The sequence below is a fragment of the Mycobacterium sp. 852013-50091_SCH5140682 genome, assembly GCF_001665685.1.
Taxonomy (GTDB): domain Bacteria; phylum Actinomycetota; class Actinomycetes; order Mycobacteriales; family Mycobacteriaceae; genus Mycobacterium.
Genome location: NZ_LZTB01000004.1, coordinates 1 through 56,291, shown reverse-complemented (window position 1 = coordinate 56,291; position 56,291 = coordinate 1). Strand labels below are relative to the sequence as shown.

Genomic DNA, 56,291 nt, shown 5'->3' with positions numbered 1-56,291 from the left:
GCCGGCGGGCGTCGTAGGACGTCACCGGCATGGGGCCGAATTCCGGATGCGGAGGCAGACCGAGCCTGATGCGCTCATGCTCGGCCAGCGCGCGCAGCCGATTCAGCGACAGCGCACGTGCGACGCGGGTGGCCTCGTCGAGTCGCTGCGCGGCTGCCAACCGGTCACCTTGCAAGGCTTTGATCCTGGCGTTGATCACGTACCGGGAGATCTTGAAGTCGACGGAACCGCCCTCCGGCCCGAGCTTGTAGCTCTCGTCAAGCAGGCGCGTCGCCTCATCGAGATCGCCTCGCTCATAAACCAATTCGCCGAGCAGCGAGCTGGCCAGCCGGGCGGTGTAGGAATGGATGCCGCCCGACCGCTTGGCAATTCGCAGCGCTTTGCGGAATAAGGCTTCGGCCGCGGTGTTGTCGAGCATCAGGTGATGCGCCATCCCCGTGAAGCACAGGCCGTTGACGATGGTGAACGCGTCGCCGCTGCGCGCGTAGAACGGCGCCGCCCAGTCCTGGATCCGATTGACCTCGTCGAGGTCGTAGCGGTACGCGGCGGCGAAGGTCGCCACGTTGGCCGCCGACGCGACGCTGAACGGGCGCAGGCGGTCTCGTCGTCGAATCGCCGCTGCGATGTGCTCGTCGATACCGGCGAGTCGGTCGGCGCGCAGATCCACCACACCGCGCACCACACCGGCGTCGGCTTGTACGTCGGCGACCTCCTCGGCGGTCAGTCCGGAGTCTTGCAGCGTCGTATCGACCAGTGCCAGAGCCTGTTCGGCGGTCGGAATCCGGTGTAGCACGATGTTGGCCCACGCCAGGGCCAGCTGCAGGCGTGGGTGCGATTGCACGGCGGCGGCGGGCAGCTTGCCCGCCAGTCCGATCAGGGTGGCCATCTGGGAGTTGGCGACGAACGAGAGCCCGTCCTGCTCGACGAGGGTGACGGCACGTTGCTCGTCGCCGGCGGCCAGCGCATGGTCGACCGCCTCGCTGATCAACAGGTGCTCGGCGAACCATTCCGAGGCCGCCCGGTGCAGCCGCGCCACCCGCTGCGGGTCGCGACTGAGCCGGTGCTGCAGAAAGTCCAGGAACAGTTGGTGGTAGCGGAACCACTGGTCGTCGATCCGGCGGAGGAACAGATCGCGTTCCTCGATCTGTTCGAGTATCGCGAGCCCGTCGGGCACACCGGTCAATGCGGATGCCAGGTCCCCGCAGATGCGTTCGGTGATCGAGGTGGCCAGCAGGAAGTCGAGAATGGACGGTTCCAGGGTGTCGAGCACGTTCTCGGCGAGAAACTCACTGATCATGTGATGCCGGCCGGTCATCGTTCCGATGAGCTCGACGGGGTCGTCGCGGTCACGCAGCGACAGCGAGGCCAGCTGCAGGGCCGCCACCCATCCGTCGGTCTTGGCGGTGAGCTCCTCGACATCGATCGGGTCGAGGTCGAGGCCGCCGAGTTGCACCAGCAGATTCTCGGATTCGGAAACATCGAAACGCAGTGCGGTGGCGTCGATTTCGACGAGTTCGTCCTGCATCCTCATCCGGCTCATCGGCACACCGCTCTGGCTGCGGCTGGTGATCACGACGGTCATGCCGGAGGCGACGTTGTCGAGCAGGTAGCGCAGCGCGCCGATGGTCGCGGGATCGGTGACCCGCTGCCAGTCGTCGATGACCAGGGTCATGCGGGTGCCGCTTTGGTGGATCTCGTTGATCAGAGATGTCAGCACATAGCGTTCGGCCTCGTCTCCGTGTTCTTCGAGGACCTCACCGAGATCGGCGGCCAGCGCGGGCGTCACCGCGCGGATGGCCTCGATGAGATGGGACAGGAACCAGACCACGTTGTTGTCATCATGGTCGACGGTCAGCCATGCCACCGCGGCCCCTTCGGATTCGAGCAGCCGCGCCCATTGAGCGGCCAGCGTGCTCTTTCCGAAACCGGTCGGCCCGTGGATCACCGTGAGCTTCTTGTCTCGTTGGGCGCGCAAAACGTCGATCAGGCGGGCCCGTTCGACGAGCGCCTTCGTCGACATCGGGAGCCTGAACCGGGTGGCCGGGGCGGGCGGGGTCAAGGTGCGTACCCGATGCCCGCTGAACGGCGTACGCGGAGACGCTGACGGCTCGAACCGATTCTCCGGTGCCGGGACCGGCACGGCCATGTCGTCGACCGGAAGACCGTGGCGGCGCTGCAGGTCGCGCAGCTGCTCCCCGAACGCCGCTGCACTCGCCGGCCGGTCCTTGGTGTTGCGCGACATCGCCCGTTCGATGATCGTGCACATGTCGGCGGGTAGCTCAGAATCCCGGAGGTTCGGCATCGGTTGTTTGGTGATCCGCAGGAACTGGGCCACCAGCTGCTCGCCGTCACGGCGCTCGAACACCGCGTGACCCGTTGCTGCGCTGAACAGGGTGGACGCCAGGCTGTAGATGTCAGAGGTGACGCCCGGTGGCTGCCCGAGCAACACTTCGGGCGCCGTGTACGCGGGGGAGCCCGTGATGGCACCGTCGGCGGTCTCGAATCCGCCGATGATGCGGGCAATGCCGAAATCGGTCAGCTGAGGGTCGCCGTACTCGGTGAGCAGGATGTTTGCCGGTTTGACATCGCGGTGCAGGGTGTTGCGGCGGTGTGCGGTCTCCAATGCGCCGGCCATCTTCACCCCGATGTGCAGCGCCTCCTGCCAGCCGACCGGTCCCGTGTCGCTGATCTTGGCGTTGAGCGAACCGTGCGGGTGGTACTGCATGACGATGTAGGGCCGGCCGCTCGCCGTGGTGCCGACCTGGAAGATGTTGACGATGTTCGGATGGCCGGACAGCTTGCCCATCGCGATCTGCTCGCGCATGAACCGTTCGAGATTGTCCGGTTCCAGATCGGTGGTCAGGACCTTCACTGCGACGGTGCGCCCCAGGGCGCGCTGGGTGCAGCGGTACACCATGCCGAACCCGCCGCGGCCGATTTCCTCGGGATCCTCGTAACCGGCCGCCGAGAGCTCCGCCGGAATCCCGGCGGGCAGATCCCGCTGTGTCGGCAGCGGGTCATTGCGGCCCATCGTTCGCCTCGAAACTCCCATGGCGTCGTGGCAGCAGCTCAGCCGCCTCAGGAGAGAATATCTCCGGCTTTGCCGACGGGCGCGGACTCGGAGAGATCGGTTATGCCGGTTGGCGCGTCAGGTGCTCGGGGCCGCTGACATAGACGATGGCGGGGTGGCCGGGCGAGGTCGCAGCGTCGGCGACGGCGGCGGCGAAGTCGACCGCTGAGTCCGCGAGCACCTCACCGGACACCACGGTGAAGTTGATTCCGTGTCGGTCGAATTCCTTGCGCATGGCGTACAGGGTGGTCTCGCCTGCGCGCTTGCCTGCGGCGATGGACGCGTACCCCTTCGGCACTGCCTTGTAGGGATAGAAATGTGCCTGGTGGCTGGTGACGAAGACGATCCGGCCGCCGACGGGGATCAGGGGCAGCGCCAGCCGCGCGAGACGGCGCTGGGCGTCGCGGTTGAGGTGCATGGCCGAGCCGGGTTCGGTGCAGTATTGCCGTCCACCCGATGCGTTGAGCACCAGCATGTCGAGCCGGCCGAAGCGGGTCGCGATGTCGTCGATCATCGCGGCGACTGCTGTTTCGTCGGAGATGTCGGCCGCGGAGGTCGAGGCGTGCCCTCCCGCGCAGCGAATGGCGTCCGCGACGTAGTCGGCGCGCTCGGTGTTCGACCGGTAGCCGACGACCACGTGGATGTCAGGGTCAGCGAGCTGGAGAGCGATTTCGGCGCCGATGCCTCGCGATGCACCGGTGACCAGAGCGACCCGTTGGCTGTGCATATTCGGTTCCTTTCGCTGGTAGCGGTGACAAAGCACAGATGCGCTCCGCCGCCATGACAACCGGATACGACAACGCTACACCGAAATTAAGAAAAGTAAGAGACTCCTAAGGTCACGGTAAGGTTGAGATGCAGGTCACTTGCGATGCTGCCGCAGCCAGTCGAGCACCTGCTGACCGTGGGTGTTCGGCGGGAAGATCGGGTAGAAGACGTGCTCAACCACCCCATCGGCGACCACCAAGGTCAGCCGCGAGTAGAGCCGCGGATGCCCCGGTGCGGCGAAGGTCGGCAAGCCCAAGGTGTCTGCGAGGGAAAACCCCGGGTCCGACAGCATGTGGAACGGCAGGTGCAGGCGCTCGACGACCCGGGGGCAAGGTCAAGTCCGTTAGCTGTGCGGCGATGCCTTGACAGCTGATTCACATGGCTGCGTGACGGTTTCGATACGCCGGCATTCGGCCCCGTTGCTGCCGCGGTGATCCCTGCCGCCGTACGGTGCAAGAATGCAGAACCCGAGCGGCCCGCGTCGGCAACCCGGCTGCGTCACCCGTCGCGACGTGCTGCGGTACGCGGCCGCCGGACCGCTCCTTCTTGGCCTTCCCACGGTCACTGCGGCGCTGACTGCGCCTGTCGCGACAGCTTCGTCGGACATCGCCGGAAGCATCGTGTTTCTCGATCCGGGTCACAACGGGGCCAATGACGGCTCGATCAACCGACAGGTGCCGACCGGCCGTGGCGGTACCAAAGAGTGTCAAACCACCGGCACCACAACCGACTCCGGCTATCCCGAGCACACCTTCAATTGGGATGTGGTGCTCAGGATCAGGGCGGAGCTCTCGCAACTCGGCGTGCGGACGGCGCTGTCGCGCGGCGACGACAATGCGCTCGGGCCGTGCGTGGATCAGCGGGCAGCCATGGCAAACGCCCTGCGGCCCAACGCAATCGTGAGCATTCACGCCGACGGCGGGCCGCCCGACGGCCGCGGCTTCCACGTCAATTACTCCGCGCCACCGCTCAACGAGGCCCAGGCCGGGCCGGCCCTGCAACTCGCCCGGGCGATGCGCGATCAGCTTGTCGCGGCGGGCTTCACCCCGTCGACCTACCGTGGGACCGACGGTCTCTACGGGCGTTCGGACCTTGCCGGTCTCAACCTGGCCGAGTTCCCGTCGGTGCTGATCGAACTGGGCAACATGAAGAACCGCGACGACGCTGCCGTCATCGTCAGCGAACAGGGCCGAGCAAATTATGCCGCTGCCGTCGCATCAGGTCTCAACGCCTATCTGTCGCAACGGGTGTGAAATTCGGCAGGCTGGTCATCGGCTTTTCGACGGCCACAGCGCCATCCGGTCGAGCAATCCGTCGCGCAGCACGAGGGTGTGGAACAGCACCGCGCACAGATGCGCGGTGAACGTCACGAACAACAGGGCCGCCAGTACGACATGGGCAATGTGCAAGGCGGCGAACAGATTCAGGTTGTGGGGTGCGATGGCGGGCAACCGCCACGGGCCGACGACGACGGGTGCTCCTGACGCCGAGACCATGGCCCAGCCGACGACGGGTTGCAGGAGCAGCAGCGCATACAGCAACCGTTCTGACCACGTGGCGATGCGGCGTTCGGCGCGGCTCATGGTGGCCAGGAACGGCGGTGGGTGGTGCCGCATCCGATTGCCCAGCCGGACCACGGCGAACACCAGGATCACGATGCCCAGCGGGCGGTGGATCGCCAACAGCAGCGGGTAATAGGCCAGTGACGCGACCATCGTGACACCGAGCAGCACCTGCGCGATCACCATGGCGGCCATCGACCAGTGCAACAGGCGTGACACCACGGTGAAGCGGGCGGGGGCGAGCTGGTCAGTGCTCATCGCGCTGCGGCCTCGACGTTGACCGCGCTGGGCTGCTTGGGTTCTGCCGCACGCCGAGCAAATGACCGCGCATATACCGCCGATCGTGCCGGGAGCAACGGATCGTCGGAGGGAGCGATACCGCGCGGCAGCACAAGGGGATCGAAGTTGACGTCGCGGGCGTTGCCCGGCGCCTCGGTCTGGACTGTCTCGATGGTCAATGTGCCCGCGTCAATCGTGCGGCGATCTGCCGGCCAGGGTTTGGTCGCGTCGTTCGTGGGGTCCTGTGGCGCTCCGACCACAATCTTCAGCGTCCACGCCTGCGGCCCACGTTCCATGGCTCCGATCAGCGCGTCGAACAGGTAGTTGGGGTCGGATTTCGCGGCCTCGCCGACCGGTTGGCCGGCCTGTTGATGCGGTACCAGCATCCACCGCACCGGCACGGTGACGCCCTGGCTGTTGGTCATCCGGAACGCGTTGAGCCCCCAGAAGGTGCTGTCGGCGAACCCGGAGCTGGGTGGCTGCTGGGCGATGATGCGCTGGGCGGCGACCGTTTCGGGATGTCGGGCCAGGAAGGCTGACATGGCGGCAGGGTCCGGTTTGCCGGTCTGCGGCTGGGGTTTGGCGGCAAGGATGCGTTCGTAGAAGCCCTGCGGGGTGCTGTCGGCGAACACCGGAGTGTTGATCATCGGGCTGCGCCACTGCTCGCCGTTGGGCAACTGATATTGGACTGCCAGGCCACGCACGGTGGCAGGTTTGTCGGCCTGGTCGGGCACTCCACCGGACAGTGAAAAGCGTGCGACCACCGGGAAGGAGCCTTTGGTGAACACCGCGGCGTGGCAGATCTCGGTGGCGGCGCCACTGCTGGCAAACGTGCCGGTGGCGGCGAGGCCCTTCGCATGGTTGCGCCGGAAACCGTCATGGCGGCCCGCGATCTGTTCGAACCGATCGGCGAATTGCGACGGGGTGAGGGTGTCGGGGCGCAGCCAGCCACCGGCGTAGGCGAACCCGCCGACGTCGATCGCCGCGACACCCGCCACGGCGGCCATGCCGAGCATGACGGCTCGCCGGTTGACGGGGGATTTGTCCGGCTCGCGCGCTGACTCGTCGGGAGCCGCGGGTTCCATGGTGTTCCCCCCTCGGTGAATCCGGCACTGCCCCCGATCCTGCACCGGGCGCGGCGCTGTGTCGACACCTGCTGGCCGGGAATGGCAATACCTGCTAGCTGCAATGCCGTCCGGCGGGTCGGCGAGATCGGGTCGGGCAACGTCGTTCTCGCCGCACCGATCTGGCCGCTGTTCACCCTGCGAATCAGGCCAGGTCGTAGAGCAGGCGGTAGTAGGCGATGCGATCAGCGTCGGGCTCGATTCCATAGGCGCCGTACAGCACATCGTCGAAGCCCGGGCCGAAGTTCCAGCCGAGGCTCCAGGTGGCCACCGCCAGATCAGCCCAGCGGTCGGCAACCCCGAGCGAGCCCAGGTCGACGTGTGCGGCGAAGGTCGCGTCGTCGTGCAGCAGCGTGTTGGGGACACAGGCATCGCCGTGGCACACGACCAGCCGATCGACGGCGGGCGGCGCGTCCAGCCTGGCGCGGGCCTTGTCCCGATCCAGGTGCCGGTGCTCGGGAAACCAGTCCGCCGGGCCTTCGCCGCCGGCGATGCGCTCGTCTGCGCGGCGTAGACGACGTTCGATACCCCAGTCGAACGGGCATTCGTCGACCGGCAGCCCGTCGTGCAGCAGCCGCAGTCCCCGGCCGATCCCGGCGGCGACGTCGGTGGCCCGCCCGGCCCAGAGCGGGTCGACGGCCGACCGTCCCGGCACCGCCGCGGTGACCAGCCACGCTCCGTCGGCGTCGGTGCCGTGGTCGAGCACCGGCGGGACTGCCACCCGGGCCTGCGCCCATGCCAATCGTTCAGCCTCGGCGATCAGATCGATCTCCGGCGTGCCCGCGGCAACCCATTTGACATAGGCCGTCGCCCCGTCGGTTCTGTCGAGGCGGAAGGTCAGTCCACCGAGTTCGTTGCGCCACACCAGGGTCAACGCGGCGTCGCCCGCGAGGGCGGTCACCACGGCGGGTACGGCAACTTGCTCGAGCGGCGGGCCTGACAGCGACGGGATGTGCACGCCCTGACCTTGCCACACGGATTTGCGCATCGAAACGGTCCCGGCAGCCGGGCAGTCATACGCTGGCGTGGACGCCGGCTGACGATGAATTCAGGAGTTCGCATGTCACTGTTCGAGGTAACCGAGCGCGCGCGGCAGTATCAGACTCAGCTGCTCGAGTTCATGGATTCCCACGTCTACCCCGCCGAAGCGGTTTACGACGAGCAGATGCGGGCGGCGGGCGATCCGCACTTTCATCCGCCGGTCTTGGAAGAACTCAAGGCTGAGGCGCGCAGGCGTGGACTGTGGAACCTGTTCCATCCACATCCGGAGTGGGGCCCAGGTCTGACCAACCTGGAGTACGCGCCCCTGGCCGAGATCATGGGTCACAGTCACCTCGCCTCCGAAGCGTGCAACTGCAGCGCACCGGACACCGGCAACATGGAGGTGCTCACCCTGTTCGGCACCGACGAGCACAAGGAGCGCTATCTCAAGCCGCTGCTGGACGGCACCATCCGGTCCGCATTCGCGATGACCGAGCCGCAGGTCGCCAGCTCGGACGCCACCAACGTGGAGATGTCCATGGTCCGCGACGGCGACGACTACGTCCTCAACGGACGAAAATGGTTCGCCTCCAACGGTATGCACCGCAACTGCAAGGTGCTGATCGTGATGGGCAAAACCGATCCGAGCGCCCCGGTGCACCGTCAGCAGTCGATGATGGTGGTGCCCATCGACGCGCCCGGCATCACAGTGATCCGCAACCTGCCGGTCTTCGGTTACCAGGACCGGGAGGGCCACGCCGAGATCGTCTTCCACGACGTCCGGGTGCCCGCCTCCGATGTGCTCAAAGGTGAGGGCGAGGGCTTCGCCATCAGCCAGGCGCGCTTGGGTCCGGGGCGGATCCACCACTGCATGCGCTCCATCGGCATGGCTGAGCGTGCACTGGAATTGATGTGCAGGCGCGCGCAGTCGCGGGTCACCTTCGGCAAGCCGCTCAGCGAGAATGCCAACATCCAGGACTGGATCGCCGAAGCCCGCATCGACATCGAGATGATCCGGCTGCTCACACTCAAGGCCGCCTACCTGATGGACACCGTCGGCAATAAGGAAGCCCGCACGGAAATCGCGGCCATCAAGGTGGCTGCGCCCAACATCGCGCTGAAGATCATCGACCGGGCGATCCAGGTGCACGGGGGTGGTGGTGTCACCGACGACTTCCCGTTGGCGATGGCGTGGGCTCATCTGCGCACGCTGCGGTTGGCCGACGGTCCCGACGAGGTCCATAAGCGGGCCATCGCCAAGCAGGAACTGCGCAAATACCGAAACGAGGCATCGGCATGAGCGCACTCGATCTTGCCGGACGCACGGCGATCATCACGGGTGCCTCCCGCGGTATCGGTCTGGCTGCGGCACAGGCGATCGCCGCAGCCGGTGGCAACGTCGTCTTGACGTCGCGACGCCAGGATGCCGCTGACGCCGCGGCGGCCGAGATCGGTGGCAACGCGCTCGGCGTCGCCGCGCACGCCGTCGACGAGCAGGCTGCCGCACGGTGCGTCGACCTGACACTGGAACGATTCGGCAGCATCGACATCCTGGTCAACAACGCCGGCACCAACCCGTCCTTCGGTCCACTGATCGACCAGGATCACGTCCGGTTCGTCAAAACGTTCGAAGTGAACCTGTGGGCGCCGATCCTGTGGACATCGTTGGCCACCCGAGCGTGGATGGGTGAGCACGGCGGCGCCGTGGTGAACACGGCGTCGATCGGCGGCATGGGATTCGAGCCGAACCTGGGCCTCTACAACGCGTCGAAAGCGGCGCTGATTCACCTCACCCAGCAACTCGCGCTTGAGCTCTCGCCCACGGTGCGCGTCAACGCCGTGGCCCCGGGTGTGGTGCGCACGAAGCTGGCCGAAGCGCTGTGGAAAGAGTATGAGGGCCAATTGAATCTGATGACGGCACTGGGACGTATCGGCGAACCGGAAGATGTCGGCGCGGCCATCGCGTTCCTGGTGTCCGACGCAGCGAGTTGGGTGACCGGCGAGACTTTCGTCATCGACGGCGGTCAACGCCTCGGTGACGCTGCGCCGTTCCGACGGCAGGGCAGCCATGGTTGAGATGACCGAGGCCGTCGACGTCGCGGCGGTACAGCAGTGGCTCGCCACACTCGGCGTCGAATCCGCACCGCCGCTGCGGTTTCAGCGGATCGGCCTCGGGCAGTCGAACCTCACCTACCGCGTCACGGACGAAGCGGGAAACTCCTGGGTGCTGCGCCGACCGCCGCTGGGCCACCTGCTGGCCTCCGCCCACGACGTCGAGCGGGAGGCGAGGATCATCTCCGCATTGGCGGACACCGATGTGCCCGCACCCCGAATACTCGGTGTCACAAGAGTTTCCGACGTGCCGCTGGTGTTGATGGAGTTTGTCGACGGACTCGTCGTCGACACCATGGAGGTGGCCGGTGCACTGACTCCGCAGCAGCGCAGGCGGATCGCGCTCTCACTACCGCGCACCTTGGCCAAGATCCACGCCGTTGATCTCGACCGGACCGGGCTGGTGGATCTCGCCAGCCACAAGCCGTACGCTCAGCGTCAGCTCAAGCGGTGGGCCGGGCAATGGGAGCTGTCCAAGACTCGCGATCTGCCCGAATTGGACCGGCTCACAAGGCGTCTCGCCGCATCGGCGCCCGAGCAGCGCGAGATCAGCCTCGTGCATGGCGACTTTCACCTGCGCAACCTGATCACCGCCGAGGATTCCGGTGACGTGGTGGCGGTGCTGGATTGGGAGCTGTCCACCCTCGGCGATCCGCTGGCCGACATGGGCAGCCTGCTCACTTACTGGCCCGAGCCCGGTGAGGCCACCGGCGGCGATTTCGCGCCGTCCACGCTTGAAGGGTTTCCCGGCCGTGCTGAGATGGCCGAACTCTATCTCGCAGAAACCGGACGCGACGCGGCCGCGCTGCAGTACTGGCACGTGCTGGGTCTGTGGAAGCTGGCCATCATCGCGGAGGGGGTTATGCGCCGAGCTCTCGACGAGCCGCAAAACAAGGCCGCGGCCGGAACACCCACCGCCGCCCGGATCGACGCGCTGGTCGAGAAAGCCCGCGAACTCGCTGATGAGGCAGGCCTGGACTCGGGCTGAGGGCTCCTGACGGGACACGGCGCGGGAGGACCCGCGAAGATGGCGGCATGGGACTTTCCGTGATGCCGAAAGCACACCTGTCCGACGCTGATGTCGCGGACGCGCTGCGGCGCGCCGTGCGCGTGGCCGACGCCATCCTCGATGTGTTGGCGGAGGCTGACCCGCTCGGGTTGCGCCGCCGCACGCATGACCTTGGTGACAGCGCGGGGAGTGGCTGCCCGGGCCGGGTGCTCGATCTCGCGGCGCGAGTGCTCGACTGCGTCGATCTGCCGGGCACGAAGTCCTGGGACGGTAAGGACCGCAAGGCCCGCATCCACTGGTGGGTGCGGCGAGTGGGTGCCCTCGATACGGTGTTTGTCGCATTTCCCGGGGTGTTCGGTGCTCTGGCGAAACGCCTGCCAGTCCAGGACGTGTTCGGGTTCGCCAATCAAGCACTCGTCTTGTGCGCCGTCGCGCGTGAGCACGGGATCACCGATGTCCCGACGCGGGCGCGGCTGCTCGCTTCCGTGTTGTGTGGGCGCGAGATCGACAATTCTTGCGCAGCAACGGATCCAGAGGAATCCTGGCCGGACTTGGCCGACGGTCGCTGGTCGGAAAGCTCTGGCACCTGGCCGCCATCCTCAATGCCGTCAGCGAGGAAATCGGCAAACGGCCGCACCCCCGCTCGATCTTCCGGTACTTCGGCATGCTGCCGTGGATCGGCGCGGTCGCCGACTATCTGGGCGAGTACGGGGCGTTGGTGCGCGCGGCAGCCGCCGGTGAGGCGTGGATCGCGGCCCAGGAGCCGGTTGATGGCATTGACGTTCCCAAGGACATGCAGGTGGTCAGCGACCCGATCCCGTGATGAGCCGCTCGGCCAGGCGACGGGCCTGTTCGATGGGTGCCACCGACCGCGCGACCTTCGAACCCACCTGAGCACCGTCATAGATCAGCTGGACGTCCCGGGCCGCCTCCATCGGGTGGTCCACGCCGGCCTGCGCGAGTAGATCGGCGACGGTGTCGAGCAGCCATCGACGATGGGCCGAGACGGGTTCGAGCTCAGTGCGGGGGAACTCCGTGGCCGCATTGGCGTACAGGCAGCCACGGAAGTCGCGGCTGCGCGCGCCGGCGATCGCCAGGTCGAAGAACACCAGCACCCGGGCCACCGGGTCGGCGACATCGGCGACCGCCTCCTGATAGCGGTTCCGATCACGCAGATCCAAATGGGTCAGGTAGGCGATCACCAACGCCTCTTTGGACCCGTACGTGCTGTACAGGCTCGCCTTCGCGACGGCCGCATCGCGGAGCAGATGGTCGATGCCGACAGCTCGAATACCTTGGGCGGCAAAAAGTTTCGTTGCCGAATCGAGTAGTCGATCGGCGGGCGACGCGGCCGCGTCGGGCGTGCGGGGCAATGGTGGATTCGCCCGTTTCCTCGCGTCCATGACCGAAGCGTAACCCGAAGACATCCATAGACAGACTGGTCTGTCTGTGCCACTCTCGCGGCATGCCGAATGCCGACGACGGGAGTACGCCGTGACGCTGTTCCTCTATGAAATCGCCCTCGAGACCGCCGAAGAGGCCCGAGCCAGCCAGCTGATCAAGGATGCCGACGCCGAAATCCATCGGGCCGGTGGTGAACTGATCGAAGCCCAGGTGACACAGGCGGGCGGCCGTGTCTTCATCGTCGCTGAGTTCGCCGATGCCGCGGCCACGCTCGATTCTCGGGCACTCGGCGTCGGTTCTGTCGCCGGGCCGGACCAGGTGCGCCTGGTCGGGGCCGATCTGGCCGCCCTCAAGGCGGCGCGCCCACACGCCGGCTACCTCGTCGAGTGGCATCTTCCGGAGGACCTCGACATGGAGTCCTATCTCGCTCGCAAGAAGGCGAATGCGCCGAAGTACGCGGAGGTGCCCGAGGTCGATTTCCTGCGTACCTACGTCCGGGAAGACATGGACAAGTGCCTGTGCCTGTACGACGCACCCGACGAGGATGCGGTCCGCCGCGCTCGCCGGGCGGTGTCCACCCCGATCGACCGGCTGCACGGTCTGGCGGCCCCAACGCCATGACGGCCGCAGTGGGCGTGCAGGCCCCGCTGAGACGGATATGCGAGACCGTGAGTCGGCGTGCTTCTGCGCTGGACGAGCGGCGCACCGACGTGCGGGAAGACTTGGCGACGACCGGTGCCGCCGGGTTGTTCGACCTCGGGTTCGAGGCGGGCAGTCTGCCCGACATGGTCGCTGTCATCGACGAGATCGCTGCGCACAGCCTTGCCGTCGGCTTCTCGGTCTGGGCGCACCGGATGACGCTGGAGTATCTTCGGCGCGCACCTGGGAGCTTGGACAGTGCTTTCGGCGAACTGCTGAACGGCAACCGTCCGGGTGTCACGGCGATGGCAGCCGGCCTGCGATATGTCGCCGGTCTGGATGACCTGCCCGTCAAGGCCGAACGCACTGCCGACGGCCTGCGTCTGAACGGGCCGATCCGCTGGGCCTCCAACGTCTTTGACGATGCGCTGATGGTGCTGCCGGCGCGCGGCGCTGACGGTGAAACCTATGTGGTGGCAGCAGATGTGGCACAGCCTGGAGTTACCGTGAACCCTGAGCCGGACCTGATGGCGTTGGGGGCGACCGGCTCGACGTCACTACGTCTGGAGAACGTCGACGTGGCGCACGATCGCATCCTAAGTGCCGATCTGGCCGGCTTTGTCGCGGCGGTACGACCGCCATTTCTGCTGTTACAGAGCGCATTCTGCGTTGGCGTCACGCGGGCTGCGGTAGCTGGTGGGGAGAAGGCCACGGGCGGACTCGCCGGCGAGTTCACCGATCAGATGACCAGTGTCCGCGGGCGCAGCCGGGTCCTGCGCGACGATCTGTATGCGCTGGCGGCCAATCCCCTCGCAGCGCCCATCGCCGACCTCATCCGGATGCGCCTGCTGGCCGCGCAACTTGCGCTGGAGGCGACTCGGTTGGAGTGCACACTGACCGGCGGCGCCGCATACGCCATCGGCAGCCCCGCCAACCGCCGGTTCCGTGAGGCGGCGTTTCTGCCTGTGCAATCTCCATCAGAAGGGCAACTCAGGTGGGAACTGAAACAGTACGAGTAACGGCCGGGCACAAGAGATTCGGCGCCACGACAGCCTTGCGGGACATCGACCTGTCGATTGAAGACGGTGAGTTCCTGGCGGTGCTCGGTAGCAGCGGCAGCGGAAAGTCCACGCTGTTACGCGCTATCGCCGGGCTCGAGCAGCTCACCACCGGCACCGTGGAATGGGCCGGCGACGGAAACCGTCCTCGCACCGGCGTCGTCTTCCAGCAGGCGTTGTTGATGCCCTGGCTCACCGTGAGTGCCAATGTGAGCTTTGCCAAACGCTTTTCAGCGCACCGAGACGGGTTCGACCAGGCATACGCCGAGCAGCTCATGGAGCGGTTCGGTCTGGGAGGCCTTGCTGACCGCTACCCCGATCAACTGTCAGGGGGACAGGCCCAACGGGTGGCCATCCTGCGCGCCGCCGCGACCCGGCCGCGCCTTTTGCTTCTCGACGAACCGTTCAGTGCGCTCGATCCCGCCACAAGGACCGATCTGCGCGGATGGCTTGCCGATCTCGTCACGCAGTTGTCGGTCACCGTCGTTCTGGTGACGCACGATATCGACGAAGCGCTGGAGCTGGCCGACCGCATCGTGCTGCTCGGAGAAGACGGCCGAATCGGCTCGCAGTGGGTCGTGGATCGGGACTCTGCCGCGTCGGCGCAGCTGCGCAGCGACATTCTGGGGCACTACCGACTCGTTGGGAGTGCATCGTCGTGACCCGACGCGGCCTGTCCCGGCGACACGTGCTGCTTGGCGCAACCGCTCTCGCCGCCGCAGGCGGATTCCTGGGCGTCGCTGATCTGGCACGCAGCGCAACCATCGACGCCGCTGCCGGCGATGGCGGTCTTCGTATCGGTTACTTGCCGATCACCGATGCTGCTCCGCTGTTGATCGCACACAGTGCTGGGCTGAATCCGGGCAGCAGCGGCCGCCCGGTGCTGTTCCGCAGTTGGGCGGCCCTGGCCGAGGCATTTCTGACCCGCCAGCTTGATGTCGCACATTTACTGATGCCGATGGCGGTGCAGCTGCGGTATGCACTCGGCGGCGGTGTCCGGGTGCTGGGCTGGAACCACACCAACGGCTCGGCGATCACGGTGGCCCCGCACATCGAGGACCTCGCCGATCTTGCCGGCGCGCAGGTGGCAATTCCGTTCTGGTGGTCGATCCACAACATCGTCGTGCAGCAACTGCTGCGGGCCCACGGCCTGCGGCCGGTGGTGCGGCAGCGCGCGTCACGGCCGCAGCGCACCGTCGAGCTCATCGTGATGAGTCCCTCGGACATGGTGCCGGCGTTGGCGAATCGCTCCATCGGTGCGTACACGGTGGCCGACCCGTTCAACGCGGTGGCACAGATCAAAGGCATCGGACGGATTCACACTTTCCTCGGAGACGTCTGGCGCGACCATGCGTGCTGTGCCCTGGTCACCCACGAGGACGTGATTGCCGCGCGGCCTGCCGCCGTCCAAGGCCTGGCCGACGCCGTGGCGGCGGCACAGCTGCGGATCACCGCTGACCGCACCGGCGCGGCAGCGACCCTGTCGGCGGGTTCCTATCTACCGCAACCCAAACCGGCTCTGCAGTTGGCACTGACCTACCCGAAGGCTCCCTATCCGCTGAAGCACCCGCACTGGCGACCCCAGCAGATCGGGTTCCAGCCCTTCCCCTACGCGAGTTTCACCGAGCGTCTGGTCGAGGCGATGGGAGACACCGTCGTCGACGGTGACCGCCGATTCCTGGCCCGGATCGACCCCGCCAATGTCCACGCCGACCTTGTCGACGACACGTTCATCCGCAACGCCATCACATCGCACGGCGGACCACACGCGTTCGGTATCGACGCCGGTCTCACCAGAATCGAAGAGGTGCAACCACTGTGACGACGTCAGTCGTAACACGGCCTGCCAAGGCTCATCTGGCGTATCGCCTCGGTCCGCCTGCTGTCGCCATACTGGTGGTGGTCGCTGCGTGGTGGTTGCTGACCACGACGGCACACGGCTCGCACTCTCTGCTGCGCCAGACTGCACCACAGCACGTCATTCCCGCTCTGGCCGGGCTGTTGGATCGCGGCGTGCTCCTTCCAGATGCCGCCGTCAGCCTGTGGCGCTTACTCATCGGATTATGTGTCGCGGCACTTATCGGCATCCCGGCCGGTCTGCTCATCGGGACGAGTACCTTCGTCGAACGCGCGTCCCGCCCCGTCGTGCAGTTTCTCCGCATGATCTCACCACTGTCCTGGACGCCGATCGCGGTGGCCCTGTTCGGGATCGGTAGCCAACCGGTGATCTTCCTGATCGCCGCGGCTGCGGTCTGGCCGATTCTGATGAACACGGTGGCCGGCGTACACGCCATCGAACCGGGATATCTCGACGTCGCACGCAGCTTTCATGCCTCCCGTACCGAGACGCTTCTCGCAGTCGTGCTACCCGCCGTCCGCGGACACATCCAGACCGGGCTACGCGTCGCGCTGGGCGTGGCCTGGGTGGTCCTGGTCCCCGCCGAAATGCTCGGTGTCCGTTCTGGATTGGGCTACGAGGTGCTCAATGCCCGCGACCAGCTGGCCTACGACCAGGTGGTGGCGGTTATCGTCGTCATCGGACTTCTCGGGTTCGCATTGGATCTCGGCGCCCGCTGGCTGTTGACGCCTCGGCGGGACAGCAGAGCTACGGTGTGATCAGCGTCCCCGCATCCGACGCTGCCTTCTGCAACTCCGGAATTGTCATGTCGCCGTAGCCACTTTCGACCGGACCCATGGTGGCTCCCAGCCACGGCACCACACCCGGATCCGGGGTAACACCCAGGTTGTAGGCCTGCATGCCCGGCAGGTGATGCTCGAAGAAGTTGCCCAGGATGTCCACCACGAAGACGACGTCGCCGATGGGGTTGGTGCCCCAGAGCGATGCGGCATTGACCAGCGGTGTGGTCGCAGTGGGGTCGCCGATCATCACGATCGAGCCGTAGTGCGGTTTGGTTCCCCCGCCAGGCACGTACGGCGGCACGAACGGTTGCAGCGCAGGCAGATCCGTGGCGAAATACGCGGCGGTGTCACCATAGGTCTCGACATTGACGAAGCCGGAGTTGGCGCCGTTGCCCGGCACCGTGGTGTTGATTCCGGGGCTTTCGAATCCGATACCGCCGACGCCCGTCTGCTGCGCGACGTATTCGGCTTCCCAGCCGCCCAGCGAGTGGCCGGTGACGAAGATGTCTCCCTGGCTGTAGCCCTGTTTGGCCGCCTCGGCCGCAACCTGCTGTTCGAAGGCCAGGGAATCGGTGAAGGCCTGCGGGGTCGTGTTGGTGAAGATCACCTGGGCGTCGGTGGCGATCTGCGAGATCGCAATCACTGGGTTGGCCAACAGGTTTGTGCCGCCGGTGGTGCCCTGATACGCCACGATGATCTGACCCTGCGGTGTCACCCAAGCCTTCGCGGATTCACCCGACAGGGTATTGGTCGACTGCATCTGCTTGCCGTCCACCGTGAACGGCTTCAAATCGCCAGGCGTACCGCCGAGCACATACTCAGCGGCTGCGGCGTTCAGGAACTGCGACACCGTCGGAGTCTTGCCCGTCGTCGGGCCCGTGTACGTCAGCGGTGGCGGCGTCGGTTGCGCGGCGGGTGTCTTGTCCAATCCCAACGTCGCTTCCACACGCCGGAAGGCCGCGAACAACGCCTCGTCGACCGGCTGGAAGTTGATGGGACTCTTCGGACCGTTGGCGGAGACGGTGATGTCCAGTGCTTGCAGCACCGAGTTGATGACGCGGCCCGGCAATTCGGCGAGCTTGGCGATGGGGGACAGCGGTTGCGGCGGAGTCGGGGTGCTCGGAGTCGGGGTGCTAGGGGCCTCGACTGACGACGTGGCCGCGGCGAGCTTCGCCGTCAGGGGGATCGCCTTGGTCGTGGGATTCGGCTGGGGTGTCGCAATGGCTGCGGGCTGCTTGGGTTCGACCGCCCGCGGCGTGGCGGTGCCGCCGGCGAGCGAAGTGGCCGCCGTGGTCAGTTGCTGCACAGCCGCACGTACGCGAGTCGGAGCCGCCTGCTTGGCGTGGGACTTTCCGGCGGCCGCATCCGTGGCCGGGTCTTGGCGCAGAGCCGTCGGCGTCTGCAGTGTTCCTGTCGAATCCTGTTGTGGTTTATCGGTATTCGAGTCGTTCGGGTCCGGTTTGGGAGCCTTTGTATCGGTGCCCGACGCTGCCGCGCCGCCGGTGGGTCCCTTGTCCTGAGTGTCGTCCTTGGTCTTCGTCGTGGTCGACAACCGGCCCGGCCGGTTGGTGTGACCCTGCGCGGGCTTTTTGGGGCCATGGTCGGTGGTGGCACTCGAATGGCTCGATGTGGTTCCGGACGAGTCGGACGTGCCGGGGTCCGCCCACGCCACAGCGTGTCCGCTCGCCCCGGCGATCCCGATGCCGACCGCTACAACGGACAGGCCGTAGCGCGGTAGTAGGCGTCTGGCACTTTTCCGGCAGCGCGAATTATGCACCATAATTGATGTCCCCCTTGACATTTCACGGTGGTGTCCGCATCTGCCGATGGCATGGGTGCCAGCCGCCCCGAACACACGCCGGCTCAATATATGACATCGCGTGATGTCATTGTCGGTTTTGGCGTATGTGGTCGGTGGCGCCGGGGGACGGCACCCAAACGGATGACATTCGTTCGGCCGATCTGGTTACCGGGCGTCGGCGACTTCGGTCGCCAACGAGTCCTGACGCGGCGGGTGCCGATGCGCCTCGACGCACGCGATAGCGCCGTCGACGTCTACAAGGTCTTCCAGGAGAAGAAGTCGTGAACATCGCCGTCGGCTTCTACCAGGGATTCTGCCCCGCCGGATCTGAATCAGCGAATCGCCAGGCCCGTCAGTGCGCGTGAGATGACCAGCCGCTGAATCTCGCTGGTGCCCTCGAAGATCGTGAAGATCTTGGCGTCGCGGTGCATCCGCTCCACCGGGTAGTCGCGGGTGTACCCGTTGCCGCCCAGGATCTGGATGGCCTCATCGGTGACATAGACCGCTGTTTCGCTGGCGACCAGCTTGGCCATCGAGCCCTCGGCATTGTCGAAGCTCTGGTTGTTGCGAGCCATCCAGCCGGCGCGCCACACGAGGAGCCGGGCGGCGTCGATGCGGCTCTTCATATCGGCGAGCTTGAACGCCACGGCTTGGAACTCGCCGATCTTGCGGCCGAATTGTTCGCGCTGGCAGGCATATTCGAGGGCATACTCGTACGCGGCGCGGGCCACACCGACCGCCATGGCGCCCACGGTGGGCCGGGTACGCTCGAAGGTCTTCATGGCGGCCTGACCGCCCGCGGATGCACCGGACTTCACGCGTGCCACGCGCGCCTCGAACTTCTCGCGGCCGCCGAGGATCAGATCCTCGGGCAGTCGCACGTTGTCGAGCACCACCTCGGCGGTGTGCGACGCACGGATTCCGTGCTTCTTGAACTTCTGTCCCTGCGCCAAGCCCGGAGTTTCGGGCGGGATGATGAAGGTCGCCTGGCCGCGGGAGCCGAGTTCGGGGTACACCGACGCGACCACGATGTGCACGTTGGCGATGCCGCCGTTGGTCGCCCACGTCTTGGTTCCGTTGAGCACCCACTCCCGGGTGGCTTCATCGAACCGGGCCCGGGTGCGGATGGCGCCGACGTCGGAGCCGGCATCGGGTTCCGACGAGCAGAACGCCCCCAGTTGCGGTTCGCCGGGCGTGCCGAACATTGCAGGCAACCACTGTCCGATCTGCTCAGGAGTTCCGTTGCCCGCCAACGCCGCTGCTGCCAAACCGGTACCCAAGATGGACAGAGCGATACCGGCGTCACCCCAGAACAGCTCCTCGAACACCGTGATGAAGCCCAACCCGGTCGGCTCGGCGGCCTGGGTTCCGAAAAATTCGGGGGAGTATAGGCCGACCTTGGCGGCCTCCTGGATGATCGGCCACGGAGTTTCCTCCCGTTCGTCCCATTCGGAGGCGGCGGGACGCACAATCTCGGTGGCGAACTGGTGCACCCAGTCGCGGACCGCGATCACATCGTCGCTGAGCTGCAGTGAGAAGGTCATGTGTGACTCCTGAAAAGCGAAGTGGTTAGCGGTCTTTAGGAACGGAGTACTGCTTGAGCATGCTGACGGTCTGGGCGACCCAGGCCTCGAAGTAGCGGTCGTCATCGATGTTGCCCGGCGTGCGGCGCGTGAGTGCTCGCAACGTGGCGTGATAGGACAGTGCCCCGATCGCGACCGCGGCGGCCGCGGCGGGGTCCGGGATTCGGGTGCGGCCGGCGCGGTTGGAGGCCTCCAGTTCGTCGGCGAACCGCTGGTAGGCGTTGTCGGTGATGGTCTGCCAGGTGTGCTCGTCGAGTTCGCCGAGCTCATCGGGTTCGCGAAGCATGACCCGCAGCAGGTCCTCACTGTCGGCGAGGTTGTTCCAGATCAGTTGTCCTGCGGTGCGGACCGCAGCCTCGGTGCCCTTGGGCTCGCCCGCGTCGAATTCCTCACGCGCCGTGACGATGTTGTCGATCCGGTGGCCCACCGCAGCCTCGAGCAACGCGCGCTTGGAAGAGAAATGCTTGTAGAGCGCACCGGACCCAGGCGCCAGCCCGGCCGCCTGTTGGATATCGGCCACCGACGTCGCCGCGTAGCCCTTGGCGGCGAACAGTTCCAGCGCGATGGCCAAGAGCTGATCACGCGTCGATGCCGACATGGTGAGAGAGTACTCACTCACCGCAGTCGCGGGCAAATCCGATGAGGCTGGGGTCGCGCGCGATGAACGAAGGGCGCGCCGAGACGGCGCTGGCGTGCGGCGAACTGCACCGATTGCCCTCCGCGGAAAGCAGGATTAACCTGCGGTTATGGCGATCGACCCGGCGACAACAGCTGTCGTGCTCATCGAGTTTCAAAACGATTTCACCTCGGAGGGCGGCGCCTTGCACGGCGCCGTGGCCGAGGTGATGCAGGCCACGAAGATGCTGGCCAACATGAGGGAAGTGGTCGACAGTGCGCGGGCCGCCGGAGCGACCGTGATGCACGCGCCGATCACATTCGCGGAAGGATATGGCGAGATCTCAGCTCATCCATACGGGATCTTGAAGGGCGTTGTGGACGGCCAAGCGTTCATCAAAGGTTCGTGGGGAGCCGAGATCGTCGATGAACTCGCGCCGATGCCCGGCGATATCCTGATCGAGGGCAAACGTGGTCTCGACACCTTCGCCAGCACCAATCTCGACTTCATACTGCGCAGCAAGGGGATAAGCACGCTTGCGTTGGGCGGATTTCTCACCAACTGCTGCGTCGAGTCGACCATGCGCACGGGCTACGAGAATGGCTATCAGGTGGTCACCCTGAGCGACTGCGTCGCGGCCACCTCAGTCGAGGAACACGAGAACGCGCTGAAATACGACTACCCGATGTTCTCCCGTCCGATGACGGCCGGCGAATTCGTAGCTGAACTGACGTCGTAGCTGAGATTGGTTGTACGCCCGTCATTCGTCCCGTGGCGAGGTGAGCGCCTTGATCGCGGCGGTTGACATCGTCTTGACGATGGACTCCTGGTCCAGGCCCTTGTTGAGGGTCGCCACGGAATTGAGCATCGAGAACACCGTGTGTGTGAGCAGCCGAACCTCTGGTTCGGACAGGTCGGGCCGCAATGTGCCAACGATCGAGATCCATTCCTCGGCATAGAGGTTCATCTCACGCCGGATACGCCGCCGGTCCTTCTCCGGCAACGCGTGTTCGTTCTTCATGAAGACGAGAGTCGTCGGCGCCGAGGTCACGACGCTTCTGATGTGGAAGTTGACCAGAATCTCCAGCGCGGCCCGCGGATCGGGCTCCGCCTCCACGGTCTCGCTGGCGAACTGGTGCAGGGCGGCCAAGGGGCTCTCCACCACGGCGATCAAGAGAGCCTGCTTGTTCGCGAAGTGGTTGTAGAGGCCCGGCCCGGAAATTCCGGCCGCTGTGCAGATCATGTCCACAGTGACTCCGTCGTAGGAGTTTCGTAAGAACAGGTCGGCGGCCACCTTGAGCAAGACGTCCCGGCGTGAGGTGCCGGCGGCCGTCTCGTGCGCGGCATCGTCAGTGGTCATGGCAAGTAACGATAGCCACGGGGCCCAGGCGCCGCCGAGCCCGGGAAGCGGTCAGGAAGGCACACCGCGTCGGGCTCACGTTGAACTGTCGGTCGCTGACCAGCTGACCCGCAATGTATTAATAGCTATTAACCCCGTGGAGTTGGACGTTCAGGTGCGCTGCGTACACCTGGAGCTGTCGGGTTGTCCCTTCGGTCCTTGATATGCACAGTTCATAAGACATTTACGGCTGGCACTTACTGTCCGGCGACTGGGTTTGAGGTCGGCATTGACATTGGCCGTAGAGCGTCCTAGGTTAAGGAACGTTCACCTAGTGGAAAGTGGTGTGAATATGCGGTTCATCTTCATGAGCGAAGGCGAGACGGTCCCGGGGCATACCCATGAGCACCGCTACCGGGAGCTCGTGGACGAAGTCCTACTTGCAGAGGAGGTGGGGTTCGACGCGTTCGGAACGTCCGAGCAGCACGTCGCGATCGGTACGGCGACAACCTCAGCACCTGAAGTCATCTATCCCTACCTGATGGCACTGACCAAGCGCATCCGATTCATGCACCTGGTCACGCTCTTGCCCACGCGCATCAACCATGCCCTTCGCGTTGCCGAACGGTTGGCAACCGAGGACATCCTGTCCAACGGTCGAGTAGAACTCGGTGTGGGGCGCGGGAACACGACACTTGCGCTGCGCGCCTTCGAGGTTGAACCTAGCGAGAACAAGGCTCAGCTCATCGAAGGCCTGGAGGTCATTCGCCGGGCCCTGCACAATGACGTGTTCTCCTACGTTGGCGAGCACTACAAGATCCCGCCGCGAAGCCTGGTACCCAAGGCAATTCAGCAGCCCTATCCCCCCATTTCGATGGCGGCAGGCAGCCCCCAGTCGGTTCGTCAGGCCGCCGAACTCGGTGTCGGGGCCATCGTGGGCGGTTTCTACCTGGGTTTCGAGTTTGTCGAGAGCATGCTGCGCATCTACGACGACGCCCTGGAGGGAGCCGCGCATCCCTATCCGCTCCAAGCGCAGAAGCTCGTTGCGGTCGGAGGCGGAATGCACTGTGCCGAGACACGCGAGGAAGCGCTCAAGTGGGCGCGGAATCTCAAAGAGACCGTGGCTCTTTCGACGGACGCGTATGAGCGGCTGTCCAAGTTGTCCGCCGACTACCAGTACATGGGTGCGGTGCGGAATGTCGACTTCGACGACGAGCGATACATGTTCGAGGACTCATCCGGATTCATCGTGGGCGACCCCGATGACTGTGCGGCACAAGTGCAACGCTTCGCCGACCTCGGTGCAGACGCCATCGTCATGCGAATCGATGGACTCCCGCACAGAGAACTGATGAAGTCGATCGAGCTCTTCGGCAAATATGTCATCCCCAGGTTCAAAAACCCACGGGCTGTGGTGCGCCCCGCCGACGCGATTCTGGCCGACATCCGCACAGCTCGGCCCGCTCACTATGCGGAGCTTGAAGCGTTCGAAAAATCGAAACCCCAATCGAATTCCCATAAGAACGTTGTCACGGTAGGAGAACCACGATGAGCAAACTGGCCGCAGATGACGTCTTCAGCCGCTATCCCGAGGAAGTTCTGATCGAGCGCAGGCCCAATGGTGTACTGCTCATCACGATCAACAAACCCGACCGGCTCAATGCCTTGACGATGCCGATGTTCGACCATCTGTCGGACATCTGGGTCGACGTCGACCGAGACCCTGAAACACGCGTTGCCGTCATCACGGGCGCCGGCCGTGGCTTCTGCACGGGCATGGATGTACGGCAGCCGGAGCCGACACTGGACGAAGCGGTCGCGCTCATGGAGGGCGAGCGCAGACGGATCACGGCCATACTCAACATGGACAAGCCGCTGATCTCGGCAATCAATGGTCCCGCAGTGGGCTGGGGATTGTCGATGGCCCTTCTGGCCGACATCAGTGTCGCTGCCGAGGATGCACTGCTGCGAGACGGGCACACCCGTGTCGGTGTGGTCGCAGGCGACCATTCCTCACTCATCTGGCCGTTGCTCGTGGGGATGGCCAAGACGAAGTACTACCAGTTGACGTCGGCGAGCATGACCGGCACCGAGGCTGAACGGATCGGATTGGTGAGTCTCGCCGTACCGAGGGAGAACGTGCTGGATCGCGCCCTCGAGATCGCCGACGAACTCGCGCAGGGCTCGCAGCAGGCGATCCGCTGGACAAAACGGTCCCTGAACACCGGATGGCTCACCAATGCCCTTCCGCAGCACGAGCTTTCCGCGGCCCTAGAGGTCATCGGCTTCGCGAGCGCAGACTACTTCGAGGCTCGCCAGGCCTTCCGCGAAGGTCGTCCGCCGGAGTATCCGTCCGCGCGCGGCGAAGGGCGTTCTGTCCTCGGACCGCAGCCGGCGAACGCAGCCAGGTGACCTATGAGCGCACTCGCGATCGGCCAGCCCGCCACTCTCGACACAGCTGACCACGATGGCGTTCTGGTGGTCGCGCTGGACAGGCCACCGGCAAATGCGATGAACCGGCAACTCATCCACGATCTTGCCCGCCTGTTCGAGCAGCTCACCGCCAGGTCAGACGCACCGCCGATCGTGCTCACCGGTAAGGGCGAGCGGTTTTTCAGCGCCGGAGGCGACATCAAGGAGCTCGAAGGTGCGCTCGTCGGCGAGATCGACGTCCGCATGCGGGAATTCCACGCACTACTCGTTGCGATGGACCGCTACCCGCGGCCGGTGGTCAGCGCGATCAACGGGCACTGTGTCGGCGGCGGTATGGAGGTCGCGCTCTTTTCGGACTGTGTGTTGGCGGTCAACTCGGCGCGGTTCGGGTTTCCGGAGATCAACCACGGACTGTTGCCGGCGGACAAGGGAATCCAACGAGCGAACCGGGTGCTCGGTGTGCGCATCACCCGACGAATCATCCTGTCAGGTGAGCTCTTCGGAGCGCAGCACGCTTTCGACATCGGCCTCGTCGACGAACTCGTCACCGATCCCGAGGCGCTGATACCCGAGGCCGTCGCGACGGCGCGAGCCGCGGGTTCGAAGGCGCCTGTGCTCTATGGTGCCTTGAAAAGCAGCCTCAACGATCCGGACGATGTGCGTGATGAGGCGTCTCTGCAACGCACGCTGAAAACTGCTGCAGAATATTTCGACGACCCGGCCGCACGAGAGTTGCGGCAGCGATGGAGTGGCCGGAGGACTTCCGCTGCCAAGGTGCAGTCGTGTTGATCGTCGTTGTCGCCGGATTGGTCAGCGGCTCCGTTCTCCTGCTCGCGACAGTGGGTTTTGAACTCCTCCGGCGCGTCGAGGGATTCCTCAACATCGCGCATCCGCAGCTCATCGTGCTCAGCGGATTCAGTGCATACGGGTTCAACGTGCTGGTCGGGTTGCACTGGACCTTGTCGTGTGTCCTGGCGATCGTCGTCACGACGGTGGTCGGAGTGGTGAGCGCGAGAGCGGTCTTCTGGCCGATGCGCCAGCGCCCGCATTACATTCCGATGATCGCGTCCGTCGGACTCGCGTTCTTCCTGCACGCGATGATCGAGATCTTCACGGGGTTCGGCGTGAAGACGTTGGATGTGCCGTTGCAGAAAACCATCAGCATCGGCGGTGTCGCGGTTGCAGGCGCCGATCAGATCGCCGTCATCGGTACTGCTGCTTTAGTCGTGGTGGCACTGCACTTTTGGCTCGCCAAGTCATACAGCGGCAGGGCGTTGCGGGCCATGGCGAACAATCCGGCACTTGCGCAAATTCGAGGGGTCAACACCTCGAATCTGCAGTACCTCACCTGGGCGGTCGCCAGCGCACTGGCAGCACTGGCGGGAACTCTGATCGCGCTCACGGCGCGGATTTATCCCGAGCTCGGCTGGGATCAAGTACTGGTCATCTCCGCCGCTGCGATCATCGGTGGGTTAGGCAGCATCTACGGCGTGATGGTCGCGGCAGTCCTCGTCGGACTCACGTCTAGCGTGGCGACCTTGGCAATTCCGTCCGAATACACCCCGATGGTGGTCTTTACCGTCATAGCCCTGGTCGTCTTTGTCCGCCCCGAGGGCCTCTTCAGCGGTCCAAAGGAGCGTGTGGCGTGAGCACCCTGCTGATTGTCGGTGGACTAGTCATCCTGATGGGCGTTTACGCCGTCGCAGCTCTGGCGTTGAACCTGCAGTTCGGTGTTGGAGGCATGGTCAATTTCGGTGTCGCAGCGTTCTTCGGAATCGGAGCGTATGCGTACGCACTCACTGTGATGCCCGCCCAGTCCGGCTCGTACACCTACATTCTCGGGCTGGGCCTGCCGTGGTGGGCCGGCACCATCATAGGTGGCCTGACCGCGGCCCTTCTCGCTCTCGTCGTGGGATGCGGACTGCTGCGGGTAGGCGGGGAGTACCTCGCGGTGGTGGCCCTGGCGTTGGCCGAGGTGATACGTCAGCTCTTCATCAACCAGTCGGCGATCGCAAACGGCGCGCGCGGCCTCCTGGACGCGCCGGTGCCCAGTCTTGACAGCATTCCGGGACGGGCCCAATCGTTGTACGTCGCAGCACTTGTGTTGGCGATATTGGGAATCAGTTTCCTGGCCTTCCGCCGTGTGACGCGGTCAGCGTACGGACGAAGTCTGCTTGCGGTGAACCAGAACGAGGCTGTTGCTCGCTCGCTTGGCATCAATGTCTACACGGTCAAACTCAAAGCCTTCGTGTTCGCCTCATTCTTTATGGGCCTGGCCGGGGTCATGTACGTCTGGTACCTGTCGATACTGACTCCGAGTTTCTTCAACGTGAACATCACCTTCACCGTCTTCATCGCGTTGATCATCGGTGGCATCGGCAGCAATGCGGGCGCGGCGCTCGGTGCGGTGGTGCTTCTCGGCCTACGAGAAGGGCTCACCTATATCGAGGCGGGCCCTCTCACCTCTGAAGTGATGGCCAGTCTGCAGGATGCCCTGCAGGGACTCGTCCTGATCGTCATCTTGCTGTTCTGGCCGGGGGGTCTGCTCCGGCCGCGATTGGCCAGCTATCGGAGACCTGGTACGGCCAGCCTCCCCACTCCCGCGCTGGCTACGACTGCGGCAGGGGAGCGATGATGGTGCAGCCATTGCTCGAAGTCGTCGGTCTGGTAAAGGCTTTCGGCCAGTTACGGGCTCTTGACAGTGTCGCGATGAAGATCAGCCCGGGTGCGATCACCGGCCTCATCGGTCCAAACGGCTCGGGGAAAACGACGCTGTTCAATGCGATTTCCGGGTTCGTCCGACCTGACACGGGCACGGTGATGTTCGACGGACGTGACATCACGGGTGTGCCGACGCACCGACTTGCTCGGTTGGGCCTCAAGCGGACATTCCAGAATGCTGCCGATTTCACGGACATGTCGGTTCTGCAGAATCTGCTGACGTCAGTGCGCTCGGCGCCAGGCGAGCGCCTCTGGCGCCTCTTCACGTCACCACGTGACGTGGCTGTCGGGGAACGCGCTCTGGTCGATCGCGCCTGGGAGCTCCTGGATCGGATGGCACTGACCGAACTGGCGAACACTCGCGCAGGAGACCTGTCGATCGGGCAGGGACGCTTGCTCCAGATCGCACGGTTGCTCATGGAGCCGCCGTCGTTGCTGATGCTCGATGAGCCGTCGTCTGGGTTGAACCCTGACGATCAGCATCGGTTGTCGTTGACGGTGCGGGATTTGTGCACCACAGAGAACATGACGGTCCTGGTGATCGAGCACAACATGTCGTTCCTCAATGCGATCTCGGATGCGCTGTATGTCATGTACGACGGACGGGTCATCGCGAACGGCCCGCCGGCACAGGTCATCAGCAATCCCGTCGTTGTCGAGACCTATCTGGGAGCGCGCCATGCCACTGCTTGATGTCGAAAACCTGACCAGTGGCTATGGTCGTAACAACATCATCCGTGGCGTCACCCTCACCGCCGAGCACGGGTCCATCACAGCCATCATCGGCCCCAACGGGGCGGGTAAGACGACACTCGTCCAGACCATCGCCGGCGTGGTCAATGCACGTGGTGGGTCTGTCAAACTCGAAGGAGACAGGCTCGACGCGATGTCGACGCGCGAGCGGGCACGTCACGGCCTGGGCTATACGCCTCAGTTGCGCAACGTCTTCGGAGCATTGTCGGTAGAGGACAACCTCGAGGTTGTCACGCGCGCGATGGGCCTGGCGCGCGAGCGCCTCGACGAGGTCTTCGATACGTTTCCGATCCTTGCCGAGCGGCGCAAGCAGCGAGCAGGGACTCTTTCGGGTGGGCAGCGCCAGCAACTCGCGATTGCCTCATCGTTGTTGATGCAGCCAAAGCTGTTGATCCTCGACGAGCCCACGACGGGTCTCGCTCCTCAGATCGTCGACTCGCTCATCGAACAGATCTGTCGCATCGAACGCGGTGGGACCGGCGTCCTCTGGGTGATCGAGGAGCACCCACGCCAGATTCTTCCCCTCTGCGGGCGGGTGTTTCTCATGGACTCGGGCCAGATACGACACGATGCGACCGGGCCGGATCTGCTGGCCGACCCGAACTTCGCCGAGATATTTCTGGGCGCGCGGATTCCGACACCCTAAATTGGTTCTGCTACAGGAGAGTTGAGCGATGGACAGAGTCGGTATTTCGACGCGCAAGCTGTCGGTGGTGGCCGTTGTCGTGGCTACCGGGGCAGCTCTGATGGGGTGCGGCGACGGCGACGGTACGGCAGTCATCGGTGTCGCCGCGCCGCTGTCCGGAGAGGCAGCAGTATGGGGCGGCCCGGTCGATTCTATGGCCCGCGCGGTTGTGGACCATGTCAACAAGCTTGGCGGCATCAACGGAACGAAGCTCAGGGTGGTAAGCGAGGATGAGAAGTTCAACGCCGAGGACGGGGTCCGTGCGGTTACCAAGCTCATCAACAGCGACAACGCGCAGTTTATCGTCGGCCCGACATCGGCGACCTTCATGGCGACCCTCAAACAGGCCGAACGCAGCGAAGTGGTGATCGCATCGCCGTACGCGGGCATGGTGGAATTCGATGCCCACGCCAATCCCTTCACCTTTCGCACCGTCGGGCCAGACACTTTCGACGGTTTGACCGTGGCGAAGAACCTCTGGGACCAGGGATTCAAGACCGTGTCGATCCTGTACGAAAACGTGGACTCTGCGCGCAGTACGTCCAACTGGGTCGAATCTTTCTACACAAAGCTCGGCGGAAGGGTCGTGGCGAAGGTCGCGTTCAACGGTGGTCAAACGTCTTATCTTCCTGAGGTTCGCAGAGCCTTCGAGCCCGAGCCCGACATTGTTTTCCTCGCCGGCTCTGTTGAGCCTGCGGTGCCGATCTTGCGCGAGTGGGCTCGATTGGGTTTGCCCGGCAAGTGGTCATTCATCGCCGAGCTGTCTTATCCGGTCTTACTGAATGAGGTTGGCGCTCAATACCTCGAAGGTGCGTTTGGGCAGTCTGCGATGGCCGCCGATTCCCCCGCCATCGCAGGCATGCGCGAACTTCTGACCGAAGAGTACGGGGACCTGAAAGGCAATGAGATTGCTGAACAGCCCACGGCAGGCTTGACCTACGACGCAATCGTCTCTGCAGTACTGTCGATGGCGGCTGGGGGACAAGCGACAGGAGTCGCGATAGCCGAGAACTTGCACAAGGTAACCGATCCTGGCGGTAAACCGGTCTACACCCTCGATGAAGGGCTGGCATCACTGGCCAAAGGCGAGAAAATCGACTACCAGGGAGCCTCCGGTCCGGTCGATTTCACGTCGACGAACACAGCCACGCCTGACTACGGCGTCTTTCAAGTGATCGATGGCAAATGGAAGGTCATCAAGCGTTACGCGGGCGCGGAACTTTACGACTTGGCTGAGGAACTCGGGTGACTATGAAGATGACAAGCCCACGTGCAACGACCTCGTCGTCGACGGGACTCAAGGAGGTACCGGTGTTGAACACTCTGACGGGGTTCGAAGCCGTGAATCGAACTTTCGCTCAGATGCTCTGTGACCGGGCCGAGCGCGAGCCCGACGCAATCGCGTATTGCAGCTGGATGAACGGGGCCGCCCGCCCGACCACGTGGAGCGGATATCTCGAGCAGGTGCGCGAGGTAGCGCTCGGATTGCATGATCTCGGTGCGGTGCCAGGCGACCGGGTGGCCATCGTGTCGGCTACTCGCCACGAATGGGTCATCGCCGCACTGGCCATACTCAGTCTCGGCGGTGTCCCCGTGGGCGTATACCCCACAAGCTCGGCTGCCGAAGTCAAGCAGGCACTGGAGAGTTCGGAATCCACGGTCGTTTTCGCGGAGAACGCAGCAGATGTCGAGAAAGTCGCTGCAGTGTCAGGTGAGTTGCCGCGACTGCGCGCGATGATCGGGTTCGACACCAAACCGCAGGGCCTGGCGGAATCTGTTCGAGCCGTGCACTGGGGAGAACTGCGCCATCGCGGTCGATCGCGCGGTGTGACCGAACCCGAGTTGTTTGCGACACTGGTTGAGGCGGGCGATATCGACCAGCCGGCGGCCCTGTTCTACACGTCGGGATCTACGGGTGCGCCGAAAGGCGTAATCCACACACACCGCACTCTGCAGTACTCGGTGCTGGCGTTCGCCATGTCGTACCCGGACGTCGGCCGGATCAGACACGACCTCGTTGCGTTCCTTGGTCTTTCGCATGTTGCGCCAGCGCTGATCGGAGTATTCACCCCGATCATGACTCGACTCGTCATCACCTACTGCACCATGGACCAGCGACTGGACGCGCTCGTCGGCGTGCGGCCGACTGCGGTCCTGTGGCCACCGCGGATGCACGAGAAGCTGGCAGGTGAGGTTCTTCAGCAGCTCTCAGAGTGTGGTGCGCTCTTCCGATTGCAGTACGCGGTAGCGATGCAGATCGCTCGCAGGGTAAGCGAGATGCGCTGGAAAGGCCGTGATGTTCCGTGGTATTTCGACATGCTGTACGACGTCTGCCTTCGCCGGGTTTTCGTACCCCTGCGCGCGAAGGTCGGCATGGACCGCATCAGAGTCGCCTGGACTGCGTCGGGCAATATGTCCCCGGACGTAACGGCGTTGTGGCAGACGTGGGGCCTTGACCTTCGTGAGCTCTTCGGCACGACAGAGACCTGCGGATCGGTTCTCGCACAGTGGGATCGCGCATTCCCGCCGCCAGGGACGATCGGAAAATCCATGCCCGACCCGCGGTGGGAGGCGCGGGTATCAGGCGACGGTGAGCTGCAGCTGCGCAGCCCATGCCTATTCGGTGGTTATCTCAACGATTCGGAGGCGACCGCTGCCGCAATGGAGGACGGCTGGTACCGCACAGGGGATCTGGTGGAGATGGACGCCGATGGAGAAGTACGGATCATCGGCAGGATCAAAGATGTCCTCAAGACCAGCGGTGGAAAGACCGTCAGCCCACAGCCGATCGAGCTCCGCCTCAAGGCCAGTGCGCTCATCGATGAGGCGATTGTCGTCGGTGAAGGACGCAAGTATCTGACAGTGCTGGTCGGCGTGAGTGAGGAAGCGCGAGCGATGACTACGGCTGACCGTGATGCGTCGGTCGCAGCATGGATCAACGAGGTCAATTCTGAGCTCTCAAGGCCGTTGCAATTGAAGAAGTTCCGGATACTGCCCCGGCCGCTTTCGGCCGTAGACGGCGAGTTGACGCTCAAGGGCACGATACGACGCTCGGCAATCCTCGCGTCGTTCAGCGACCTTGTCGATGAGATGTACGACGCCGGTGAGCAGGGGGAGATTGCGCGCCAGGCGAGGTTTGCCGGCGGCGGTCTGAAGTAGGTGAATCGATGAACGAGGTTCGGATCGAGTTCATGACAAGCGCCGAGATCAGCGCGGCTATCTCGGAAGGAGCGCGCACAGCGGTTCTGCCGTTGGGAGCGGTCGAACAGCACGGTGACCATCTACCGCTGTCGATGGATGCCGATCATGCCGGCGAGCTCGCGGTGAGGGTCGCGCGCGACCTTGGGGGCGCGCTGGTGCTGCCGACCGTGCGGGTGGGCTATTCCCCGCACCACCTCGGATTCGCAGGCACTCTGTCGCTTCGCGCGTCGACGCTGGAATCGGTTTGTGAAGATTATTGTCGCCACCTCGCCATGGACGGCTTCGAACGAATCGTCATGTTTTCCGGGCATATCGGGAACCATCCTGTGATGCGTGACTTCGAGGTACGACTTGCGGCGGCACTCGCGCCTCTGACAGTCATCGTCTTCTCCGATACCGAGGCCATCTTGAACGCGTGGCAACGGGTGGCGGACAGTGTGGCATCTTTGGGCGCCAACGTTGGAGGGCACGCTGACATCGCCGAAACGTCGGTGATGCTGGCGCTTCATCCACAGAAAGTCCGCCTCGACCGGTTCGCCCGCGGCTACAGCGGCAAGGTGGACCAGCAGCTACTCGATCGGGCGTTTCGCGACGGAATCCGAGCAGTTTCTCCCAACGGCGTTCTGGGGGACCCAGAAGGCGCGTCGAAACGGATCGGGATGGCGTGCCTGGACGCGGTCACGTCCCTCATTGCCGACTACGCCCGCGCCCGGGGCGCGTGACATTCACGAGAACGGAGTGCAAGCGATGATTACCCTCGATCCCGTTTCTTCTGGGGACTCTGACCGGGATGTGTCGAAGCTACGCAGACTTTACGGCCGTTACCCAACGGGCGTCGCGGCGGTGTGCGCACTGCGTGATGGACAACCGGTCGGGATTGTTGCCACTTCGTTCACACCGGTCTCCATCGATCCGGCGTTGGTGTCGATCTGCGTGCAGCACACTTCGACGACATGGCCGCAACTGGCTGATGGACGGCACCTCGGCGTCTCCGTCCTGGCATCGAGGCATGAAGCCGCGTGTCGTCAGATTGCGGCCAAGAATGTGGATCGTTTTGCCGGAGTATCTTGGTTCGCCACTGAATCTGACGCGGTGCTGCTGTCGGATGCGGCGGCGCAGCTCGACTGCGAGATCTCGTCATCGATTCCCGCCGGCGACCACGATGTGGTCATTCTCGAAGTCAAGGCCGCCGCGTCGAACAGCGACGCATCGCCGCTTATCTTCCACGACAGCAGTTTTCGAAAGCTTGCGGTCGGGCACGACTCATGACGGCGCACCGCTGTCCGTCTCGGCTCGCGATCGATCGCGCCGTCGAGGCTCTGCGCGCTGGGAGTCCTATTCTGGTTCTCAACGGTCCTGATGATCGGGTGGTTGCCGATGCGGTGATCGCGGCCGGTCGCGCAACGCCGCACTGGACGGGATGGCTGGTGAAGTTCACCTCGGGGCTGGTTTGTGCTGCACTGCCCGCACGTCGAGCAGACGAACTGGATCTGCCAACCATGGCTCGCGACGATGACTCAGACGGTGAGGTGCCCATGTTTGGGGTCGCGGTAGACGCCGCATCCGGGATCGGTACCGGTATCAGTGCGACCGACCGCGCCCGCACTGCGCGCGTTCTGGCGAGCGAGAGCTCCAGGGCGAGTGATCTGGTGCGGCCCGGTCATGTTCTCCCGGTGAAGGTCGCAGCCTGCGGGGTGCTCAAGCGCCGCGGGAGCGCAGAAGCGACGGTGGATCTTTGTGATATCGCGGGGCTACCACCTGTAGGACTGACGGCCGCCCTGCTGGGGGAAGACGGTGAACTACTGCAGGAACCGGCAGTCAGTGCGTTCGCTCAGAAGCACGACCTGCCGATGGTGCACGTCGACAGCGTCGTACACCACCGCCTATTTCATGGTGATGGCCGTTGTAAGCGGGTGATGCTGGTCCAGAATCGGCTGGACCGGCCTGGGGGTCGGACGGTCAAAACAGTTGACTTCGAGGACCAGCTGACCGGCACGCGGCATTCGGTCTTCATCGGCGGTTCCACACCCGGTATCGACCCACACGTATATGTCGTCAAGGAGTGTGTCCACCGCGAACCACTTCCAGCCTCTGGCTGCGACTGCAGAGTCGAATTCGACAGGTGCTACGAGCGTATCGCTGCGTGCGGCGGAGTCCTCGTGTACCTGCGGTCACCGATCGCGTCAGCGCCTCGGATCTCGGTGCAGCCATCAGAGTTGGAGCAAGGGTGCATCACGGCGATGCTGACCGAACTCGGATTCACCGCAGTGACTTTGGCTGACGACCCGCAGAACGCACAGATGACGTCCCAGTGTGACTTGGTCGTCTCTGGGCGTCCCGTGTCATACGTCCCCCGCTGACACTGTTGCACGGCTGGCCTTTGGCCACGGCCCATTGACTTCACGCTTCTTGAGCTCATTGACGATCGGAGAGACCACATCCATGGACATCCGCGCCACCATGCAGAACGTCCCTCTTACGCTTACTGCCATCCTGGACGTCATTGACAGCACGTTCGGCGATTCAGAGGTCCTCACCTATGCCGGCCCGAGCACCGGCGCACGAACCGCCACATTCTCTGAGATTTCAACGCGCGCAGCTCAACTCGCCGATGGGCTGGCTGACCTTGGAATCGGTGCCGGTGACCGGGTGGCGACCTTCATGTGGAACAATCAGCGGCACCTCGAGGCATATCTCGCCGTGCCCTGTTGTGGCGCGATTCTGCATACACTCAACATTCGCCTCACAGATGAGCAACTCGGCTACATCGCCTCCCACGCCGGCGACAAGATCATCATCGTCGACGCCAGTTTGCTCGATACGCTACGTCCCGCACTGCCGCTCATGCCGGAACTGCAAGCGCTTGTGATTGCCGGTGACCCGACCGACGCTCAGCTGGCTGAGGTATCACGTCTGGTGCCCAACGTGATCGGCTATGAGCAACTCGTGAACGGCCGGCCGACCAGGTTCGCGTGGCCGGCGCTCGACGAACACAGCGCGGCCGCGATGTGCTACACGAGCGGAACTACCGGAGATCCTAAAGGTGTCGTCTACAGCCATCGGTCTGTCTATCTGCACGCCCTTGCTGTCTGTACGGCCAACGTCGCGGGAATCTCCTCCCATGACCGGGTGCTTCCGATTGTCCCAATGTTTCACGTCAACGCGTGGGGCATTCCGTACGCGTCTCTGATGGCCGGCGCAACACTGATACTGCCGGACCGCCACCTCAAGCCCGACACGCTCGTCGACATGATTGTCAAACACGGCGCCACGTTGTCTGGCGGTGTCCCTACGGTTTTCAACGACATGTTGCAGTGGTTGCGCGACAATCCCGGCCATCGAATCGACTCGTTGCGTCGGGTGTTGTGTGGCGGCGCCGCGGTGCCGGCTTCCCTGGTCGCCGCGTACAACGATGAATACGCCGTTCCTCTGGTCCAAGCGTGGGGCATGACCGAAACCAGTCCCATCGTGACCATCGCCGACGTTCCCGACAATGCGACCACTGCCGATCAGCAACGAAAGCTCAACAGTACGGGCCGATTCCTGTTCGGCGCGACAGGACGCATCGTCGACGAGGCGGGAACTGTTCTGCCCCGCGACGGCCGATCAGTTGGCGAAGTACAGGTGCGTGGCCCCTGGATCACCGGTAGCTACTACGGCGGTATCGATGCCGAGAGTTTCTCCACCGACCCGGACGGACAACTCTGGCTCCATACCGGCGACATCGGACACATCAGTGCAGACGGATACCTGACGCTCACAGACCGAGCCAAAGACGTCATAAAGTCCGGTGGCGAATGGATCAGTTCCGTCCACCTCGAAACCACTCTGGTCGGCCATCCCGACGTGGTCGAGGCTGCCGTCATCGGCGTACCTGACACCCGTTGGGACGAGCGACCACTCGCATTGGTGACCTTGCGGCCGGGCTCTGCCGCACGGGTCGAAGATTTGAAGGCCTGGCTTGAGGAGCGCGTGCAGCGCTGGTGGTTGCCTGAGCGGTGGGCCGTGGTCGGCTCTATCGCGCGCACAGGCGTCGGCAAGTACGACAAGAAGCTGATGAGGCAGCGATACCACTCCGGCGAAATTCCCGTCACCGTGCTGCCTCGCTAGATGGGCGGCGCTCTGCCGAAATGCGCTGTCCGGCGGGGCTGCGCCGACATCAAGCAGGCGGGAGTGGGATCAGAATGCAGATCGAGAACAAGGTTGCCGTCGTCACCGGTGGCGGATCGGGAATCGGCCGGGCGCTGGCGATCGAACTGGCCAAGAATGGAGCGCAGGTCGTCATCGGCGACCTCGATGAGCGTGGTGCCACGGACGCGGCGAGAATCATCGGTGACGCCGCGAGAGGTCTTCGGGCAGATTCGTCCACCGTTGACGGCACTACAAGCTTGATCGCTGAAGCAGAACGGCACTTCGGGCCCGTCGACATTTTCGTCTCCAACGCCGGCATCATGGGTGCTGCAGGGCTCGGTGATTCCGACGATTGGGACAGGGTCCTCGCGATCAACCTGCGCGCTCATATCATTGCCGCAGGCCTGGTGTTACCAGGATGGTGCATACGGGGTAGCGGTTACTTCGTGTCAGTGGCATCCGCGGCCGGCCTGCTGACCCAATTAGGCGCCGCGGGATACGCGGTCACAAAACACGCCGCGATCGGATTCGCCGAGTGGCTCGCAATCACCCACGGCGACGACGGAATTGGCGTGAGCTGTGTGTGTCCACTGGGAGTCGATACGCCCCTCCTCGCCGCAGTACGCTCCTCTGCAGGCCTCTCGAGTCAGATCGGGGCCCAGTCAATTATCAAGTCCGGCAGCGTCATAACCGCAGCGGAGGTGGCGGTGGCAACGATCCTCGCGGTACGTGCGGAGCGTTTCATGGTTCTACCCCACCCGGAGGTTCTGGACATGTTTCGCGGTAAAGCCGCGGACTATGACGGCTGGATTGCGAAGATGCGCCGTCTGCAGCGTTCACTGAGCGATACTGCCACCGACCCGAGTGACCGTTAGAGCGCGCGAACGGCTCGTTGCCAAGGATGGTTCAAACATATTGGCGTACAAGGCTGTACGGATGATGCTCGCGTGACCGCGGAGATGAAACGGATCCGAAATAGTCGGACAACTGGTGACGCACATCATGTTTCACCGGCAATGTGGCACCCGTCACTGACGACGGCCTTTCCGGCCGTCACATTCGATGGGAGAACACAATGGGAGCCAACACTATTCGACGCATCCTCGGAAGCGCCAAGGTGCTGTCAGCGGTGATCGGCGCGGCAGCAGCCATAGCGATGGGTGCGATGTCTTTGATCGATGGAAGTGACGTCGCCGGTATCAGCGTCGCGCGTAACGATGATCCGCCGTTGGCGACGGTGACGTGGTCAATGGCACCGAGCGAGCTGGCAACCCCATTTGCTCGGCCGACCCACACCGCTAAACCGTGTGCCGCGAGGGCCACCATGCCTTGCTGACAGGCTGTTCCGTGCGGGTGGCCGCATCTCGTTCAGTCGAGGCCAGATGCGGCTTACCCGAGCACGCCGGGATCGTCCAGTGGTCCCTGCGGGTTTCGGTGCGACGGAACCTCGTTCTGAACGAGGCTACGCGCCGTCCGCCGGGCGATGCGGACGTACTCTTCTCTGCGGTTGCGCAGTCGTTCCGTTGGTGCGCTGATCGATAACGCCGCAATCGCCCGGCGGTCGCGTTGATGGATGCCTACGGCAATGCATGACTGGCCCGGGAAGGTCTCGCCGTGCTCCATCGCGAGATCGTCGCGCCTCGCGGAGATGAGCTGCGCACGAAGGAGGTCCACGTCTGCGACCGACTTCTCCGTGAATCTTGGCAATCCGTTTCGCTCGATCAATTCTTGCACCGCAGGCCACGGCAGCTGCGCCATGAGCAGTTTCCCGAGTGCAGAGGTATGACCCGAGATGTGAACTCCGTCAGTGGCAATTGGATCTGTCCGATCCGCTGAAACATTGGCGATGCAGACGACACCCTGGCCGTCCCAGGCGCCGACCGTGACCACGGCTGAGAGCTGGTGGGCGAGAGCCGCCACACGGTGATTCGTATAGGCGTTGAAACAACTGGAATTCATGAGCCGACGACTGATGAGTAGAACGCGCCAGCCGAGTCGATAGCGGTCGCCTGACGTCTGCTGCAGCAGACCTATCGCTGCGAGACTGGCCATGATGTCGAAGGTTGTCGACTTCGGCAGTTGCAGCCTCGCGGCGACCGCTGTCACGCCCCACTCGGGTGTCTCAGCCGTGAAGAGGTCGAGCACCTTTCCCGTACGGTCGATGGTGTTCAGCACGTATGCGGCTCTCGTGCCAGGGGACATGCGGTCTCCGTTGTCAAGAGTTCGGCGGGTCACCAGCCAAATGAGTCCGCGGGTTCTCAGAAGCGCTGAGGGCGGCGAGTTTCGCCAAGCAGAGCCCGATCACGCGTTCTCGCTCAGATTCGCGCATCGCCGGCGGTGGTACTTCCCGGACGAGCGCCAGCACGCGACGATAGAACGTCCACGGTGCTATGCCGAACTCCGGCAAGATGTACTCGTCGCCGTGCTCGAACGGTCCCCACCGAGCCACGAACGAGACCATACGACTGTCTTCGGTATGCGGACGCGAGCTGAAGTTCATCGGTCGTGGCACAGGTGGCCTTGACGTTGGGGGCTCGCTGATCATCTCAGGTCCGACTCGTCGAAGCCGCGCTCCAACCGCTTGCGCACGGTGCCGAGATAGCGTGCAGCGTCGGCGCCGTCGATGATCCGATGGTCGTAGGACAACGACAGGTAGGCCATCGAACTTGTCTTCACCAGGAGGTTACCGAGCTCGTCGCGTCCGGGAACGAGTCGTTCGACCACCGCTCCGACACCCAGGATGGCCGACTGGGGCAGGTTGATGATCGGGGTGTCGAACAGTGCGCCGCGGCTGCCGGTGTTGGTGATCGTGAAAGTTCCTCCTGACAGATCGTCAGGCCGTACCGTCCCCGAGCGCACCGCCAGGGCCGATGCCGCGATCGCTTCTGCCAAGCCGGCCAACGTCATTGCCTCGGCGTTGCGGATCACCGGCACCATCAGACCCTTGTCGCTGTCCACGGCAACACCCAGATGCACGGCACCGTGATAGGTGACCTCGGTGCAGTCAGCATTCAGTGAAGAGTTGATCACCGGGTGCGCCGCAAGGCCTTCCACGGCGGCACCGACGACAAACGGCAGATAGGACAACTTCTGACCGGTCCGTGCCTCGAATTCGGCTTTATTGCGCTTGCGCACCAGCGCGACATTGGTCAGGTCGACTTCGACCACCGTCGTCAACTGCGCCGATGTCTGCAGCGACGCCAGCATCCGTTGCGCGATGGTACGCCGGATCCTCGGCAGTTTTTCGACTCGCTCCGTTGGGTTTTCGACAGGCTGAGGCGCCGGGGCCGGTTCCGGTTCTGCGGCCTCGGCAACGCGCTGTGGCTCATCAGCCTGGTCCTCGGCGGGTGCTGTGCCGGCCGCGCTGATCACGGCGATCACCGTGCCGACCTCGACCACGGCGTCCTCCGGCTCGATGATCTGGGCCACGATGCCGGTTGCGGGCGAGCAGACCTCGGTATCGACCTTGTCGGTGGCGACCTCGAGCAGGGGTTCGCCATGTTCGACTTCATCGCCTACTGCCTTGAGCCATCGGGTGATGGTGGCCTCGGTGACCGCCTCGCCAAGCGACGGCAGTTCCACGTTGGTAATGCTTGTGGCGGTCGTCATTTCGTGCCCCGCTCAGCCAGGTCGAGTGCTGCGCTGACAATGCTGTCGGTGTCGATGCCGTGATACCGGTAGACATCGTCGAGCGAACCGACCTGCCCAAAGCGACTCACCCCGAGAGCCGCTCCCGCCACGTTGTTGACACCGGTGAGGAAGGCCAACGTATGCGGGTGTCCGTCGAGCACAGTGACCATAGGGGCCGCTCGGCCGGCCGGGAAGACCTGATCGAGGATCCACGATGGGCCCTCGGAAAGCCCTCGGCGAGCTCGTAATGCGTCGAACAGCAGGCCTGGGCTCGTCACGCAGATGACGTCGGCGTCGATGCTCTGCTCGGCAAGCCGATCAGCGGCGTGCAGGGACTCGGTGATCATCGCGCCCATTCCGACCAGAGTGACCTGCGGTATGCCACTGGCCCGCCGCAGTAGGTACGCACCGGCCGTGACTTGTCTTCTCCGGCGTTCCCGAGCGGCAGGGTCGCTGGGAACCGATGCCAATGTCTGGTCCACCGGTCGCGTGGACAGCCGCAGATACGACGACGAGCCATCCGGGCGACCCAGCCTGCCGATGCACGACAACAGCGTCCACTCGACATCGATGGCGAATGCCGGCTCATAGCTGATGCAGCCGGGTTGCTCAAGGCCGATTGACGGTGTCTTGATGGACTGATGTGCGCCGCCTTCGGCAGCGAGTGACACGCCGGAGGGGGTTCCGACCAGAATCGACTGTCCCCCTGCGTAAATGCCGTAGGACCACGGCTCCAAAGCGCGTTCCACGAACGGGTCGTAGAGCACGCCGATCGGAAACAGGGGTTCGCCCCAACGGCTCCACGTCGCGCCGAGCTCTCCGATCAGGCCCACGAGGTTGGTCTCGGCGATACCGAGTTCCATGTGCTGTCCGGTCGGTCTCTCCCGCCAGTGCATGATCGTCTCGGGGTCGTCGTCGAACCAGTTCCGGCGCTCATTGGGCGACCACACTCCGACCTTGTTGAGCCAACCGGCCAAGTTGGTCGTCGAGCTGACGTCGGGGCTCACGGTCACCACACGCTTGGCCGCGTCAGGAGCTTGACGGCTCAGGTCGAGCAAGACTCGGCCCAGGGCTGCCTGGGTGGACGACGTGCCTGAGGGGGTGCGGCCGGTGTCGACAGGAACGGCAGGAGGAGTTGACAGTGTCACCGGCTCCCGCCGCAGGCGCTGGGCAGTCTGGGCGCACAGTTCCCCGGCTGCGCTGTCGATCTCGAACCGCGGCCACGGGTTGGTTGGGTCCATGCCGAGTTCGGCGGCGAACTGTTCGTACTGCTCGATGGTGAGCAGTGATGAATGGTTCTGCGGATGGCCCTGGGTGGGCAGCCGGTGTCCTTTGATGGTGTAGGCGATGATCACCGTCGGACGGGTGTCATCGATCTGGGCGTAGGCCGCGCGCAGAGCGCCGAGATCGTGACCGCCCAGATTGCGGATCGCGGACAGCAGTGCGCTCGCGTCCAGGTCACGGATCAGCGCCGAGATCTCGTCGGCGCCTATTCCGTTGCCGGGCAGCCGCTCCCGCAGTTCTTCCGCTGTGCAGCGCAGCAGACGCTGGTACTCGGGGTTGGGCATCTCGAGGATACGGGTGCGCAGCGCCGCACCACCGCGGTGTTCGAACAATGACTCAAGCTGGGCACCGAACTTCACATTGATCACTTGCCATCCAGCCGCCGAGAACATCGCCTCCAACCGTCCGGCGGCGATGTTCGGCACCACGCGGTCGAGCGATTGGCGGTTGAGGTCGACGATCCAGACGATCTCCCCGAGTTCGGCCACGGAGGTGTCCAAAATGGCTTCCCACACCGCCCCCTCATCGAGCTCGGCGTCGCCCACCAGCGAGTACTGGCGACCTTTGCCTGCCGCGCCGATCTGTGTGTCGACGTAGCGGCGGGCGATCGTGCCCCATATCGGGGCAGTCGCCCCTATCCCTACCGACCCGGTCGAATAGTCAACGGGATCAGGGTCTTTCGATCGGCTCGGATACGACTGAAGACCGCCGAACTCACGCAAAGTGGTCAGGTACTTTTGATCGAGTTCACCCAGCAGATAGTTGATGCTGTGCAGCACGGGCGAGGCATGCGGCTTCACCGACACCCGATCGCCTGGTTGAAGCTGATCGAACCACAGCGAGGTCATGATCGACGTCATGGACGCACACGAGGCCTGATGGCCACCGACTTTCAGGCCCGTGGAGTTGGGGCGAACACGGTTGGCGTGGTGGATGATCGACGTCGACAGCCAGAGAACGCGGTCCTCGACTTCACGGAGAGCAGCATCTGCTGACGGGGCGATGCCCCGTATATCGACTGATTGCGTGCGGTCCATCAGTGGCTTCCTTGCGTAGGAGTTCCAGATCGTCCGGCCCCGAAACGGCCGTAGGAGCTCCGAGGGGTGCAGAACTCGCTATCAAGTCGACCATCCAACTACACTTTGGACAAGTCCGCGCCAGTCTACTGAGCATTTTGCTGAGATGGGTGATCGGCCAGACGGTTGGAGGTTGTCATTTTGACCACGGAAACCAGAATCGACGCCCTGGATGCTCGGATCCTCAACGCACTCAACGACGATCCTCGGGCCACCGTGATCGCGTTGGCCGACAGGACGCGGCTCTCGCGAAACACCGTCCAGGCTCGCATCAACAAATTGGAACGGCTCGGCGTCCTCCGTTCGTTCGAACGGCGCATCGACCCCGCCACCCTGGGCTACCCGTTGACCGCGTTCATCCTGACCCGCGTCACGCAGCACAAGCTCGCTGCCATCGCCCGGGAGCTTGAGCAGGTTCCCGAAGTCGTGGAAGTGCAGGGGCTCGCAGGCGCAACCGATCTACTGATCCATGTGGTCGCCCGCGAGGCCGACGACCTCTACCGGGTCGCCGGCCGGATACTCGACATCGACGGCGTCGAGCAGACCACCACGTCGCTCGTCATGCGCAAGCTCGTCGACTTCAGACTGACGCCGCTGCTGGAGAAGCTGGCTGAGGAACCGAGATGAGAGCCGATTACCGGGGTGCCGGTGTCAGCCACACGGCGATGTTGCGGACGTAGTCCTTGAAGATGTCGAGCCGAGCCGGATCGGACTTGATCTGGTCCCCGGGGGCTTCGGTGACGAAAGTGGGCGCACCGCAGTCAATATCCCAGTTGTAGTCGGCGAAGTGGTGAAACGTCGACACCGCCAAGGCTCGTCCGAGGGGCCTGCCGTCCGGGGCCCGCTCGCCGTCAATCAGGACAGCCAAGTTGAAGCGCCGACCGGTGGACGTGCTGCGGCCCTGAGCAAGCACCTGGCTGTGGGGGCCGGCGAGCGCCACCAGACCCTCGTGCGGATGGGCGGGGAACCACTCGATCCGGCCGCTCGCCGTCCGCGTCGTCCGTAGCAGCTCATGCCCCGATCCGTCGACGAATACCGGCTGGTAGTCGCCATTGGCGCCGGAATGGTAATTGGGCCAGGAGATGTCGGGATTGTCCTGGTCGTCGCACATCGTGGCGGGGTCGACGGCCTCGTCGTGGAACTGATTGACCGTGCCCAGGGAACCGAGTTGTCGCAGACAGCTGCCCAGCTGCTGATGGTCGCGCGCGGTGAGCACCCCGCCGCCCCGAGCACGAAACCGGCCGATCGCGGCGCATTCGGTCTCGGTGAGCCCGTCGCCCACGTCGACCGCCAGTAACCAGAGTTGGTCGAACTCACCTTCGTCGAGGTGCCGCAGAACCGGGTCATCGTCGTCGCAGGCCCGGTTGCGAGCCGTCACGTCGTGGCCCGCGGCGCGTAGTTCGGCGGCGAGCAAGGAAAAGCGGCTGACGTCCCAATCATCGTGAGTCGCCGGAATTGTCGTCTGCAGCAGTATGTTCGACATAGCTTCGTTCCCCCGATCGTCAGATGGCGGTTCCGCCGCCGTCGGCATGCAGCGTGGAGCCGGTGATGAAACTGGACCGCGGCGATGCCAGGAACAGCACTGCCTCGGCGATCTCTTCGGGGCTTGCGGTGCGTCCCAGCGGCAGCGAGCGGCCGAGTTCCTCGTTGGTGTCGCCCCATTCCGCTTCGACGCCTTCGGTTTTGGTAGGCCCGGGAGCGACACTGTTGACCCGGACACCGTACGGACCGAACTCGGCGGCCCAGGTGCGGGTCAGGGATTCCAATGCCGCCTTCGACGCGCTATAGGCCGATGCGCCGGGGACCCCTTTCATCGCGACCATGGTGGTCACGTTGACGACGCTGCCACTGCCTCGTTCGAGCATGCCGGGTACCAGTCCGGCTGCCAGGAAATACGCGCCGCGGACATTGGTGTGGAAGGTCTTTTCGAAGGTTGTGACCTTCTGGTCGACGGTCAACGCGGCAGGGAAGTTCGCTGCGTTGTTAACCACGATATCCACCTTGTCGAAGTGCCGCACAAGGTCGTTCACCGAATCGATGTCAGCCATGTCGGCCCGGATGAACCGCGTTCCCGCCCCGATGCTGTTGGCGGCAGCCGCCCCGCGGACCGGGTCACGTCCCGTGATCACCACCGACGCGCCCGCGCGGGCCAGCAGACGGGCCGAGGCCAGCCCGATTCCCGCGGTTCCGCCGGTGACGAGGGCCGTGTGTTGTGCCAATTCCATGCAGCCAAGCCTGGACGGGCCACGGAGACTTCGGACCCTTGACATCCCGTAGTCGAGGCCAGGGTGTTGTCATGACACCTGGTGTCCGATCGGCGGGTAGGTAAACTCGGCTGGCGTCGACAGGAATGCGGGAGGTGCGATGAGTGCTCTGCTGCGCTCAGTGCGTCAGCAACGGGGAATGACGCTTGAGGAACTTGCCGAGGCGACCGGGTTGACCAAGAGTTACCTGTCGAAGATCGAACGGCAGCGCTCCACGCCCTCGATCGCGGTGGCGATGAAGGTGGCCCGTGTCCTCGACGTCGATGTCGCACAGTTGTTCTCCGAAGATCCCGAGGTGACGACGCTGTCCGTGGACCGGGCCGGGGACCGCCCGGCAGGCCGCTACCACGCGGTTGCCGCGGGCATGCTGGGAAAGGCGATGTCGCCCTTCATTGTTCATCCCACACGGGAGTTCAGCGAGCATCCGCACCCGGCCCATGTCGGGCAGGAGATGGTCTTCGTCCACGCGGGTTCGGTCGAGCTGCGTTATGCCGACGAGATCATCCCGCTGGACACCGGCGACTGTGCGTACTTCGACGCCGCGCAGCCGCACCAGTTGCGCCAGCGGGGCTCGGCGCGTAGCGAAGTGCTGGTGGTCGCGCAGGCCGACTTCGGCCGCTCGCGACCGGGCTGACGACCGCCGGGGGCCGCGGAAACACACTATTGACGATAGGACACAAAGTGTCCTATCGTCGCTCTTGTGTCGCTTCGCACGGTCCCGGAAAGGCGTTTGACATGACTGCCACCACCCTTGGTGACTCCAAACAGGTGTTGATGCAACGCGCGCTGGATGCGCTGTCCAGCCACGTGCAGGACTCGCCGCTCACCACCCGCCAGAAACTGGCATTGACCTGCCGGGCGTTGTTCGACGCAGGTCATGACTCGGGCCTGGCCGGTCAGATCACCGCGCGCGCCGAGAAGCCCGGAACGTACTATACCCAGCAGCTCGGGCTCGGGTTCGACGAGATCACCGATGCCAACATGCTGCTCGTCGACGAGGATCTCAACGTCCTGGATGGGCAGGGTATGGCCAACCCCGCCAACCGGTTCCACTCATGGATCTACCGGGCCCGCCCGGACGTGCAGTGCATCGTGCACACTCATCCGTTCCACGTGGCTGCGCTGTCCATGCTCGAAGTGCCCCTGCAGGTTTCACAGATGGACATGGCACCGCTGTACGACGACTGCGCGTTCCTGCCCGACTGGCCCGGCGTCCCGGTGGGCAATGAAGAAGGCGAGATCATCAGTGCCGCACTGGGAGACAAGAAGGCCATCCTGCTCGCACACCACGGCCATGTCGTCGCAGGCGCCAGCGTCGAAGAAGCGTGCTCGCTGGCGATGCTGATCGAACGCGCCGCGAAACTGCAACTGGCCGCCATGGCAGCGGGCGCCATCGCCGAACTGCCCCCGCGCCTGGCCCGCGAAGCCCACGACTGGACCTTGCGCCCCAAGCGCAGCCAGGCCAACTTCGCCTACTACGCCCGACGCGCCCTGGTGCGTCACCCCGACGCCCTGACCGGCGATCAGCCCGACAACCACTGAGGAATCTGAACATGGCCAAAGACAACGATATTCACGGAATTCTCGCGTACCCGGTCACGCCTTTCACCGCGGACGACGAGGTCGACACCGGTAAACTCGCCGCGCTCGTCGATCGGTTGGTCGACACCGGGGCGCACGGCATCGTCCCGCTCGGCAGCACAGGCGAGTCTGCGTACCTGAGCGAACCCGAGTACGACGCCGTCATCGACATCACCACCGACGTGGTCAACGGCCGGGTGCCCGTCATCATCGGCGCCTCCGACCTCACCACCGCCAACACCATCCGCCGCGCTCAGTATGCGCAGCGTGCCGGGGCCGACGCGGTGATGATCCTGCCCATCTCCTACTGGAAGCTCTCCGAACGCGAGATCGCCCAGCACTACGCATCTGTCGGGGCAGCGATCGACATCCCGATCATGGTGTACAACAACCCCGCGACCAGTGGCATCGACATGAGCCCTGAACTTCTCGTGCGGATGTTCAACGAGATCGACAACGTCACGATGGTGAAGGAATCCACGGGCGACATCACCCGCATGGAACGCATGACCGAGCTCACCGACGGGCAACTGCCGTTCTACAACGGCAGTAATCCGATGATCCTCAAGGCTTTCAAGGCGGGGGCCAAGGGATGGTGCACGGCAGCGCCCAACCTGCTGCCGCAGCCGTGTCTGGACCTGTACGCGGCCGCACAGGCGGGGGACTGGACGAAGGCCGAGGCCATCTACACCGAATTCAAGCCACTGCTGGAATTCATCGTGGCCGGCGGCTTGCCCACCACCATCAAAGGTGGCCTCGACCTGCTCGGCCAGGGCGTCGGGGTACCCAGGTTGCCGCTGCTCCCGCTGGACGACAGTGACCGCACTGAACTGGGCCGGCTGCTGAAGATCTCGTGACTCAGCCGCCGACGATGTCGGCGAGCCGGGTCACAATCCTGGCCCGACGGTCGGCATAACCGCGTGCAGCGCGCTGGATTTCGGCGGTCTGCTCGGTTCTCACGCGTTGATACCGCTGCAGGGCCTCGGCATAGGATCCGGCGCGCACCCCGTCGAGTTGGGTGGCCAACTCTCCGGCATCTTGGATCGCCTGATTGGCGCCCTGCCCACCGAACGGCGTCATCGGGTGCGCGGCGTCGCCGAGCAGCGCGATCCGTCGTGTGGTCCACCGCTCGATCGGGTCGCGGTCGTAGACCGGGTGCATGAACACCGGACTGGTCGCGGCCCGGATCATCCGCGGCACCACGGGGTCGAACTCGTCGAACTGCCGGGCCAGCGCTTCGGTATCGGCACGCGCCGACCAGAGGTGCGCCGGCGGTTCGTCGACCCCGAGGGTCGCGTCCACCGCCACCTGCCGCCCGGCCCGCACCGGCATGGTGATCATGTGCTTGGCCCGGTCCGCAGAGTGCCAGGCCCGCAGTCGGTCGTTGGGTCCCAGGTCGTGCAGGCACGCCGCCGGACTGACGGCTCGGAAGATCACCGACCCGCAGTAGTGCATATCGGCCTGGCTGAACAGTTTTCGTACCGTTGAGCGCAGTCCGTCCGCGCCGATGACCAGCCCCGCCCGGGCAGTCGCTCCGTCTGTGAAGATCAACTCGACGTGATCGTCGTGCTCGACTATGTCGGCGAGGCGGTGGTTGAGTCGGATATCGGTCGTTCCCACCGTCGACACCAGCAGCGCGTGTAGGTCGGCGCGGTGCACGGTGCGTGGCGCCATCTCGGTGTCGGCGTAGCCGAACCGGCCGTGGTCGGCGCCGGCCTCGGGCGCGGCCGCATAATCGGTTACCTTCAGCAGCAGTCCGTGTTGATCGCGGTCCTCGAAGTACGGTGTAGCCGAGGATATCTGCTCGAACTCGTCGAGAACGCCCCAGCGTTGGAACAGCCGCAGGGTCTGCGGTGATATGCCGAGGGGGCCACCGACCTCGCCGAGTTCTCTGGTCTTGTCGAACACCACCGGGCGGTGTCCGTGGTGTTGCAGGGCCACCGCGGCCGCCAGCCCGCCGAGGCCGGCCCCGACGATGGCGATGGGAATGTCGACGGTCATCGCGTGTACGCCTTTCGTGTTGCCTGGGCAGGCCCGAGCCGAACGAGCCCTTCGGTGTCGAGCCATGCCGCGGTGACGACGTCCGGGTGGTAGCCGGCGACGGCGCGCACGTCGGCGAGCGGATACCAGAGGCCGCGGCCGACGATGAGTTCCTGGATGCTGTGCACCATGCTGCGGCGGGCGTTGGGATCGTCACAGCTCAGCTGGGCGTCGAGGAGCTCATCGAGATCGTCGGATTGCAAGCGGCGGTTCATGTTTCGCTGCGAGAAGGCGAACTGGTAGCGCAGCACGTCGGGATCTTCACCGGTGTAGTAGAAGAACCGGAAGTCGTAGTCGCCGGACTGCTGGCGGTGCCGCAACTCGCCGAAATCGACATCGGCGAGCGTCAGCCGGATCCCGTGCTGCGACCACTGGTCGGCGACCGCGGTGAGCAGTTCGGCGTCGATCGGGGAAAAGGTGCTGTTGAACAGCACCTCGAAGGTGAGATTGGGTGTCGCCCCGGCAGCGTGCAGCAGGCGACGGGCCCGAGCGGGAGCGTAGGTGAGCTCGGAGCTGAGATCCCGGTGATAAAGCGTGGTGGGAGCGAGGACCGAGGTCGCGGTGGGGTAGCCGACTTTCGCCAGGATCGGTTGTAGCCGGCTGTGGTCGATCAGTAGGGACAGCGCCCGCCTGATCCTCGGATCGGTCAGCGGTCCGCGGGATGCGTTGGGGCACAGACCGTATGTGATGCCGGCGTTGTGGCACTCGATGGTCCGGTACCCGGGGGCGTCGCCGGCGTAGAGGTCGGTATCCGGGTGATCGGTCTGCACGAAGACGAGCCGGCGAGATCCGTCGCTCAATCTCGCGGGCACCCCGGACGTGTCGGCAGGTCGCCACCCCGTGCCCACCCGCGTGTCGCCTGCGGCTTTGCTGATCGCGAGGCCCACCCCGGCGAGTGACCGCAGGAATGCTGCGTTGTGCCGCGCGAAATGGAAGGTCACCGTGGTGTCGGTGGCCCGGATGTCCTTGAGCCCGGCCAGGGCCGCCACCGCGGCAGGCGGTGGCTGCGAGTGCTGCAGCGCGAGGACGTCCAGGAAGCTCTGGCGGACCTCGGTAGCGGAAAGTGGTGTCCCGTCGGTGAACTGGACACCCGGGCGGATCGCGAACTCGACGGTGAGCGGATCGATCTGCCGCCACGACGTCGCCAGCCATGGCATCAACTCCCCGGTGGTCGGGTCGACATCGACGAGGCTGTCGAAGGCCATGCGGGCGTATGTTTTCGACATGGTGTTGTAGGCGAGCCGAGGATCGCGGGTGAGTTGTGCGGTGGGCCAGCCGAACGTGATCTCGGCGCTCATCCGACCGGAGCCAACTGCGAGGACGCCGCGCGCCGAGCTGCGTGAGCAGCGACGAAAGCCACGATCCCGGCGAGCAGGACCAGCGCGGCGGCGGTGTTGAACAGTGCTGTGCCGTCCGCTGTTTCGCTGATGGCTGTCGCTCCGATCGACACCCCGATCGCTGCGCCGAGCGCGCGCAGGTAGTGGTACACGCTCGAATCGAAAGGGATCTGCGCTGAGTTGGTCAGGACGTTGGCGGCCAACGGGCTCCATAGCAGGCCCATCGCGCAACCCATCACCGCGGCACTACCGAGCAGTGGGATGACACCGTCACCCGGCGCGACGGCAGGCACGATGAGGCTCACTGCCGTCACGATCAACAGAGTGGCCCCGTAGGCCACAAGCCGAGTGTTCTTGCGGCTGTTGCCGGGACGTCCCCACGGCAGCACCGGCAGCAGGCCCGCGAAGAATGCCATCGGGATCAGGACCAGTGCCGACCGGTACGAATCGAATGAGCGCACCTGCTGCAGGAAGTACATCACCGAGAGCGTGAAGACGTTGGTCGCCATACCGGCGACGAAGACGATGAGAAAGCTCTGGTGCAGGATCGGCCGGGGCGTGTCCGACGCTCGCCTGCATATCACGATGACCGTGATGCCGACTGCGATCGCCATGGTGCACAGCACAATTCGGGTTACTACGGTGCTGGCGGCGCGTGTCGCCAGGAAGATTCCCACTTGCGCGACGCCCAGACCGACGATGAGTGCCGCCGTGCCTCGCGACCGGTTCGGCGATGGCTGATCATCGGCGGTGGTCTCCGCGGTGGACCCCAGCGCCATCAGGGCGACGGCGGCAATCGTCGTGGCCACGGTCTCATACGGGAACGAGCGCCAGCCCCACGCATCGTTGAGTGCCGCGGTGATCAGCGGTGAGGCCAACGCCGAGGCCGAGACCACCAGACCCCAGGTCCCGAGCACGGCCGAGTGGTGATCGGGATAGAACTGCCTGCGAATGATTCGGAAGATCTGCGGGGCCAAGGCGGCCGAGGCCACGCCTTGCAGGAACCGGATGACGATCAGGACCCAGAACTGTGGGCTGAGGCTGGCGGCGATGCCGAGCGCGACGAGCACCATCGAGCTCACGTGGAAGGCTCGCATCGGTGGATATCGGTGCACGGTCATCCCGGCCGGCAGCAGTGCCACGCAGAAGCCCGCCAGGAAGGCCACACCGACGTAGGCGGCTTGCGCGAACGGTATGTCGAAGGACTCGGAAATCGCCGAATTCAACAGCACGGTCGACGAGGAGTTGGAGTAGAGGGTGTATTCGGTCAGGTACAGCGACGCCGAAACGGCGTATAGGGACGGCTTCATGACGCCTCAGAGAACTAGCAGGGGTTAGTCGTACAAACGAAGAACTAACCCGCGATTCTCTTCAGCGGCGCCAGCCGGGCGCGGTTCCAGATCGACGCGAACAGACTCGGTGCGCACGACACGACGACCCGCACCACGCGTGCGGATGCGCTGTCGTCACCGGCACCCATGCCGATCACTGTACCGGGTGCGGCCGGGAATCCGGTCTGCGATATCAGCCCTGAGCTGGTCCATGCTCAGTGACGGATCGTGTTTGGTGAGGTCCCATTCCTTGTGTCCGATCACATGCGAGGCTGGTTGCCCGAGCTTGGCGACGACCGCCGCGCAGCACTGGACGTAGGCCAGGTACTGCTCCAGCGGATAGGGTTTCCTGCCGTCGCTGACGGCGTGGATGCCGATCGTGTGGGCGTTGGCCCTGTTGGCAGGCAGATCTGGGTACGAGCCGTGCCCGGCGTGGTGGGCGATGCCCGCAGCAACGACAGTGGCGGAGCCGTCACGGCCGACGAGGATGTGCGACAACGGGCCCGGTAGGTCGGCGGTACCGTCAGCAACCAGGTCAGCGGCGACGGTGTCGGTCCCGGTGTGGTGGCACACCACGCCCCACGCGTCGTCGATATAGCCGTGGCCACGTTTCCGCCAGCCGTCGATCTCGGTCACCGTCAGACCCTCGGCCCGCAGGACGTGGGCGAGCCAGCCCAAATCATCGATGGCCACAGAACCTCCCTGAAACGCTGCCTGGCGGTGAGATCGCACGATGGATTCATGTTCACGGCTCGGCAGCTCGGGAGGCCCGAGTAGTGCGGTACCTGTTTTTGCTGGCGTCGATTCAGAAGGGGCTGCTGTTGGCCTGGTACCGGGCCGATTCCGGCCGCGGGCCGAAGCGCCGGATGTACTCCTCGTGGATGTGGGCTTCCTTCTTGTACTTGATCTCGTCGACGAGGTTGGGATCAAGATTGTGCTGGGCCAGCCGGTGACGGCGCCACACCTTGTTCAGTGCCAGCGCCATCAACAGCGCCCAGATATAGATCGGCACCGTCATCTCCATGTGGACGTACAGCGATGCAGGCAACAGCCACAGCGGGGCCAGGACGAGTAGCGGCGGGATCGCCATCCGGACCATGTGACGGCGTACCGCGCCGTAGTCGGCCAGGTCGTGGGCCACCCACTCGCGCATCGAGTCGGGCAGCCGCCTGCCGTACGCGTAGGTGAGGTACTGGATCGGATTTGGGCGGTCATTCGCCATGGTGACTCCTAGGTTCCGGCGGTGAGTGCGTTGGCGGCCAACGCCGCGGTGTTGATCCGGGTGAGTACCCGGTGCAGCTCCTCGAGCTCGGCCATGTCGACGCCCAGTCGCGCGACGACGGCCGGCGGGATCTCCAAGGCCTGCTCGCGCAGGGCGACGCCGGCCTCGGTCAGGCCGATGTCGGTCGAGCGCTCGTCGCCTGTGCTGCGGGTGCGGGTGATCAGGCCCAGCGTTTCGAGGCGCTTGAGCATCGGCGAGAGCGTCGCCGATTCGAGCTGCAATGCCGCAGCGATCTGCTTGACCGACAGCGGAGGCATGCCCGCGGCATCCGACCGCTGGTGGTCCCACAGCGCGAGCATCACCAAGTACTGCGGGTGGGTGATGCCCAGCGGCTCCAGCAGAGGCCGATAGACGGCCTGCACGGCGCGGTTGCTGATGGCCAGGGCGAAACAGACCTGCCGCTCGAGGGCAAGGGGATCGACTTCCACCGCGGTTGGTGTGGGCATGATTAAAAAGTACCCTAATAGTTAGGGCACTATCAATATCTGCTGTATCACAACTGCGGGTGCGCCGACACTACGGTTTATGGCGAAATTTGGCGGTTTTCGCGCCAAAAACCGTCGTCTCGGCGAGGGGGTGGAGGGCGGCTACTTCGCCCGCGCGGTGGTGGAGCGCACTACCAACTTGGGTTCCAGCACGACGTCGTGGGCTTCGCTGCGGCCCTCGAGCATCGCGACCGCGAGCCGCACCGCGTGTTGGGCGAGACCGGCCGCATCCTGGTGGATGGTGGTCAGGTCGATGCGCGGGTTGTCCGACAGATGGCTGTCGTCGTACCCGATCAGGGACAGCTCGCCGGGGATGTCGACGCCGGCGCGGGTGAACACGTCGAGCAGACCCAACGCGCAGCGGTCATTGCCGGCCAGCACCGCGGTGGGCAGAGTGTCGGCGTCGAGCATGGCCCTGGCCGCGGCCGCACCGGCCTGCTCATTGTGGGCACCCGGGATCACAGCGATGCGGTCGACGAGTCCGTGGCTGCGCATCGCGGCGCGGTATGCGCGGCGGCGGTCGGCGGAACCGGGATCGTCGCCGCCGTCGACGTGGTGGATATCGCGGTGGCCTAGATCGACCAGATAGTCGACCGCAAGCCGCATGCCCTTGGCATCGTTGGTGCGGACCGTCGCCAACATGGCGTCGCTGTCGACGTGGGCGAGTCGACGGCCGACCACCACGGTCGGGGCGCGGTCGGCGAGCTGCTTGAGATAGTCGTGACTTGATCTGGGGCCCAACAGGATCAGACTGCCGCACCGGTGGCTCAGCAGCGATTCGACGAACGTGGACTCCGCGTGGTCGTGCAGATTGGCCGACAGCAGCATGTCGTAGCCGCAGCTCTCGGCGGCCGGGTAGATGTTGGTCACCAACTCGGCCTGGAACAGTTGGTGCACGTCGGTGAGAACCCCGATGGTGCGGCTGCGTCCCTGGGCCAACAGGCGCGCGGCCGAGTCGGGGCGGTAACCGATCTCGTCGGCGACAGCCAGCACCCGCTGACGGGTTTCCTCACTCGCACCCGGCTTGCCGTCGAGGATGAACGAGACCAGGGTTCGCGACACTCCCGCGCGTTCGGCGACGTCGGCCATGGTGGGCCGCCGTGGGCCGGTGCGCGGCGACGGGCTCACCGGGCTCCCCGGGACAGTGACGGTTGACACAGTTCGGGCATGCGCCCATAGTAGACCTCACGCGCGTTACTAACGCGCGTTAGTCAGAAGAGGAATCGAGGCCTGGAGTGTCCGGATCATCTGGCGGAGTCCGAACCGCCACGCATGGCAGATTCCTGACCAAGCTCACCGTCATCGCCACCCTCGGTGGGCTGCTGTTCGGGTACGACACCGGCGTCATCTCCGGTGCCCTGCTCTACATGAAGGACGACCTGGGCCTCAGTGCCTTCGGCGAGGCCACCGTCGTCAGCTGCCTGCTGTTCCCGGGCGCGGCCTTCGGCGCGCTGTTCGGCGGCCGGGTCGCCGACCGGGTCGGCCGAAAGCGCACGCTGTTGGTGTGCGCCGGCCTGTTTCTCGTCGGCGCGATCGGGTGTGCTCTGGCGCCGGGTGTTCAGGTGATGGTTGCCGCTCGCATCGTACTCGGGCTCGGCGTCGGCGCCGCGGCCGTGACCTGCCCGCTCTACCTCGCGGAGATGGCGCCCGCCGACCGTCGTGGACGCATGGTCACCATCAACGAACTGATGATCGTCACCGGGCAGATGCTGGCCTTTGCGACCAACGCGCTGCTGGATCGCCTGTTCCACGACCCCCACGTGTGGCGCGTCATGCTCGCGGTAGCCGCCGTCCCGGCGGTCGCTCTGTTCATCGGAATGCTGGTGCTGCCCGACTCGCCGCGGTGGTACGGCCTCAAAGGCCGTATGGCCGAAGCGCGTTCGGTGCTCGGGCTGAGCCGCGACCCGGCCGAGGCCGATGCCGAGTATGTCCTGATCGAAGATCACACCGCACACATGCTCAAGACCACCGCCACCCCGTTCTCGGTGATTCGCGACGTGCCGTGGATCCGGCGCGTGGTTCTCATCGGGTGCGGCCTGGCCGTCATTCAGCAGGCCACCGGCATCAACACTGTCAACTATTACGCCCCAACGATTCTCAAGCAGAGCGGCCTCGGTGTCAGCGCTGCCCTGGTGGCGACCATCGCCGTCGGCGTCACCTCCGTGGTCACCACGGTCATCGGAATCGTCCTGCTCGGTTACATCGGCAGGCGCACCATGCTGCTGATCGGATTCGCCGGGGTTGCCGCATCGCAGGCAGCACTTTCGCTGGTGTTCCTGTTGCCGGAGTCGACGACCCGCAGTTACGTGATCCTCGGCGGCATGATCGCCTTCGTCGCGTTCGTCCAGATGTTCATCGGTACCTGTGTGTGGCTGCTGCTCTCGGAGATCTTCCCGCTGAGCATTCGCGGATTTGCCATGGGCATCGCGGTTTTCGTGCTGTGGTGCACCAATGCCATCATCTCGTTCCTGTTCCCGCTGCTGAACTCCGCGCTCGGCTCGACCGGCACGTTCGCGCTGTTCGTGGTGATCAACCTCGTTTCGTGGTGGTTCGTCCGCCGCTATGTGCCGGAGACCAAGGGCACCAGCCTCGAAGAGCTCGAAGAGCGTTTCGAAGCCCACGGCACCGGCCCTATTCCCGCCGTTACTCACTGAATCCGCCATAGCCGAAAGGAATTTCCATGTCCGATCTTCGAGTTGCCGTCCTGGGCGTCGGCCTGATGGGCGCCGATCACGTCGCGCGATTGTCGTCCCGCATCTCCGGTGCGCACGTCGTGGTCGTCAACGACTTCCTCACCGAGAAGGCAGAAGCCGTCGCCGCCGATATCCCGGGCTGCCGGGCGATCAGTGATCCGCTGGATGCGATCGCCGCTCCCGACGTGGACGCGGTGGTCCTGGCCACCCCGGGGCCCACGCATGAAAAGCAGCTTCTGGCATGCCTTGATCACGGCAAGCCGGTGCTGTGCGAGAAGCCCTTGACCACCGACGTCGAATCGGCGCTCGCAGTCGTCAAGCGCGAAGCCGAGCTGGGTAAGCGGCTCATCCAGGTCGGGTTCATGCGCCGCTTCGACGACGAGTACATGGCCCTGAAGGAGATGCTCGACCAGGGCGAGCTCGGGAAGCCGCTGGTGTTGCACTGCGCACATCGCAACCCCGCCGTACCACACGGTTTCGACAGCGCCATGGTGGTGCGTGACTCGTTGGTCCATGAGATCGACGTCACCCGGTTCCTGTTCGACGAGGAGATCGCGTCCATCCAGATCATCAAACCGACACCGAATCCCTCGGGCCCCGAAGGGCTTTCCGATCCGCAGATCGCGATCCTGCGGACTGCCGGCGGCAAGCATGTCGACGTCGAGCTGTTCGTCCACACCGGGGTCGCCTACGAGGTACGCACCGAGGTGGTTGCCGAACACGGTTCGGCGATGATCGGCCTGGATGTGGGTGTGGTGCGCAAGAGTGCAGCCCGCATGGAGGGAGAACGAGGCCCGGGTACGTGGGGTGGGCTGATCACGCCGGGGTTCCGGGAGCGGTTCGGTCGGGCGTATGACACCGAAATTCAGCGGTGGGTCAACGCAGTTCGTAGCGGTGCGAATGTCGATGGGCCCACCGCGTGGGACGGTTATGCCGCTGCCGCGGTGTGCGAGGCGGGTGTCGAATCCCTGCAGTCCGGCCGGCCGGTCGAGGTGTCCATGGTTGCACGCGACTCGATCGAAGGGGCATGAGCATGAAGATCGCATTGGATCCCACGCCGTTTCACCACTCGCACGAGTTGTTGGAGTTTCCGAAGCTTGTGGCGGAGTTGGGGTATGAGTATCTGCAGCTGACGCCGCACCGGGACTTCATCCCGTTCTTCAACCACCCGCGGGCCGATGACGATCTGGTCGCCAAGTTCCGCAAGGCGTGTGCCGATGCGGGCGTCGGGATCGCGTCGGTGTTGCCGGTGCTGCGGTGGTCGAGCCCGGACCCGGATGCCCGTGAGGCCGCGGTGCGCAACTGGAAACGCGTCATCGAGATCACCGTCGACCTGGGCGTCAACGTGATCAACACCGAATTCTCCGGCCGACCCGAGA

At 64.6% G+C, this 56,291-nt stretch carries 55 protein-coding genes and 2 pseudogenes (1 of these 57 running past the window's edge); 33 read left to right on the top strand and 24 right to left on the bottom strand.

Annotated features, from left to right (window positions below; all coding sequences use genetic code 11):
- The 3 genes and pseudogenes from A5784_RS00355 to A5784_RS00345 form a co-directional block, all read right to left on the bottom strand.
- On the bottom strand, positions 1–3,031 hold the 5' portion of the coding sequence (locus A5784_RS00355; protein WP_064941190.1) for a serine/threonine-protein kinase. Its footprint begins 425 nt before the window's first position; only the first 3,031 of its 3,456 coding nucleotides appear in the window; it begins with the start codon at positions 3,029–3,031; its stop codon lies beyond the left edge, outside the window.
- Positions 3,032–3,131: 100 nt separating this feature from the next.
- Entirely contained in the window at positions 3,132–3,797 is a 666-nt protein-coding gene (locus A5784_RS00350; RefSeq protein ID WP_064941188.1) for an SDR family oxidoreductase, read from the bottom strand.
- A gap of 135 nt (positions 3,798–3,932) precedes the next feature.
- Positions 3,933–4,160 (bottom strand): annotated as a pseudogene (locus A5784_RS00345) (thioredoxin domain-containing protein); the annotation flags it as partial.
- A gap of 136 nt (positions 4,161–4,296) precedes the next feature.
- On the opposite strand from A5784_RS00345, the gene A5784_RS00340 reads away from it, so the two are divergent.
- On the top strand, positions 4,297–5,091 hold the full coding sequence (locus tag A5784_RS00340) for an Rv3717 family N-acetylmuramoyl-L-alanine amidase (RefSeq protein ID WP_082944566.1): 795 nt from the start codon (positions 4,297–4,299) through the stop codon (positions 5,089–5,091).
- 15 nt (positions 5,092–5,106) lie between these two features.
- Here the strand turns inward: A5784_RS00340 and A5784_RS00335 are convergent, their stop codons facing one another.
- The 3 genes from A5784_RS00335 to A5784_RS00325 form a co-directional block, all read right to left on the bottom strand.
- Complete coding sequence (locus A5784_RS00335; RefSeq protein WP_064941184.1) at positions 5,107–5,658, bottom strand: cytochrome b; 552 nt, start codon at positions 5,656–5,658, stop codon at positions 5,107–5,109.
- Positions 5,655–6,764, bottom strand: a complete 1,110-nt coding sequence (locus A5784_RS00330) for a catalase family peroxidase (protein ID WP_286159403.1) — start codon at positions 6,762–6,764, stop codon at positions 5,655–5,657. The genes A5784_RS00335 and A5784_RS00330 overlap by 4 nt, the downstream gene beginning before the upstream one ends.
- Before the next feature lie 184 nt (positions 6,765–6,948).
- Entirely contained in the window at positions 6,949–7,791 is an 843-nt protein-coding gene (locus tag A5784_RS00325) for an aminoglycoside 3'-phosphotransferase (protein WP_082944565.1), read from the bottom strand.
- A 72-nt stretch (positions 7,792–7,863) separates the two neighbouring features.
- Between A5784_RS00325 and A5784_RS00320 the strand changes: the two genes are divergently transcribed.
- The 4 genes and pseudogenes from A5784_RS00320 to A5784_RS00305 all read left to right on the top strand — a co-directional run bounded on the left by A5784_RS00320 (position 7,864) and on the right by A5784_RS00305 (position 11,728).
- On the top strand, positions 7,864–9,084 hold the full coding sequence (locus A5784_RS00320) for an acyl-CoA dehydrogenase family protein (RefSeq protein WP_064941180.1): 1,221 nt from the start codon (positions 7,864–7,866) through the stop codon (positions 9,082–9,084).
- Positions 9,081–9,860, top strand: coding sequence for an SDR family oxidoreductase (locus A5784_RS00315; protein WP_064941178.1), 780 nt, complete (start codon positions 9,081–9,083; stop codon positions 9,858–9,860). Before A5784_RS00320 ends, A5784_RS00315 begins: the two co-directional genes overlap by 4 nt.
- Positions 9,853–10,884 (top strand): phosphotransferase family protein, encoded by a 1,032-nt coding sequence (locus A5784_RS00310; RefSeq protein ID WP_064941323.1) that lies wholly within the window; start codon positions 9,853–9,855, stop codon positions 10,882–10,884. The genes A5784_RS00315 and A5784_RS00310 overlap by 8 nt, the downstream gene beginning before the upstream one ends.
- Positions 10,885–10,931: 47 nt before the next feature.
- Positions 10,932–11,728: pseudogene (locus A5784_RS00305) on the top strand (hypothetical protein).
- Here the strand turns inward: A5784_RS00305 and A5784_RS00300 are convergent.
- Positions 11,709–12,308 carry a TetR/AcrR family transcriptional regulator gene (locus A5784_RS00300; protein ID WP_064941176.1) on the bottom strand — a complete coding sequence of 200 codons (600 nt, stop codon included), beginning with the start codon at positions 12,306–12,308 and terminating at the stop codon, positions 11,709–11,711. The pseudogene A5784_RS00305 and the gene A5784_RS00300 sit on opposite strands and share 20 nt — an antisense overlap.
- 91 nt (positions 12,309–12,399) lie before the next feature.
- Between A5784_RS00300 and A5784_RS00295 the strand changes: the two genes are divergently transcribed.
- From A5784_RS00295 to A5784_RS00275, 5 genes are read left to right on the top strand one after another with little or no spacing between them, the layout of a single operon-like run.
- Entirely contained in the window at positions 12,400–12,930 is a 531-nt protein-coding gene (locus A5784_RS00295; RefSeq protein ID WP_064941173.1) for a DUF4242 domain-containing protein, read from the top strand.
- A complete protein-coding gene (locus A5784_RS00290; protein WP_064941171.1) occupies positions 12,927–13,967 on the top strand; it encodes an acyl-CoA dehydrogenase family protein in 1,041 nt (346 codons plus the stop codon). Before A5784_RS00295 ends, A5784_RS00290 begins: the two co-directional genes overlap by 4 nt.
- Positions 13,943–14,668 (top strand): ABC transporter ATP-binding protein, encoded by a 726-nt coding sequence (locus A5784_RS00285; protein WP_064941169.1) that lies wholly within the window; start codon positions 13,943–13,945, stop codon positions 14,666–14,668. Before A5784_RS00290 ends, A5784_RS00285 begins: the two co-directional genes overlap by 25 nt.
- A complete protein-coding gene (locus A5784_RS00280; protein ID WP_064941167.1) occupies positions 14,665–15,828 on the top strand; it encodes an ABC transporter substrate-binding protein in 1,164 nt (387 codons plus the stop codon). The genes A5784_RS00285 and A5784_RS00280 overlap by 4 nt, the downstream gene beginning before the upstream one ends.
- Positions 15,825–16,622, top strand: a complete 798-nt coding sequence (locus tag A5784_RS00275) for an ABC transporter permease (RefSeq protein ID WP_064941166.1) — start codon at positions 15,825–15,827, stop codon at positions 16,620–16,622. The genes A5784_RS00280 and A5784_RS00275 overlap by 4 nt, the downstream gene beginning before the upstream one ends.
- On the opposite strand, the gene A5784_RS00270 is transcribed toward A5784_RS00275, so the two are convergent.
- Complete coding sequence (locus A5784_RS00270; RefSeq protein ID WP_064941165.1) at positions 16,612–18,426, bottom strand: hypothetical protein; 1,815 nt, start codon at positions 18,424–18,426, stop codon at positions 16,612–16,614. The genes A5784_RS00275 and A5784_RS00270 overlap by 11 nt on opposite strands.
- Positions 18,427–18,588: 162 nt before the next feature.
- On the opposite strand from A5784_RS00270, the gene A5784_RS38050 reads away from it, so the two are divergent.
- Complete coding sequence (locus tag A5784_RS38050) at positions 18,589–18,732, top strand: hypothetical protein (protein WP_156750297.1); 144 nt, start codon at positions 18,589–18,591, stop codon at positions 18,730–18,732.
- Positions 18,733–18,779: 47 nt separating this feature from the next.
- On the opposite strand, the gene A5784_RS00265 is transcribed toward A5784_RS38050, so the two are convergent.
- Positions 18,780–19,991: an acyl-CoA dehydrogenase family protein gene (locus A5784_RS00265; protein ID WP_064941164.1), complete on the bottom strand. Its 1,212-nt coding sequence runs from the start codon at positions 19,989–19,991 to the stop codon at positions 18,780–18,782.
- A gap of 25 nt (positions 19,992–20,016) precedes the next feature.
- Positions 20,017–20,628, bottom strand: a complete 612-nt coding sequence (locus tag A5784_RS00260; RefSeq protein WP_064941163.1) for a TetR/AcrR family transcriptional regulator — start codon at positions 20,626–20,628, stop codon at positions 20,017–20,019.
- A 148-nt stretch (positions 20,629–20,776) separates the two neighbouring features.
- On the opposite strand from A5784_RS00260, the gene A5784_RS00255 reads away from it, so the two are divergent.
- Positions 20,777–21,385, top strand: a complete 609-nt coding sequence (locus A5784_RS00255) for a cysteine hydrolase family protein (RefSeq protein ID WP_064941162.1) — start codon at positions 20,777–20,779, stop codon at positions 21,383–21,385.
- A 21-nt stretch (positions 21,386–21,406) separates the two neighbouring features.
- Here the strand turns inward: A5784_RS00255 and A5784_RS00250 are convergent, their stop codons facing one another.
- Positions 21,407–22,006 (bottom strand): TetR/AcrR family transcriptional regulator, encoded by a 600-nt coding sequence (locus A5784_RS00250; RefSeq protein WP_064941161.1) that lies wholly within the window; start codon positions 22,004–22,006, stop codon positions 21,407–21,409.
- A 268-nt stretch (positions 22,007–22,274) separates the two neighbouring features.
- Here A5784_RS00250 and A5784_RS00245 point away from each other — a divergent pair, with 268 nt between their 5' ends.
- The 14 genes from A5784_RS00245 to A5784_RS00180 all read left to right on the top strand — a co-directional run bounded on the left by A5784_RS00245 (position 22,275) and on the right by A5784_RS00180 (position 36,784).
- Entirely contained in the window at positions 22,275–23,537 is a 1,263-nt protein-coding gene (locus A5784_RS00245) for an LLM class flavin-dependent oxidoreductase (RefSeq protein WP_232005881.1), read from the top strand.
- Positions 23,534–24,397: an enoyl-CoA hydratase/isomerase family protein gene (locus tag A5784_RS00240; RefSeq protein WP_064941157.1), complete on the top strand. Its 864-nt coding sequence runs from the start codon at positions 23,534–23,536 to the stop codon at positions 24,395–24,397. The genes A5784_RS00245 and A5784_RS00240 overlap by 4 nt, the downstream gene beginning before the upstream one ends.
- Positions 24,398–24,400: 3 nt before the next feature.
- The gene (locus A5784_RS00235) at positions 24,401–25,207 is read left to right on the top strand and encodes an enoyl-CoA hydratase/isomerase family protein (RefSeq protein ID WP_064941156.1); all 807 of its coding nucleotides are present in this window, start codon (positions 24,401–24,403) and stop codon (positions 25,205–25,207) included.
- Positions 25,201–26,067 carry a branched-chain amino acid ABC transporter permease gene (locus A5784_RS00230; RefSeq protein ID WP_197514582.1) on the top strand — a complete coding sequence of 289 codons (867 nt, stop codon included), beginning with the start codon at positions 25,201–25,203 and terminating at the stop codon, positions 26,065–26,067. The genes A5784_RS00235 and A5784_RS00230 overlap by 7 nt, the downstream gene beginning before the upstream one ends.
- Positions 26,064–27,053 carry a branched-chain amino acid ABC transporter permease gene (locus tag A5784_RS00225; protein ID WP_064941151.1) on the top strand — a complete coding sequence of 330 codons (990 nt, stop codon included), beginning with the start codon at positions 26,064–26,066 and terminating at the stop codon, positions 27,051–27,053. Before A5784_RS00230 ends, A5784_RS00225 begins: the two co-directional genes overlap by 4 nt.
- Positions 27,053–27,832, top strand: coding sequence for an ABC transporter ATP-binding protein (locus tag A5784_RS00220; protein WP_064941149.1), 780 nt, complete (start codon positions 27,053–27,055; stop codon positions 27,830–27,832). The genes A5784_RS00225 and A5784_RS00220 overlap by 1 nt, the downstream gene beginning before the upstream one ends.
- Positions 27,819–28,538, top strand: coding sequence for an ABC transporter ATP-binding protein (locus A5784_RS00215; RefSeq protein ID WP_064941148.1), 720 nt, complete (start codon positions 27,819–27,821; stop codon positions 28,536–28,538). The genes A5784_RS00220 and A5784_RS00215 overlap by 14 nt, the downstream gene beginning before the upstream one ends.
- 28 nt (positions 28,539–28,566) lie before the next feature.
- The gene (locus A5784_RS00210) at positions 28,567–29,826 is read left to right on the top strand and encodes an ABC transporter substrate-binding protein (RefSeq protein WP_064941146.1); all 1,260 of its coding nucleotides are present in this window, start codon (positions 28,567–28,569) and stop codon (positions 29,824–29,826) included.
- Between the two features lie 62 nt (positions 29,827–29,888).
- Positions 29,889–31,736: an AMP-dependent synthetase/ligase gene (locus tag A5784_RS00205; RefSeq protein ID WP_232005880.1), complete on the top strand. Its 1,848-nt coding sequence runs from the start codon at positions 29,889–29,891 to the stop codon at positions 31,734–31,736.
- 8 nt (positions 31,737–31,744) lie between these two features.
- Positions 31,745–32,500 carry a creatininase family protein gene (locus A5784_RS00200; protein ID WP_064941143.1) on the top strand — a complete coding sequence of 252 codons (756 nt, stop codon included), beginning with the start codon at positions 31,745–31,747 and terminating at the stop codon, positions 32,498–32,500.
- Between the two features lie 25 nt (positions 32,501–32,525).
- On the top strand, positions 32,526–33,047 hold the full coding sequence (locus tag A5784_RS00195; RefSeq protein WP_064941142.1) for a flavin reductase family protein: 522 nt from the start codon (positions 32,526–32,528) through the stop codon (positions 33,045–33,047).
- Entirely contained in the window at positions 33,044–34,138 is a 1,095-nt protein-coding gene (locus A5784_RS39750) for a 3,4-dihydroxy-2-butanone-4-phosphate synthase (protein ID WP_064941141.1), read from the top strand. Before A5784_RS00195 ends, A5784_RS39750 begins: the two co-directional genes overlap by 4 nt.
- A gap of 100 nt (positions 34,139–34,238) precedes the next feature.
- Positions 34,239–35,888, top strand: coding sequence for a long-chain fatty acid--CoA ligase (locus tag A5784_RS00185; protein WP_156750306.1), 1,650 nt, complete (start codon positions 34,239–34,241; stop codon positions 35,886–35,888).
- A 74-nt stretch (positions 35,889–35,962) separates the two neighbouring features.
- Positions 35,963–36,784, top strand: coding sequence for an SDR family oxidoreductase (locus A5784_RS00180; RefSeq protein ID WP_064941140.1), 822 nt, complete (start codon positions 35,963–35,965; stop codon positions 36,782–36,784).
- 514 nt (positions 36,785–37,298) lie between these two features.
- On the opposite strand, the gene A5784_RS00175 is transcribed toward A5784_RS00180, so the two are convergent.
- The 3 genes from A5784_RS00175 to A5784_RS00160 all read right to left on the bottom strand — a co-directional run bounded on the left by A5784_RS00175 (position 37,299) and on the right by A5784_RS00160 (position 41,860).
- Entirely contained in the window at positions 37,299–38,111 is an 813-nt protein-coding gene (locus A5784_RS00175; protein WP_082944563.1) for an IclR family transcriptional regulator, read from the bottom strand.
- 339 nt (positions 38,112–38,450) lie between these two features.
- Positions 38,451–39,518, bottom strand: a complete 1,068-nt coding sequence (locus A5784_RS00165) for a 2-oxo acid dehydrogenase subunit E2 (RefSeq protein ID WP_064941131.1) — start codon at positions 39,516–39,518, stop codon at positions 38,451–38,453.
- The gene (locus A5784_RS00160; protein ID WP_064941130.1) at positions 39,515–41,860 is read right to left on the bottom strand and encodes a thiamine pyrophosphate-binding protein; all 2,346 of its coding nucleotides are present in this window, start codon (positions 41,858–41,860) and stop codon (positions 39,515–39,517) included. Before A5784_RS00160 ends, A5784_RS00165 begins: the two co-directional genes overlap by 4 nt.
- A 180-nt stretch (positions 41,861–42,040) precedes the next feature.
- Here A5784_RS00160 and A5784_RS00155 point away from each other — a divergent pair, with 180 nt between their 5' ends.
- Positions 42,041–42,526 carry an Lrp/AsnC family transcriptional regulator gene (locus tag A5784_RS00155; protein ID WP_442931315.1) on the top strand — a complete coding sequence of 162 codons (486 nt, stop codon included), beginning with the start codon at positions 42,041–42,043 and terminating at the stop codon, positions 42,524–42,526.
- 7 nt (positions 42,527–42,533) lie between these two features.
- Here the strand turns inward: A5784_RS00155 and A5784_RS00150 are convergent, their stop codons facing one another.
- Positions 42,534–43,382, bottom strand: coding sequence for a hypothetical protein (locus A5784_RS00150; protein ID WP_064941127.1), 849 nt, complete (start codon positions 43,380–43,382; stop codon positions 42,534–42,536).
- A 19-nt stretch (positions 43,383–43,401) separates the two neighbouring features.
- The gene (locus A5784_RS00145; protein ID WP_064941125.1) at positions 43,402–44,124 is read right to left on the bottom strand and encodes an SDR family NAD(P)-dependent oxidoreductase; all 723 of its coding nucleotides are present in this window, start codon (positions 44,122–44,124) and stop codon (positions 43,402–43,404) included.
- 139 nt (positions 44,125–44,263) lie between these two features.
- Here A5784_RS00145 and A5784_RS00140 point away from each other — a divergent pair, with 139 nt between their 5' ends.
- The 3 genes from A5784_RS00140 (at position 44,264) to A5784_RS00130 (ending at position 46,601) form a co-directional block, all read left to right on the top strand.
- Positions 44,264–44,797, top strand: a complete 534-nt coding sequence (locus A5784_RS00140; RefSeq protein ID WP_064941123.1) for a helix-turn-helix domain-containing protein — start codon at positions 44,264–44,266, stop codon at positions 44,795–44,797.
- Between the two features lie 101 nt (positions 44,798–44,898).
- A complete protein-coding gene (locus A5784_RS00135; RefSeq protein WP_082944561.1) occupies positions 44,899–45,705 on the top strand; it encodes an aldolase in 807 nt (268 codons plus the stop codon).
- Between the two features lie 11 nt (positions 45,706–45,716).
- Positions 45,717–46,601 carry a dihydrodipicolinate synthase family protein gene (locus A5784_RS00130; protein ID WP_064941121.1) on the top strand — a complete coding sequence of 295 codons (885 nt, stop codon included), beginning with the start codon at positions 45,717–45,719 and terminating at the stop codon, positions 46,599–46,601.
- Position 46,602: 1 nt separating this feature from the next.
- Here A5784_RS00130 and A5784_RS00125 read toward each other — a convergent pair whose 3' ends face one another.
- The 8 genes from A5784_RS00125 to A5784_RS00095 form a co-directional block, all read right to left on the bottom strand.
- Positions 46,603–47,745 carry an FAD-dependent monooxygenase gene (locus A5784_RS00125; protein ID WP_064941119.1) on the bottom strand — a complete coding sequence of 381 codons (1,143 nt, stop codon included), beginning with the start codon at positions 47,743–47,745 and terminating at the stop codon, positions 46,603–46,605.
- The gene (locus tag A5784_RS00120) at positions 47,742–49,082 is read right to left on the bottom strand and encodes an ABC transporter substrate-binding protein (RefSeq protein WP_064941117.1); all 1,341 of its coding nucleotides are present in this window, start codon (positions 49,080–49,082) and stop codon (positions 47,742–47,744) included. The genes A5784_RS00125 and A5784_RS00120 overlap by 4 nt, the downstream gene beginning before the upstream one ends.
- Complete coding sequence (locus A5784_RS00115; protein ID WP_064941115.1) at positions 49,079–50,431, bottom strand: MFS transporter; 1,353 nt, start codon at positions 50,429–50,431, stop codon at positions 49,079–49,081. The genes A5784_RS00120 and A5784_RS00115 overlap by 4 nt, the downstream gene beginning before the upstream one ends.
- Before the next feature lie 44 nt (positions 50,432–50,475).
- Positions 50,476–50,601, bottom strand: coding sequence for a hypothetical protein (locus tag A5784_RS39550; RefSeq protein WP_264028955.1), 126 nt, complete (start codon positions 50,599–50,601; stop codon positions 50,476–50,478).
- Positions 50,588–51,145: a peptidoglycan recognition protein family protein gene (locus A5784_RS00110; protein ID WP_232005878.1), complete on the bottom strand. Its 558-nt coding sequence runs from the start codon at positions 51,143–51,145 to the stop codon at positions 50,588–50,590. Before A5784_RS00110 ends, A5784_RS39550 begins: the two co-directional genes overlap by 14 nt.
- Before the next feature lie 112 nt (positions 51,146–51,257).
- Positions 51,258–51,674 (bottom strand): DUF5313 domain-containing protein, encoded by a 417-nt coding sequence (locus tag A5784_RS00105; protein WP_064941109.1) that lies wholly within the window; start codon positions 51,672–51,674, stop codon positions 51,258–51,260.
- Positions 51,675–51,682: 8 nt separating this feature from the next.
- Positions 51,683–52,180 carry a MarR family winged helix-turn-helix transcriptional regulator gene (locus tag A5784_RS00100; protein ID WP_064941107.1) on the bottom strand — a complete coding sequence of 166 codons (498 nt, stop codon included), beginning with the start codon at positions 52,178–52,180 and terminating at the stop codon, positions 51,683–51,685.
- 141 nt (positions 52,181–52,321) lie between these two features.
- Entirely contained in the window at positions 52,322–53,308 is a 987-nt protein-coding gene (locus A5784_RS00095; protein WP_082944558.1) for a LacI family DNA-binding transcriptional regulator, read from the bottom strand.
- Positions 53,309–53,454: 146 nt separating this feature from the next.
- On the opposite strand from A5784_RS00095, the gene A5784_RS00090 reads away from it, so the two are divergent.
- From A5784_RS00090 to A5784_RS00080, 3 genes are all read left to right on the top strand, one after another.
- Positions 53,455–54,873, top strand: a complete 1,419-nt coding sequence (locus A5784_RS00090; protein ID WP_064941103.1) for a sugar porter family MFS transporter — start codon at positions 53,455–53,457, stop codon at positions 54,871–54,873.
- 26 nt (positions 54,874–54,899) lie between these two features.
- Positions 54,900–55,943, top strand: a complete 1,044-nt coding sequence (locus A5784_RS00085; protein ID WP_064941101.1) for a Gfo/Idh/MocA family protein — start codon at positions 54,900–54,902, stop codon at positions 55,941–55,943.
- Between the two features lie 2 nt (positions 55,944–55,945).
- On the top strand, positions 55,946–56,291 hold a 346-nt coding region (locus tag A5784_RS00080; RefSeq protein ID WP_156750295.1), incomplete at its 3' end, for a sugar phosphate isomerase/epimerase family protein.

Excerpts from the sequence above, each read along its gene's own strand:
- A5784_RS00350 (WP_064941188.1), bottom strand. The coding sequence starts at position 3,797 with ATGCACAGCCAACGGGTCGCTCTGGTCACCGGTGCATCGCGAGGCATC.
- A5784_RS00340 (WP_082944566.1), top strand. The coding sequence starts at position 4,297 with ATGCAGAACCCGAGCGGCCCGCGTCGGCAACCCGGCTGCGTCACCCGT.
- A5784_RS00335 (WP_064941184.1), bottom strand. The coding sequence starts at position 5,658 with ATGAGCACTGACCAGCTCGCCCCCGCCCGCTTCACCGTGGTGTCACGC.
- A5784_RS00330 (WP_286159403.1), bottom strand. The coding sequence starts at position 6,764 with ATGGAACCCGCGGCTCCCGACGAGTCAGCGCGCGAGCCGGACAAATCC.
- A5784_RS00325 (WP_082944565.1), bottom strand. The coding sequence starts at position 7,791 with ATGCGCAAATCCGTGTGGCAAGGTCAGGGCGTGCACATCCCGTCGCTG.
- A5784_RS00320 (WP_064941180.1), top strand. The coding sequence starts at position 7,864 with ATGTCACTGTTCGAGGTAACCGAGCGCGCGCGGCAGTATCAGACTCAG.
- A5784_RS00315 (WP_064941178.1), top strand. The coding sequence starts at position 9,081 with ATGAGCGCACTCGATCTTGCCGGACGCACGGCGATCATCACGGGTGCC.
- A5784_RS00310 (WP_064941323.1), top strand. The coding sequence starts at position 9,853 with ATGGTTGAGATGACCGAGGCCGTCGACGTCGCGGCGGTACAGCAGTGG.
- A5784_RS00300 (WP_064941176.1), bottom strand. The coding sequence starts at position 12,308 with ATGGACGCGAGGAAACGGGCGAATCCACCATTGCCCCGCACGCCCGAC.
- A5784_RS00290 (WP_064941171.1), top strand. The coding sequence starts at position 12,927 with ATGACGGCCGCAGTGGGCGTGCAGGCCCCGCTGAGACGGATATGCGAG.
- A5784_RS00270 (WP_064941165.1), bottom strand. The coding sequence starts at position 18,426 with ATGGTGCATAATTCGCGCTGCCGGAAAAGTGCCAGACGCCTACTACCG.
- A5784_RS38050 (WP_156750297.1), top strand. The coding sequence starts at position 18,589 with ATGACATTCGTTCGGCCGATCTGGTTACCGGGCGTCGGCGACTTCGGT.
- A5784_RS00265 (WP_064941164.1), bottom strand. The coding sequence starts at position 19,991 with ATGACCTTCTCACTGCAGCTCAGCGACGATGTGATCGCGGTCCGCGAC.
- A5784_RS00260 (WP_064941163.1), bottom strand. The coding sequence starts at position 20,628 with ATGTCGGCATCGACGCGTGATCAGCTCTTGGCCATCGCGCTGGAACTG.
- A5784_RS00255 (WP_064941162.1), top strand. The coding sequence starts at position 20,777 with ATGGCGATCGACCCGGCGACAACAGCTGTCGTGCTCATCGAGTTTCAA.
- A5784_RS00250 (WP_064941161.1), bottom strand. The coding sequence starts at position 22,006 with ATGACCACTGACGATGCCGCGCACGAGACGGCCGCCGGCACCTCACGC.
- A5784_RS00240 (WP_064941157.1), top strand. The coding sequence starts at position 23,534 with ATGAGCAAACTGGCCGCAGATGACGTCTTCAGCCGCTATCCCGAGGAA.
- A5784_RS00235 (WP_064941156.1), top strand. The coding sequence starts at position 24,401 with ATGAGCGCACTCGCGATCGGCCAGCCCGCCACTCTCGACACAGCTGAC.
- A5784_RS00220 (WP_064941149.1), top strand. The coding sequence starts at position 27,053 with ATGGTGCAGCCATTGCTCGAAGTCGTCGGTCTGGTAAAGGCTTTCGGC.
- A5784_RS00215 (WP_064941148.1), top strand. The coding sequence starts at position 27,819 with ATGCCACTGCTTGATGTCGAAAACCTGACCAGTGGCTATGGTCGTAAC.
- A5784_RS00210 (WP_064941146.1), top strand. The coding sequence starts at position 28,567 with ATGGACAGAGTCGGTATTTCGACGCGCAAGCTGTCGGTGGTGGCCGTT.
- A5784_RS00200 (WP_064941143.1), top strand. The coding sequence starts at position 31,745 with ATGAACGAGGTTCGGATCGAGTTCATGACAAGCGCCGAGATCAGCGCG.
- A5784_RS00195 (WP_064941142.1), top strand. The coding sequence starts at position 32,526 with ATGATTACCCTCGATCCCGTTTCTTCTGGGGACTCTGACCGGGATGTG.
- A5784_RS39750 (WP_064941141.1), top strand. The coding sequence starts at position 33,044 with ATGACGGCGCACCGCTGTCCGTCTCGGCTCGCGATCGATCGCGCCGTC.
- A5784_RS00185 (WP_156750306.1), top strand. The coding sequence starts at position 34,239 with ATGCAGAACGTCCCTCTTACGCTTACTGCCATCCTGGACGTCATTGAC.
- A5784_RS00180 (WP_064941140.1), top strand. The coding sequence starts at position 35,963 with ATGCAGATCGAGAACAAGGTTGCCGTCGTCACCGGTGGCGGATCGGGA.
- A5784_RS00175 (WP_082944563.1), bottom strand. The coding sequence starts at position 38,111 with ATGTCCCCTGGCACGAGAGCCGCATACGTGCTGAACACCATCGACCGT.
- A5784_RS00165 (WP_064941131.1), bottom strand. The coding sequence starts at position 39,518 with ATGACGACCGCCACAAGCATTACCAACGTGGAACTGCCGTCGCTTGGC.
- A5784_RS00160 (WP_064941130.1), bottom strand. The coding sequence starts at position 41,860 with ATGGACCGCACGCAATCAGTCGATATACGGGGCATCGCCCCGTCAGCA.
- A5784_RS00150 (WP_064941127.1), bottom strand. The coding sequence starts at position 43,382 with ATGTCGAACATACTGCTGCAGACGACAATTCCGGCGACTCACGATGAT.
- A5784_RS00145 (WP_064941125.1), bottom strand. The coding sequence starts at position 44,124 with ATGGAATTGGCACAACACACGGCCCTCGTCACCGGCGGAACCGCGGGA.
- A5784_RS00140 (WP_064941123.1), top strand. The coding sequence starts at position 44,264 with ATGAGTGCTCTGCTGCGCTCAGTGCGTCAGCAACGGGGAATGACGCTT.
- A5784_RS00135 (WP_082944561.1), top strand. The coding sequence starts at position 44,899 with ATGACTGCCACCACCCTTGGTGACTCCAAACAGGTGTTGATGCAACGC.
- A5784_RS00130 (WP_064941121.1), top strand. The coding sequence starts at position 45,717 with ATGGCCAAAGACAACGATATTCACGGAATTCTCGCGTACCCGGTCACG.
- A5784_RS00125 (WP_064941119.1), bottom strand. The coding sequence starts at position 47,745 with ATGACCGTCGACATTCCCATCGCCATCGTCGGGGCCGGCCTCGGCGGG.
- A5784_RS00120 (WP_064941117.1), bottom strand. The coding sequence starts at position 49,082 with ATGAGCGCCGAGATCACGTTCGGCTGGCCCACCGCACAACTCACCCGC.
- A5784_RS00115 (WP_064941115.1), bottom strand. The coding sequence starts at position 50,431 with ATGAAGCCGTCCCTATACGCCGTTTCGGCGTCGCTGTACCTGACCGAA.
- A5784_RS39550 (WP_264028955.1), bottom strand. The coding sequence starts at position 50,601 with ATGGGTGCCGGTGACGACAGCGCATCCGCACGCGTGGTGCGGGTCGTC.
- A5784_RS00105 (WP_064941109.1), bottom strand. The coding sequence starts at position 51,674 with ATGGCGAATGACCGCCCAAATCCGATCCAGTACCTCACCTACGCGTAC.
- A5784_RS00100 (WP_064941107.1), bottom strand. The coding sequence starts at position 52,180 with ATGCCCACACCAACCGCGGTGGAAGTCGATCCCCTTGCCCTCGAGCGG.
- A5784_RS00095 (WP_082944558.1), bottom strand. The coding sequence starts at position 53,308 with ATGGCCGACGTCGCCGAACGCGCGGGAGTGTCGCGAACCCTGGTCTCG.
- A5784_RS00085 (WP_064941101.1), top strand. The coding sequence starts at position 54,900 with ATGTCCGATCTTCGAGTTGCCGTCCTGGGCGTCGGCCTGATGGGCGCC.